General features: G+C 60.7%; 57 protein-coding genes (2 of these 57 cut by a window edge). 37 read left to right on the forward strand and 20 right to left on the reverse strand.

The window, feature by feature from the left end; genetic code table 11:
- The 20 genes from AC1DQK_RS07905 to AC1DQK_RS08000 form a co-directional block, all read left to right on the forward strand.
- Nucleotides 1-510, forward strand: partial view of a head-tail connector protein gene (locus AC1DQK_RS07905; RefSeq protein ID WP_477869103.1) — the 3' portion only. 6 nt of this gene lie to the left of the window's left edge; the window shows 510 of its 516 coding nt (coding positions 7-516); its start codon lies off the left edge, out of view; it ends in the stop codon at nt 508-510.
- Nucleotides 510-890, forward strand: coding sequence for a head-tail adaptor protein (locus tag AC1DQK_RS07910; RefSeq protein WP_477869105.1), 381 nt, complete (start codon nt 510-512; stop codon nt 888-890). Before AC1DQK_RS07905 ends, AC1DQK_RS07910 begins: the two co-directional genes overlap by 1 nt.
- 1 nt (nt 891) lies before the next feature.
- Nucleotides 892-1,185: a hypothetical protein gene (locus AC1DQK_RS07915; protein ID WP_477869107.1), complete on the forward strand. Its 294-nt coding sequence runs from the start codon at nt 892-894 to the stop codon at nt 1,183-1,185.
- Nucleotides 1,185-1,751, forward strand: coding sequence for an HK97-gp10 family putative phage morphogenesis protein (locus AC1DQK_RS07920; RefSeq protein ID WP_477869109.1), 567 nt, complete (start codon nt 1,185-1,187; stop codon nt 1,749-1,751). The genes AC1DQK_RS07915 and AC1DQK_RS07920 overlap by 1 nt, the downstream gene beginning before the upstream one ends.
- Nucleotides 1,748-2,161 carry a hypothetical protein gene (locus AC1DQK_RS07925; protein WP_477869111.1) on the forward strand — a complete coding sequence of 138 codons (414 nt, stop codon included), beginning with the start codon at nt 1,748-1,750 and terminating at the stop codon, nt 2,159-2,161. The genes AC1DQK_RS07920 and AC1DQK_RS07925 overlap by 4 nt, the downstream gene beginning before the upstream one ends.
- Nucleotides 2,162-2,239: 78 nt before the next feature.
- On the forward strand, nt 2,240-2,689 hold the full coding sequence (locus AC1DQK_RS07930) for a hypothetical protein (protein ID WP_477869113.1): 450 nt from the start codon (nt 2,240-2,242) through the stop codon (nt 2,687-2,689).
- Between the two features lie 117 nt (nt 2,690-2,806).
- Entirely contained in the window at nt 2,807-3,229 is a 423-nt protein-coding gene (locus AC1DQK_RS07935; protein WP_477869115.1) for a hypothetical protein, read from the forward strand.
- Nucleotides 3,230-3,237: 8 nt separating this feature from the next.
- Nucleotides 3,238-3,669, forward strand: coding sequence for a phage tail assembly chaperone (locus tag AC1DQK_RS07940; protein WP_477869117.1), 432 nt, complete (start codon nt 3,238-3,240; stop codon nt 3,667-3,669).
- A 74-nt stretch (nt 3,670-3,743) separates the two neighbouring features.
- A complete protein-coding gene (locus tag AC1DQK_RS07945) occupies nt 3,744-8,105 on the forward strand; it encodes a hypothetical protein (RefSeq protein WP_477869119.1) in 4,362 nt (1,453 codons plus the stop codon).
- Nucleotides 8,102-9,004, forward strand: a complete 903-nt coding sequence (locus tag AC1DQK_RS07950; RefSeq protein ID WP_477869121.1) for a hypothetical protein — start codon at nt 8,102-8,104, stop codon at nt 9,002-9,004. The genes AC1DQK_RS07945 and AC1DQK_RS07950 overlap by 4 nt, the downstream gene beginning before the upstream one ends.
- Before the next feature lie 14 nt (nt 9,005-9,018).
- On the forward strand, nt 9,019-9,864 hold the full coding sequence (locus AC1DQK_RS07955) for a hypothetical protein (protein WP_477869123.1): 846 nt from the start codon (nt 9,019-9,021) through the stop codon (nt 9,862-9,864).
- Nucleotides 9,864-10,490 carry a hypothetical protein gene (locus AC1DQK_RS07960; protein WP_477869125.1) on the forward strand — a complete coding sequence of 209 codons (627 nt, stop codon included), beginning with the start codon at nt 9,864-9,866 and terminating at the stop codon, nt 10,488-10,490. Before AC1DQK_RS07955 ends, AC1DQK_RS07960 begins: the two co-directional genes overlap by 1 nt.
- A gap of 4 nt (nt 10,491-10,494) precedes the next feature.
- Entirely contained in the window at nt 10,495-11,103 is a 609-nt protein-coding gene (locus tag AC1DQK_RS07965) for a hypothetical protein (RefSeq protein ID WP_477869127.1), read from the forward strand.
- 76 nt (nt 11,104-11,179) lie between these two features.
- Entirely contained in the window at nt 11,180-11,548 is a 369-nt protein-coding gene (locus tag AC1DQK_RS07970) for a hypothetical protein (protein WP_477869129.1), read from the forward strand.
- A gap of 110 nt (nt 11,549-11,658) precedes the next feature.
- Entirely contained in the window at nt 11,659-12,144 is a 486-nt protein-coding gene (locus AC1DQK_RS07975; RefSeq protein WP_477869131.1) for a TIGR02594 family protein, read from the forward strand.
- 26 nt (nt 12,145-12,170) lie between these two features.
- A complete protein-coding gene (locus AC1DQK_RS07980) occupies nt 12,171-12,440 on the forward strand; it encodes a hypothetical protein (RefSeq protein ID WP_477869133.1) in 270 nt (89 codons plus the stop codon).
- Nucleotides 12,441-12,474: 34 nt separating this feature from the next.
- Complete coding sequence (locus AC1DQK_RS07985; protein WP_477869135.1) at nt 12,475-12,981, forward strand: hypothetical protein; 507 nt, start codon at nt 12,475-12,477, stop codon at nt 12,979-12,981.
- Entirely contained in the window at nt 12,981-13,682 is a 702-nt protein-coding gene (locus tag AC1DQK_RS07990; protein WP_477869137.1) for a hypothetical protein, read from the forward strand. The genes AC1DQK_RS07985 and AC1DQK_RS07990 overlap by 1 nt, the downstream gene beginning before the upstream one ends.
- Entirely contained in the window at nt 13,682-15,646 is a 1,965-nt protein-coding gene (locus tag AC1DQK_RS07995; RefSeq protein WP_477869139.1) for a hypothetical protein, read from the forward strand. The genes AC1DQK_RS07990 and AC1DQK_RS07995 overlap by 1 nt, the downstream gene beginning before the upstream one ends.
- Nucleotide 15,647: 1 nt before the next feature.
- Nucleotides 15,648-16,838 carry an acyltransferase family protein gene (locus tag AC1DQK_RS08000; RefSeq protein WP_477869141.1) on the forward strand — a complete coding sequence of 397 codons (1,191 nt, stop codon included), beginning with the start codon at nt 15,648-15,650 and terminating at the stop codon, nt 16,836-16,838.
- 44 nt (nt 16,839-16,882) lie between these two features.
- Here AC1DQK_RS08000 and AC1DQK_RS08005 read toward each other — a convergent pair whose 3' ends face one another.
- From AC1DQK_RS08005 to AC1DQK_RS08030, 6 genes are all read right to left on the reverse strand, one after another.
- Complete coding sequence (locus tag AC1DQK_RS08005) at nt 16,883-17,509, reverse strand: SOS response-associated peptidase family protein (protein WP_477869143.1); 627 nt, start codon at nt 17,507-17,509, stop codon at nt 16,883-16,885.
- Nucleotides 17,510-17,549: 40 nt separating this feature from the next.
- The gene (locus tag AC1DQK_RS08010; protein WP_477869145.1) at nt 17,550-17,801 is read right to left on the reverse strand and encodes a hypothetical protein; all 252 of its coding nucleotides are present in this window, start codon (nt 17,799-17,801) and stop codon (nt 17,550-17,552) included.
- Nucleotides 17,798-18,148: a hypothetical protein gene (locus AC1DQK_RS08015; RefSeq protein ID WP_477869147.1), complete on the reverse strand. Its 351-nt coding sequence runs from the start codon at nt 18,146-18,148 to the stop codon at nt 17,798-17,800. Before AC1DQK_RS08015 ends, AC1DQK_RS08010 begins: the two co-directional genes overlap by 4 nt.
- A gap of 41 nt (nt 18,149-18,189) precedes the next feature.
- Nucleotides 18,190-18,375, reverse strand: a complete 186-nt coding sequence (locus AC1DQK_RS08020) for a hypothetical protein (protein ID WP_477869149.1) — start codon at nt 18,373-18,375, stop codon at nt 18,190-18,192.
- Nucleotides 18,376-18,681: 306 nt separating this feature from the next.
- The gene (locus AC1DQK_RS08025) at nt 18,682-18,861 is read right to left on the reverse strand and encodes a hypothetical protein (protein ID WP_477869151.1); all 180 of its coding nucleotides are present in this window, start codon (nt 18,859-18,861) and stop codon (nt 18,682-18,684) included.
- Nucleotides 18,862-18,954: 93 nt separating this feature from the next.
- Entirely contained in the window at nt 18,955-19,689 is a 735-nt protein-coding gene (locus tag AC1DQK_RS08030) for an FRG domain-containing protein (RefSeq protein WP_477869153.1), read from the reverse strand.
- A gap of 230 nt (nt 19,690-19,919) precedes the next feature.
- On the opposite strand from AC1DQK_RS08030, the gene AC1DQK_RS08035 reads away from it, so the two are divergent.
- From AC1DQK_RS08035 to AC1DQK_RS08050, 4 genes are all read left to right on the forward strand, one after another.
- A complete protein-coding gene (locus tag AC1DQK_RS08035) occupies nt 19,920-20,177 on the forward strand; it encodes a hypothetical protein (RefSeq protein WP_477869155.1) in 258 nt (85 codons plus the stop codon).
- 372 nt (nt 20,178-20,549) lie between these two features.
- Nucleotides 20,550-21,335 (forward strand): enoyl-CoA hydratase-related protein, encoded by a 786-nt coding sequence (locus AC1DQK_RS08040; RefSeq protein ID WP_477869157.1) that lies wholly within the window; start codon nt 20,550-20,552, stop codon nt 21,333-21,335.
- A 168-nt stretch (nt 21,336-21,503) separates the two neighbouring features.
- Nucleotides 21,504-22,694, forward strand: coding sequence for a CaiB/BaiF CoA transferase family protein (locus AC1DQK_RS08045; protein ID WP_477869159.1), 1,191 nt, complete (start codon nt 21,504-21,506; stop codon nt 22,692-22,694).
- A 273-nt stretch (nt 22,695-22,967) separates the two neighbouring features.
- Complete coding sequence (locus tag AC1DQK_RS08050; RefSeq protein WP_477869161.1) at nt 22,968-23,804, forward strand: enoyl-CoA hydratase-related protein; 837 nt, start codon at nt 22,968-22,970, stop codon at nt 23,802-23,804.
- 126 nt (nt 23,805-23,930) lie between these two features.
- Here AC1DQK_RS08050 and AC1DQK_RS08055 read toward each other — a convergent pair whose 3' ends face one another.
- Nucleotides 23,931-24,806, reverse strand: a complete 876-nt coding sequence (locus AC1DQK_RS08055; protein ID WP_477869163.1) for an SDR family NAD(P)-dependent oxidoreductase — start codon at nt 24,804-24,806, stop codon at nt 23,931-23,933.
- 211 nt (nt 24,807-25,017) lie between these two features.
- On the opposite strand from AC1DQK_RS08055, the gene AC1DQK_RS08060 reads away from it, so the two are divergent.
- The 3 genes from AC1DQK_RS08060 (at nt 25,018) to AC1DQK_RS08070 (ending at nt 28,524) form a co-directional block, all read left to right on the forward strand.
- A complete protein-coding gene (locus AC1DQK_RS08060; RefSeq protein ID WP_477869165.1) occupies nt 25,018-25,539 on the forward strand; it encodes a TetR/AcrR family transcriptional regulator in 522 nt (173 codons plus the stop codon).
- Between the two features lie 89 nt (nt 25,540-25,628).
- Nucleotides 25,629-27,035 (forward strand): hypothetical protein, encoded by a 1,407-nt coding sequence (locus AC1DQK_RS08065; protein WP_477869167.1) that lies wholly within the window; start codon nt 25,629-25,631, stop codon nt 27,033-27,035.
- 4 nt (nt 27,036-27,039) lie between these two features.
- The gene (locus AC1DQK_RS08070) at nt 27,040-28,524 is read left to right on the forward strand and encodes an acyl-CoA reductase (RefSeq protein WP_477869169.1); all 1,485 of its coding nucleotides are present in this window, start codon (nt 27,040-27,042) and stop codon (nt 28,522-28,524) included.
- A gap of 36 nt (nt 28,525-28,560) precedes the next feature.
- Here AC1DQK_RS08070 and AC1DQK_RS08075 read toward each other — a convergent pair whose 3' ends face one another.
- From AC1DQK_RS08075 to AC1DQK_RS08085, 3 genes are all read right to left on the reverse strand, one after another.
- Nucleotides 28,561-29,277: a TetR/AcrR family transcriptional regulator gene (locus tag AC1DQK_RS08075; RefSeq protein WP_477869171.1), complete on the reverse strand. Its 717-nt coding sequence runs from the start codon at nt 29,275-29,277 to the stop codon at nt 28,561-28,563.
- 143 nt (nt 29,278-29,420) lie between these two features.
- Nucleotides 29,421-30,350, reverse strand: coding sequence for a DMT family transporter (locus AC1DQK_RS08080; RefSeq protein WP_477869173.1), 930 nt, complete (start codon nt 30,348-30,350; stop codon nt 29,421-29,423).
- 138 nt (nt 30,351-30,488) lie between these two features.
- On the reverse strand, nt 30,489-31,334 hold the full coding sequence (locus AC1DQK_RS08085) for a MaoC/PaaZ C-terminal domain-containing protein (protein ID WP_477869175.1): 846 nt from the start codon (nt 31,332-31,334) through the stop codon (nt 30,489-30,491).
- A 322-nt stretch (nt 31,335-31,656) separates the two neighbouring features.
- Between AC1DQK_RS08085 and AC1DQK_RS08090 the strand changes: the two genes are divergently transcribed.
- Complete coding sequence (locus AC1DQK_RS08090; RefSeq protein ID WP_477869177.1) at nt 31,657-32,745, forward strand: CaiB/BaiF CoA transferase family protein; 1,089 nt, start codon at nt 31,657-31,659, stop codon at nt 32,743-32,745.
- Nucleotides 32,746-32,785: 40 nt separating this feature from the next.
- Here the strand turns inward: AC1DQK_RS08090 and AC1DQK_RS08095 are convergent, their stop codons facing one another.
- The gene (locus AC1DQK_RS08095; protein WP_477869179.1) at nt 32,786-33,787 is read right to left on the reverse strand and encodes an amidohydrolase family protein; all 1,002 of its coding nucleotides are present in this window, start codon (nt 33,785-33,787) and stop codon (nt 32,786-32,788) included.
- A 55-nt stretch (nt 33,788-33,842) separates the two neighbouring features.
- The gene (locus tag AC1DQK_RS08100) at nt 33,843-34,982 is read right to left on the reverse strand and encodes an acyl-CoA dehydrogenase family protein (protein WP_477869181.1); all 1,140 of its coding nucleotides are present in this window, start codon (nt 34,980-34,982) and stop codon (nt 33,843-33,845) included.
- Between the two features lie 222 nt (nt 34,983-35,204).
- On the opposite strand from AC1DQK_RS08100, the gene AC1DQK_RS08105 reads away from it, so the two are divergent.
- The 3 genes from AC1DQK_RS08105 to AC1DQK_RS08115 are packed head-to-tail and all read left to right on the forward strand — an operon-like array spanning nt 35,205 to nt 37,320.
- Nucleotides 35,205-35,996 carry an NUDIX hydrolase gene (locus tag AC1DQK_RS08105; RefSeq protein ID WP_477869183.1) on the forward strand — a complete coding sequence of 264 codons (792 nt, stop codon included), beginning with the start codon at nt 35,205-35,207 and terminating at the stop codon, nt 35,994-35,996.
- Complete coding sequence (locus tag AC1DQK_RS08110) at nt 35,993-36,688, forward strand: glutathione S-transferase N-terminal domain-containing protein (RefSeq protein WP_477869185.1); 696 nt, start codon at nt 35,993-35,995, stop codon at nt 36,686-36,688. The genes AC1DQK_RS08105 and AC1DQK_RS08110 overlap by 4 nt, the downstream gene beginning before the upstream one ends.
- A gap of 8 nt (nt 36,689-36,696) precedes the next feature.
- Complete coding sequence (locus AC1DQK_RS08115) at nt 36,697-37,320, forward strand: DsbA family protein (protein ID WP_477869187.1); 624 nt, start codon at nt 36,697-36,699, stop codon at nt 37,318-37,320.
- Between the two features lie 115 nt (nt 37,321-37,435).
- On the opposite strand, the gene AC1DQK_RS08120 is transcribed toward AC1DQK_RS08115, so the two are convergent.
- Nucleotides 37,436-38,779 (reverse strand): MFS transporter, encoded by a 1,344-nt coding sequence (locus AC1DQK_RS08120; protein ID WP_477869189.1) that lies wholly within the window; start codon nt 38,777-38,779, stop codon nt 37,436-37,438.
- Nucleotides 38,780-39,504: 725 nt separating this feature from the next.
- Between AC1DQK_RS08120 and AC1DQK_RS08125 the strand changes: the two genes are divergently transcribed.
- Complete coding sequence (locus AC1DQK_RS08125) at nt 39,505-40,341, forward strand: class III extradiol ring-cleavage dioxygenase family protein (protein ID WP_477869191.1); 837 nt, start codon at nt 39,505-39,507, stop codon at nt 40,339-40,341.
- Between the two features lie 280 nt (nt 40,342-40,621).
- Here AC1DQK_RS08125 and AC1DQK_RS08130 read toward each other — a convergent pair whose 3' ends face one another.
- The 3 genes from AC1DQK_RS08130 to AC1DQK_RS08140 all read right to left on the reverse strand — a co-directional run bounded on the left by AC1DQK_RS08130 (nt 40,622) and on the right by AC1DQK_RS08140 (nt 42,989).
- Nucleotides 40,622-41,056: a YybH family protein gene (locus AC1DQK_RS08130; RefSeq protein ID WP_477869193.1), complete on the reverse strand. Its 435-nt coding sequence runs from the start codon at nt 41,054-41,056 to the stop codon at nt 40,622-40,624.
- 131 nt (nt 41,057-41,187) lie between these two features.
- Nucleotides 41,188-41,682, reverse strand: coding sequence for an aromatic-ring-hydroxylating dioxygenase subunit beta (locus tag AC1DQK_RS08135; RefSeq protein ID WP_477869195.1), 495 nt, complete (start codon nt 41,680-41,682; stop codon nt 41,188-41,190).
- Between the two features lie 14 nt (nt 41,683-41,696).
- Entirely contained in the window at nt 41,697-42,989 is a 1,293-nt protein-coding gene (locus AC1DQK_RS08140) for an aromatic ring-hydroxylating oxygenase subunit alpha (protein WP_477869197.1), read from the reverse strand.
- A gap of 658 nt (nt 42,990-43,647) precedes the next feature.
- Here AC1DQK_RS08140 and AC1DQK_RS08145 point away from each other — a divergent pair.
- The 4 genes from AC1DQK_RS08145 (at nt 43,648) to AC1DQK_RS08160 (ending at nt 48,479) form a co-directional block, all read left to right on the forward strand.
- Nucleotides 43,648-44,451 carry a crotonase/enoyl-CoA hydratase family protein gene (locus AC1DQK_RS08145; RefSeq protein ID WP_477869199.1) on the forward strand — a complete coding sequence of 268 codons (804 nt, stop codon included), beginning with the start codon at nt 43,648-43,650 and terminating at the stop codon, nt 44,449-44,451.
- A 180-nt stretch (nt 44,452-44,631) separates the two neighbouring features.
- Nucleotides 44,632-45,117: a MaoC/PaaZ C-terminal domain-containing protein gene (locus AC1DQK_RS08150; RefSeq protein WP_477869201.1), complete on the forward strand. Its 486-nt coding sequence runs from the start codon at nt 44,632-44,634 to the stop codon at nt 45,115-45,117.
- Nucleotides 45,118-45,205: 88 nt separating this feature from the next.
- Entirely contained in the window at nt 45,206-46,015 is an 810-nt protein-coding gene (locus tag AC1DQK_RS08155) for an SDR family NAD(P)-dependent oxidoreductase (RefSeq protein ID WP_477869203.1), read from the forward strand.
- Nucleotides 46,016-46,250: 235 nt separating this feature from the next.
- Nucleotides 46,251-48,479: a molybdopterin-containing oxidoreductase family protein gene (locus AC1DQK_RS08160; RefSeq protein ID WP_477869205.1), complete on the forward strand. Its 2,229-nt coding sequence runs from the start codon at nt 46,251-46,253 to the stop codon at nt 48,477-48,479.
- A gap of 60 nt (nt 48,480-48,539) precedes the next feature.
- Here the strand turns inward: AC1DQK_RS08160 and AC1DQK_RS08165 are convergent, their stop codons facing one another.
- Both AC1DQK_RS08165 and AC1DQK_RS08170 read right to left on the reverse strand, forming a co-directional pair.
- Nucleotides 48,540-48,923, reverse strand: a complete 384-nt coding sequence (locus AC1DQK_RS08165) for a MaoC/PaaZ C-terminal domain-containing protein (RefSeq protein ID WP_477869284.1) — start codon at nt 48,921-48,923, stop codon at nt 48,540-48,542.
- An 86-nt stretch (nt 48,924-49,009) separates the two neighbouring features.
- A complete protein-coding gene (locus tag AC1DQK_RS08170; protein WP_477869207.1) occupies nt 49,010-49,783 on the reverse strand; it encodes an SDR family oxidoreductase in 774 nt (257 codons plus the stop codon).
- A gap of 640 nt (nt 49,784-50,423) precedes the next feature.
- Between AC1DQK_RS08170 and AC1DQK_RS08175 the strand changes: the two genes are divergently transcribed.
- Complete coding sequence (locus tag AC1DQK_RS08175; RefSeq protein WP_477869209.1) at nt 50,424-52,850, forward strand: TonB-dependent receptor; 2,427 nt, start codon at nt 50,424-50,426, stop codon at nt 52,848-52,850.
- A gap of 320 nt (nt 52,851-53,170) precedes the next feature.
- On the opposite strand, the gene AC1DQK_RS08180 is transcribed toward AC1DQK_RS08175, so the two are convergent.
- A complete protein-coding gene (locus AC1DQK_RS08180; RefSeq protein ID WP_477869211.1) occupies nt 53,171-53,881 on the reverse strand; it encodes a TetR/AcrR family transcriptional regulator in 711 nt (236 codons plus the stop codon).
- Nucleotides 53,882-54,351: 470 nt separating this feature from the next.
- On the reverse strand, nt 54,352-55,971 hold the 3' portion of the coding sequence (locus tag AC1DQK_RS08185) for an oxidoreductase (RefSeq protein ID WP_477869213.1). The gene runs 420 nt beyond the window's last position; 1,620 of the gene's 2,040 nt are visible here — the last part of the coding sequence; its start codon lies beyond the right edge, outside the window; the stop codon is at nt 54,352-54,354.

Here is a 55,971-nt window from a genome sequence, read left to right on the forward strand (position 1 = left end):
TTGATCTCGCTCGCGTTGGCGAAGGCCTGGTTGCGGGTCACAAACAGCGCGGAGGATGCGACGATCGAGGGCCTGATCGCCTCCGTCTCAAGCCATATGGAAAACGAGTATGGCGTGATCGTCGATCGCGTCGCGGAGAAGATTTGGACGTTCGATCAGTTCAAGTCGTTCATGGTGTTGACCGGCGTGCCGGTCGATCGCGAAGGCCTGGTGCTCACGTATATCGATCCCGCCGGCGACGAGCAGGTGCACGCCGGGGTGCGAGCGACGCTGTTTGGGAAGCATGTCCGGCTGCTGCCGGCGATCGGCGCGAGCTGGCCGGCGACGGCAGCGGGCGGGGCCATCATTACCGTCACCGCGGCGGCGGGGTGGGTAGATGATGCGGACGTGCCCGCCGACGTCGTCACTGCGGCGCGTCTCGGGCTGGCCACCTGGTATGACGATCGCACCGCGCCATTTCCTAAGAGTGCCTGCGAGCTGCTCGAAGCTTATCGGCTGCGGCGCGTCTGATGGCGCGGACGGGCTCGATCATCAAGGCGGAGGATCTCGACACGTTGATCCGCCTCGAAGCGCAGTATCCGGTCGCGGATACGGTCTACCGGACGCAAGACGAGGTCGAATGGACGCTCGTCGAGGAAATATGGGCGCAGGTGCGCGATGTACTGCCGAGCAAGGGCGAGCAGATCGATGGCTCGATCGAGCAGGCACGGCGGCCGGCGCGGATAAGGATGCGGTGGCGGGACGATATCGACGGCAGCATGCGTGTCGTCGTCGATGGTCGCGTGATGCAGATCATATCGGGACCGGCGATGATGGGTCGCCGCGAGGGGACCGAGATCATCGCCGAGGAATATTCGACGCCGGGTTCGCCGGTCGAGGTGGAGGGCTGATATGAGCGACAGAGAAGCTTGCGTGAAGATCGTCAGCGATGGTTCGCCTGCAGGAACCCGCGTTCTGGCGATGCCAGGCGAAGTGCCGCTGGACGGCGCGGTTGTCGCGATCAACTGGTCGATCGGCGTCGATCAGATCGGCACGGCCGAGGTGACCTTGGGTTATTTTCCGGTCGAGGTGGAAGGCCGGCTCGCGGTCAAGATGCGGCACCCCGTAACGGGGGAACTGAAAACCGTGTCGCAGATAGGTTTCAGCGATGGCGAGGCTTGGGAGCCGGATCAGGTCGCGGGCTGATGGCTGGAGAGATCGAGGGGCTCCGCGAGCTGGATGCGTTGCTCGCGGCCCTGCCCGACAACCTCATCAACAAGGTGCTGCGCGGCGCGGCCAAGGAAGGGGCGAAGGTTATAGCCGCCGAGGCAGCCCTGCTCGTCCCGGTCGAGCATGGCGACACGCGCGAGTCGATCGGGGTTGGCAGCTCGCGCGTGAACCGGGACGGCACGGTGAGCTGCCGGATCAGGACGAAAGGGCCGGGCGCCTACAAGGCACCCTGGCTGGAATGGGGAACCGCGGCGCATCTGATCAGTGTGCCCGAGGAACAGCTGCCCGATGCGAGCACCAGCAAGGGCGTCTTCAAGATGAGCATCCGCGCGGTCAACCGGGCGGCTCGGCGAGGCAGCCTGATCATCGACGGCAAGTTCGTCGATGCGGTCCATCATCCCGGCGCGCGGCCGCACCCTTTCATGGGGCAGGCGCTGGAAAACAAGCGCGCGGAGGCCGTCGCTGCGGCGGCGAGCTACATCCGCGCAAGATTGAACAAGGCCGGGCTTGCAGCACCGGCCCCTGCCGAGGACGCGCAATGAGCGACGTTGCCATCGCATGCTATGTGCTGGCCGAGTCATCGAGCGTCACGGCGCGCGTCCCGATCGATAGGATCATCGGCGGAGATCTACCGCTGGAGATCGGCCTGCCGGCAATCGGGATCAAGACGGTCACGATCAACTATGACGATTATCTTGCCGATGCGCCCGAGCGCCGCGCGCGTGCCCGCACGCGGGTAACGGTGCACGGCCGCACGCTTACAGACGTGAAGGAGATCCTGCTGCTCTGCCGGCAGGCGCTCGGGCGGTCGATCGTCACGGTTCCGGGTTTCACGATGGTGGCGATCGCCGTGGGGCCGACCGGGCCGGACATGACGATCCCCGGCCCCAAGATACGCTATCAATCACAGGATTTCATGATCGGGTTCAACGAACCGACCCGATCCGAATAGCTTTGCCAGTCACAGGCAAATATCCGCCCGCGTCCCGACAATGGGCCGCGGGCCTTTTCTTGAGCAAAGGAAATAAGCATGAGCGGTATTGAAGCTGCGGCAGGCTCTAGAGTCTATGTGGTCGCGAATGCCCCCGCAACATTCGATGCGGCCGGCTATGCTGCGCTGACCAAGGTGCTGGTCGGCTTGGTCGGCTCCGTCCCTGAAATCGGCGACGAGTTCGAGCTGGCGACGTTCAAGACGCTCGCCGGTACGACCGAGAAGGACAAGGGCGGCAGCGATAGCGGCGGCATCACGATCCCCATTGCGCTGGCGGTAGACGACGCCGGCCAGATCATCCTCGATACGGCGGCGGCCGGGCGCGGCAAGATATCATTCTGCGTCCTGACGCGCTCGGGTATCGCCTTCTGGAATTATGGCCTGGCAATGAGTTTCAAGACCACGATCGGCGGCGGCGGAACCGATGTTATCACCAAGAACGCGGTGATGCAGTTCACGAAGACGTGGGTGCAGGTCAACCCGGCCTGATCCTGAGATCCGGCCGCGTTCCATGCGGCCGGTGAACGTGCCGGCCTGTTCTTTCGGGTGGAGCAGGCCGGCGCCCAACCCGTCACCCGAGCACCCGAACACCCGAGGAGATTTTGCATGTTCGACATGAATACGCTCGCCGTGGCGGAAACCGGCTTCCTGCATTTGAAGGGGCCGAAGAACGCCCTGCTGTACCTCGGCGAAAAGAAAGTTGGCATCACGCTGTGGAGCCCTGGATCGGCCGAGTTTGCCCAGGCCGAGGCCGACAATGAGAATGAGGTGCTGGCGCTAGCCCGTGAAAATGGCGGCAGGGCCGATGAGACGCCGGCCCAGAAGGCCGAGCGTGAAGCGCGCCTGTTCGCCAAGATCACGAAGAGCTTCGACAACTGGACCTATACCCCGAAGGGCGGGGCGAAGCTGACTGGAGCTGAGTTGTTCCGGGCCGCCTATGCGGATCGGTCGATCGGCTTCATTCTGCAGCAGGTGAAGACCAAGCATGGCGACTGGGGCCTTTTTACGAACGGCTCGGCCGAGAGCTGAGCCTGTATGTGCGGCACCTCGCCTGGTTGGGCGCGGTGCCGCGCGACAAGGATGCGGCAGGGGTGTCGACCAAAGCGCCACTGCTGACGCGTCTGGAACGGGACAAGAAGCAGGGCATCGTCCATGACATGCCGCCCTGCCCATCACAGTTCCTGGTCTCCTATCTGATGGAGATCGGGCCGATGGAGATCTCGGGAGAAAGCAAGCTCCCGATCAGCCATCGCGAGATCCACTATTGGCAGCAAAACAGCGGGGTGAGATTGTCGCCGTGGCAGTCGAAGCTGCTGCGCCGGCTCTCAGCCGAGTTCGTCGCCGAAAGCCGGCGAGCTGAAGATCCCGACTGTGTATCGCCGCTCGGCAAGGCACCCGCGAAAGCGGATCTCGCGCTGGTCGATCGGCAGGTCGAGGCGATGCTGTCGCTGATCGCGGTGAAGGCTTAGCGGCCCGCTGCCATGAATGATTACGGGATTGTCCCAGCGGCGGCTTCGGCCGCCGTTTTTATTGGAGCTGTGCGATGAACCAGGGAGTTGCAGACGCCGGCACCCTGTCGGCCAGCTTTCAGCTGAAATATGACCAACTCGTCAGTTCGGTGAACGATGTTCGTTCGCTGATGGGCGACATGCAAAAGACGGTCTCGCTCACCACGAGCCTGATGGTCCGCGAGAATAACAGTGTCGAGAAGTCGGCGCTTAGCCTAGCCCGGCAAATCGAGGCGCAGGCCGACAGCTTCGGCATGTCGGCGGCGGCGGCCCGCGCGTACCAGGCCGAGGTCAAGGCCGGAGCTGCCGCTGCGGCAGGTTACGACGGTGCGGCGGCGAAGATCAGGGAAGCTGCGCAACGCCTATATGATCTCGAATATGCCGCGATGCGATCGGCGAAGGCCGAAGCCGAGGCGGCCGCTGAGGCGAAGGCTGCCGCCCAGATCGAAGCGGAGGCGGTTCGCGCTGCGGCTGCGGCGCACGCGCTGTTTGAGGCCAAGGTTCGGCAGGGCGCCGCGGCGTTGCGGGAGATGGAGGCCGCCGAGAAGGCGAGCGCGATGCAGGCGCAGGCCGAGGCGGTCCGTTCTGCTGCAGCTGCGCATCAGCTGTTCGAGGCGCGCGTCCGCCAGGGCGTGACCGCGATGCGCGAACAGGATGTCGCCGCCGCGAAGGATGCCGCCGCGCTGGAACGGCTGCGCGAGATGATCGATCCGGCCGCGGCTGCCCAGGATCGCCTCAATCACGAGCTGGCAGAAGCCGCGCGGATAATGATTGCGGCCGGGCATGGTTCGGCGGATCTGGCCCGCGCTCAGGGGCTTCTGACCGAGCGCAGCAAAGGCGTTGTCGGCAGCAGCGGCGCGATGAAATCCGGCATGCAGCAGCTGTCGTTCCAGTTGAACGATGTGGCGGTCGGCTTCGCGGCAGGCACGCCGCCGATGGTGATCTTCGCGCAGCAAGGCGGCCAGGTCATCCAAGCGATGCAGCTGATGTCCGGGGAATCGAAGGGACTGCTCGGCTTCCTTGGCGGCCCATGGGGTATGGTGCTGACCAGCGCGCTTGTCGTGCTGTCTCCCTTCGTCGGCAAGCTCTTCGAGGGTGGTGAGGCGGCCAAGGCGCAGGAAGAGGCGCTGAAGGAACAGGCCAAGGCCATCGCCGACCTCGATCAGATTACCGGCGCTGGCAACAAGACGCAGGCGCAGAGAGTCGCCATCGGCGTTGCGGCGGCGAAGGCCGCGCTCGAAGCGGCGCAGGCCACGCGGCAGCAGACCAAGGCCGAGCTTGAGCGGATGCTCGCCATCGCCAATGCGCCCGTCATCAATGCACCGCGTGGTGAGGGTGCCAATGCTGGTGCGGCACTGGCGCAAGACATCGCGCGTTCGAGTGCTGTCAGTCTCCAGAAGCTGCTCGATCAGACCAATGCGAGCATCGTGAAGAATGAGCGCTCGCTGCGTGCGTCCGACATCCCCGGTATGATGGCGAAGATCACCGCCATGACCGATAAGAACTCGGCGGCGACACAGCGCCTTACCGATGCCCAGACGCTGCTCAAGCAGGCCTATAGCCGTGGTGACATCGGGCAAGCCGAGTTCATCCGTCGCGGCCTCGATCTGCAGCACCAGCTCGATGCCGTCGCCAACTCGGGCAAGCTCGCCGCTGCCGCGCAGCGTGAGCACAACAAGGATGTGCGCGACGGCGTCCGGGCTGAGAAGGAATATGAAAAGTCGCTGCTCGGTCGTATCCAGTCCGGCACGTTCCTCGGGCAATTCACCAGCGCGATGGACAAGAATCCGATCGTCAACGACAACGATATCTTCAAGGGCCTGCCAACCGATCTCAGCGCACAGATGAAAGAGATCGAGGACGCGCGCGCGGGGATCGAGCGCCTCGCCGAAGCCGAGAAGCAGTTCAATCTCGATCAGTTGCACGAGCAGCTCGAATTAACGGCGCATCTTTCGGACTCGCTCGGCGAGAGCCTGTCCGCTGCGTTCGGCAAGGGCGGTGCGGCGCTGGGCAGTATGGTCAAGATCCTGGGCGATTATGGCAAGCGGCAGCAGGCGATCGACGAGCAGACGCAGGATGCCGCCGTCCGCAAGAAGCTCCATGACGATGAGCAGCTGACCTCGATGCTCGACCTGACCGGGGCGGCCAAGGGGCTCTTCAAGGAACATAGCACCGGTTATAAGGCCATGGCTGCCGCCGAGAAGGCCCTGACGATCGTCCAAGTGGCGCGCACCGCTGTTGCCGTCGCTGAGGGTGCGGCGAACATGTTCGCCTCTGCGGGGCCGCTCGGGTTCCCACTTGTCGCCGCGATGCTCGGCGTCATGGCGTCGCTCGGCTTTTCGGGGGGCGGTTCGTCGGCCACGGCGCGATCGACGAATGAAGGCAAGGGCACCGTCTTCGGTGCCAGCTCTGCGAAGAGCGACAGCATCAAGCGTTCGCTGGATTTCCTTGGGGATCTCGACGGCCAGATGCTGGTCTATTCGCGCGAGATGGCGGCGAGCCTCAAGAATATCGAGAGCCAGATCGGCGGCGTGACCAATCTCGTGCTGCGCAATGGGCTGGACGATGTCAGCGGCAAGATGAACGTGCAGACGGGCTATGACGCGACGATTGGTAAGAACCTGTCGAACCTGATCCTCGGCGGCGTGCCCGGTCTGATCGTTGGTCCGCTGCTGGCGAAGATCCCGGTGATCGGCGACATCCTCGGCATCGCGCAGAAGCTGCTCGGCGGACTGTTCGGTACCAAGACGAAAGTCGTCGGCTCGGGCATTTACGGCGCCCCGCAATCGCTCGGCGACATCGATAGTATGGGTTTCGATGGACAGACATTCGCGGATATCCAGAAGAAGAAGAAGGTCTTCGGCCTGACGTCGTCGACCAAATATTCGACGCAATATGGAGCGCTCGACGACACGATCTCCGCGCAGTTCGGGCAGCTGCTGCTCAGCTTCGGCGATACGATAAAGCTAGCGGCGGGTCCGCTGGGCGTAGACCTCGACAGCATCAGCACGCGGCTCGACGGGTTCGTCGTCGATATCGGCAAGATCGACCTAGACGGTCTGTCGGGCGACGAGATCCAGAAGAAACTGGAAGCGGTGTTCGGCGCACAAGCCGACAAGATGGCGCAATATGCCGTCAGCGGGCTCGATAAGTTTCAGAAGGTCGGCGAAGGCTATTTCGAGACGCTGGTGCGCGTCGCCGGCACCGTCGACACGGTCACGACGTCTCTCACCCAGCTGGGACTTGCCAGCGCGTCGCTCGGTATCGATGCGAGCATGTCGATCGCGGGTTTCTTCGACAGCGCGTCTTCCTACGCCAGCGCGGCCAACAGTTATTTCGAGACCTATTACAGCGATGCCGAACAGGCCGCCGCGAAGACGGCGCAGCTGGGCAACGTGTTCACGGCGCTGGGCATCACGATGCCGGATACCATCGCGTCGTTCCGGTCGCTCGTCGAGGCGCAGGACCTGACCACGGCGGCGGGGCAGCAAACATATGCATCGCTGATACAGCTCGCGCCGGCCTTCGCCGAGATTGCTAGCGGGGCGCGAAATGCGGCATCGGCCGCGGGGATCTTGCGAGAGCGCAACGATCTGGAGCGGCAGCTGCTCGAGCTGAACGGTGACACGGCCAAGCTGCGGGAGCTGGACCTCGCCGCGGTCGATCCTACCAACCGCGCGGTGCTTGAGCAGATCCAGGCGAAGCAGGATCAGATCGCGGCCGAACAGGCGGCGCAGGCAGCCTCCCAAGCCGCCCAACAGGCTGCCCAGCAGGCGGCGGCCGAGGCGCAGAGGCAGGCCGAGGAGGCGGTGCGCGCTGCAGAGCAGCTACGCAATGCGTGGACGTCGATCGCCGACAGCATCATGGATGAGGTGAAGCGCATTCGCGGAGAGAGCGCGACCGGCGGCCAGAACTTTGCGCAGCTGCAGGGGTCCTTCAATGCGGCGTCGATCGCTGCTCGTCTCGGCGATCAGGATGCGGCCAAGAGCCTGCCGGGCCTATCGAAGTCTCTGCTCGATGTCGCGGCGGGTGTTGCGACGAGCCGCCAGGAGCTGGCGCGCGTGCAGGCGCTGACTGCGGCTAGCCTCGAACAGACCTATCGCACGATATCGGCGGTGACAGGATCTGCCGGCACCGCGGGTGCGAGCAGCGCTGTCGAGGCGCAGGCCTGGTGGCAGAGCTATGCCAGCATGTCGGCATCAACGGCGGGCACGCCGGCCAACGATGCGCTAATCGAAGAGGTGAAGGCGTTGCGGCAGGAGATAGCGGGGATGCGCGGCGACAGCGCCGACATCGCCGAACAGATGATCGCGCCGCTGAAAGAGGTGGAGCAGGTTCTGCGTAAGGCACAGCAGGCGGGCGGCGGCACCGCCTTGGCGGTGGAGGTTGCGGCATGAAGCTGCTGCGGTCCGTTCCGATCACCGACGTCAATTTGGCCGACAGCAGTGTTGCCGAAACCGACCATGCCGCCTGGGCGATCGGCACGACCTATGCGTCGGGTGTCCGTGTCATCAAGGGCCATCGGGTATGGCTGTCGCTCGCCGGTGGGAATGTCGCCCACGATCCGGTCGCCGACGCCGGTGTCCATTGGTTCGACGAAGGCCCGACGAACCGATGGGCAATGTTCGACGGCCTCCGCAACACCCGGACGGTCGCGACGGGATCGATCGAGATTGAGATCACTCCCGGCAGGGTCAGCACGCTGGCGGTTGTGGATACTGACGCGCGATCGGTTACCGTTGAGATGACCGTTGGCGGTGTGGTGGTCTATAGCCGAACCCAATCGCTCAACAGCGGCGGTACCGCGATCACGAACTGGTGGCTCTATTGGAATGAGCCGATCGGGCGGCGGACGGCGGTCATTTTCGAGGATCTACCGCTTTACCCGACCGCTACCATAGCGGTGACCATTGCGGCTGGCGCCGAGGATGCGCCGGTCTCGGCAGGTGTGTTCGTAGTCGGTCGACCCCGCAGCCTGGGCATCACTGAAACGGGTGTCGAGTTGGAACTGAACGACTTCAGCAAGATCACTTTTGATGAGTTCGGCGACCTGGAAGAAGTCATCCGCCGTGGTTTCTCGGACAATGTTCGCTTGCGGGTGAAGATACCGGCTGGCGGCACTGAAGCTATCCGAGCGGTATTGAAGCAATATCGCGGCGTGCCGGTGCTCTGGTATGACGAGACGGGGATCGAGAGCCTGATCGTGTTCGGCTTCTTCCGGTCCGCCATAACAACGTTGGATCTGCGGACGCTAAGCTATCTCCGGCTTGAAATCGCCGGCCTCAACCAAAGCTAAAGGGACAGGATCGCATGACGATTCCGACTGTGACGCCGATCGCGCCGCCGCCATTGCGGGGCGATGCGGAGGATGATTTCATCGACGACGCCGACACCTTCGTCTCCAGCTTTCCAACGCTGGCGACCGAGTTCAACGCGTCGATCGCCGGGATCAATGCCGCCGTCGTGGCCGTGGAGGCGGCCGCGCTAACAGCGGTGAACGCGCCGGGAACCTCGGCAACGAGCACGACGAGCAACGATATCGGTACGGGAACGAAGAGCTGGGGCATCCAGACCGGCAAGGCGCTGGTGTCGGGCATGTTCCTGACAATCGCGCGCACCAGCGCGCCGGGAAACTGGATGCATGGCAGCGTCCAGACCTATAACAGCGGCACCGGCGCGCTGGTGATGAGCATTACCAAGTTCCGCGGCTCGGGCACCGGGATCATAGACTGGACGCTTAGCCTGGCGCCGCCGATCGACTTCGTTCCCGCCACGGCCGCTGACATATGGGACGGCTCTTCTGATGATGTTGCCGTGACGCCTGCTGCCATGCTCGCGGCGGGTGTTAGCGTGGGCGTCGCCGATGCCGCGACCATCACGCTCGACCTCGCAGCGGGGGAGAGTTTCCACCTGAGCAGCACGATGGCGGGGAACCGCACAATCGCAAACCCCACCGGAATGGCGGCCAAGATCGGCAAATGGATACAGTTCAAGATCCCGGCAGGCGGGTACGCGCCCGCGTTCGCGAGCTATTGGGATTTCGGCGCGTTCGTCCCTGCCTTCTCGGGCGATCCCACAAAGGCAGACATCGTGACGGCCTATGTCCGTAGCGCCACGAAGCTTGAGGCTCGCCTCAGCAAGGGCTTCGGTCTCTGATGCGCGGCGCGATCATGGCCGCATCGGGCGCACTTCCCGCCGCGCTGACCATTTTTGCGGGTCCGGCGATCAATCGGAGCAGCCGGCCTGAGTTTCAGCCGAACATCGACTCGGCCGCCTACCCTGGAGACATATTGATCTGCCTCGGCGACGTGCCGCCCTTCCCAACATCTGGGGCGGGATCGGTTTGGCAAGGTGATGGTCGTGTAAGGTGGCAGGTGTTGACCGCCGCTACCATGTCGGTGAACTTGTACCGCCCCAGTCTGTCGCAATGGTTTCAAGTGGTCGTTTTGCGCAACGTCGCATCGATCGTGCGGCGTGTACTCGCAAGCGCGTATTTGAACACTATAATCCCAGGCTACGCGAAGAGCGCCAATCATGTCGGCATGCTCATGTACACTGCGATCGATCCAGCCTCTATCGAAGCGGTTCCGCCGGTCTATGTCGGGTCCACTTATATCGACTCTCTCGTCCGATATTATGGCGGCGGTTCGGTCGATACGCTGAACTTGCACAGCTACTTCAACCCTGCGCGGCCGACCTATCCCGATAACACGACGTTCAAGGTTGGCGCGAAGGCCAGCTGGCAGACGGATTTTGCCGCATATGAATGCATCGGAGGCTGACCAGATGGCTTTTGCACGAAAGATAGAAGGCGAGTGGGTCGAGATCTTCGGAGGCTTCACCGATGCGGAGGGAGTCCAACACCCGCTCGGCTGGTGCGACAGTGCTTCACCCGAGCAGCTCGCGGCGGTTGGGGCGGCCGAGATCGAGGAGCCGGGGCCGGCACCGTCCGAAGTGCAGGTTATCGGAATGGCGTTGAGCGGCACCACGAGCCCGGTGCGCGTGTGGACGACGGTCCCATTCGATCTCGCGGATCTGCGCAGCACACAGATCGCGCGGGTGAATGAGGGCGCGGGCGCGTTCCGTCGCCGCTTCATCACCGACGTTTCCGGCCAGCAGGCGACCTATCTGGACAAGGAGGTGGAGGCTAAGGCCTGGGCGCTGGGCGCCGATGCGGCGGACTTCCCCTATCTGGCGGCCGAGGCTGATGCGTCGGGGGTGCCGATCGCCGACATCGCCGCGCTGGTGCTGGCCACGGCGGCGACGTGGCGTGCGCTGAATGCGAAGATCGAAGGCCGGCGCCGAGGTGCCATCGTCGCTATCGAGGATGAAGGAGCAACGGCCGAGGCCATCATCGCAGCTGCTGCGATAGATTGGGACGCGCTGCTCGTCTGAGCTGGCCTTGATAGAGCCTGTGTTTTTTCGCCTGCTTGGCATCAGCCCGGCGGGTTTTTCATGTCGGGGGTTACGAATGGCCGATGCGGGTGGCGTGTCTGGGGGCGAGGCTGCGGCCGTAGTGACGGCATCGGGCATTTTGCTCGGCACACTCGGTAAGGGGTTCGTCTGGGTGTTTCGACAGCGAAAGGGTCGCATCACCCATCTTGAGGCGAGAGTCGAGGAACTGGCCGGCAAGCAGAACGACTATGTGCGGCAGGTCGATTGCCTGGTGAGCGTCTGTTTCTTGCTGGTCGACGACATCGGGCAGCATCGCCCGGATGCGCCCGTGATTGGCCACGCCAAGGCGTTGATCGGGTCGACCTTTCCCGACCTGTTGAAGCGTGCCTTTCCGGTTTCGCCGCCCTCTCGCGGGATGGTGGAGACGATCCTTCGCGCCAAGTGAAAGGCCCGCCGTCACATGTGACGACGGGCCTCTAGCGAGCTGCCCAAGCCTCGGGGGGGATGAGGCTGCAGCTCGATATTTCTCAACCATCGAAATCGACGGAGGTTCCTATGCCGACAGCATCGCTGGCGTGGATGGCTTATGCGCTCACCCTGATCGGGGTCCGTGAGGTGCCGGGGCCGGGCAACAGCACGGTCATCGCGGGATGGCTCAAGAGCCTTAAGGCGTGGTGGTATGACGACGCGACGCCCTGGTGCGGCGTGTTCGTTGCTCACGTCATGCAGAAGGCTGGGAAGCCCCTGCCGAAGCATTGGTATCGCGCCAAGGGATGGCTGGAGTGGGGGCAGGCCTGCGCGCCGGTGTACGGCGCCGTGGGCGTGCTCGACCGCGAGGGCGGCGGGCATGTGATCCTCATCACCAAGGCGTCCAAGCGCTTCGTCTGGGGCGTGGGCGGAAACCAGCGCGATCAGGTTGGCGAGGGCAAGTTCGATCGCGGTCGGGTGCTTGGCTTCCGCTGGCCGGCCGATCTGCCGCTGCCGGCTCCGGAGCCACTCGTCGCCGACGCCGGCGGGGCGCTTTCGACCAACGAAGCCTGACACCCATTTTCCAAAGGAGAAAGACGATGAAGATCAGCCTGAAGAAGCTCGGCCGCTGGGCACTGGCGCGTTCGAAGGAAAAGACCACGTACAGCGGCCTTGCGCTCGTCGCGGCGGCGGTGGGACTGCCGAAGGCCGCCAGCACCATCACCGCGATCGGCGACGCTGCGCAGGCGATCGGCCTGACGTCGCCGGCCGGCGCGCTGACCGGCGCGGGTATCGCCGCGGCGGTGGCCGCCAAGGTGATCGGCGTCGGCCTCGCCGCCGCCAGCACCAAGCCGCACGACGCCGGCTGACACGCGCCTGGACTCATCCCGAAGGGAATTGACGATGAACATGATCGCATCGGCGGGCACGCTCGTCGGGATGACCACGGCCGCGCCGGCCTCCCGCGACGTGGCGGGCTTTTCCGCTCTGTCGTTCGCACTGAGCGACAAGGTGGGCAGCGTGGCCGAGTTCGGCGCGGAGAGCGAGCTGGCCAGCCACAAGACGGCGGTGGGCACGACGGAGAAAGACAAGGGCGGCAGCGATGAGGGATCGACGACGATCCTGCTGGCGCTCGACACCAGCGACGTCGGCCAGATGGTGCTGGCCACCGCCGCCGGCAGCCGCACCAAGGTGACGATCTACATCATGAACCCGCGCGGGGATCATTACTTCCTCTACGGGCTCCCGATGAGCTTCAAGCCGAACTTTGGCGGCTCGGGCGATGTGATCTCGGTCAACGTGCCGTTTCAGCTGATCGCCACCGGCAAGATAGCGGCGGCGGACATCCCGCCAGGCGCCACCGCCAATTTCATGATCCCTGAGAATCTCACCATAGCAGGAGCAGTCTAATGGCCGACAAATTGCTGAATATTCGCGGTGCCGACGGCGAGGCAGTGAGCCGACGTTTCAAGACGATCGGAGGGGGCGATGTCGCTTATGTGACGACGGAGGATGGTGGCGACGCGACGCAAGGCGCGAAGGCGGATGCTGCCTGGAGCGGCACCGGCGCGGGTAGCGTTGTCGCAATCCTGAAGGCGCTCTGGGCGGCGCTTACAGGGGCGCAACCGGCCGGCGAAAATCACATCGGCCAGGTGGGCAGTCATGCGGTCGTTCAAGCGGTCGCGCCCGTTGTGAGTGCGACGACCTACGTCACCGGCAAGTGCATCGGCCCGCTGATGACATTCGCCAATTTCGGACGAGTGGCAGGTGGCACCGGTCTAATCCAGATGGCCTCCATTATGTCGAAGTCACTGCAGACCTTCTCGTGCGATCTCGTGATCTTCCACACTATGCCGACGGCAGGCACGCTCACCGACAATGGCACTTTCGATGTTGCCGCCGCAGATTGGGATAAGGTGCTCGGCGTCGTTCATATCTCGGATTGGACGGCGCTTGGGGCAACCCGTTCCTTTGCGCAGGCTACTGCACTCGCCATGGCTTACAAGGTCGCGAGCGGGCAGACCGATATCTACGGGCAGTTGGTTGCGCGGGCATCGGCCACCCTTGCTGTCGGTGACATCAAGGTCGCCCTCAAAGGACTGCTCGACTGATGCGGCCCGGACCATTCAGGGCCGCACTGCTTTCCACGGCGAGCAGGCAGGCGACAGCGGCCGTGCCGTGGTGGCACCCCAGCGCCGTATTCGATCTCGATTACACGAACAGCCGGTTCCGGGTTAACGGGGTGAACTACGCGTCGATCGCAGCCATGGTGGCTGCAGGAATCTATGTAGTCGACCCTGTTGGTGGCGACCGGCTGACTGTTTCCGGTATTGTTCCCACGATCTTCACGATGTTCTTTGCGGGAACCACATCCTCCTCAGCCGCGCCCGCGGCCTCTGAGATGGCATGGTGCTTGAAGGGCTCTGGCACGGCGTCACAAAATCGCGCTTACGCCTACCGAAATGCGACGACGGCCATCCCGCAATTTACAGGGGCGGACGGCTCCGGCACGGTTCAATGGGATTTGACCGGAGCGGCGATGGCGGCATCAACGGCGGTGAGTTTCGCGTGCCGGCTCCAGACCAACAACATTGCCATGTCCTTCAAGTCCGGAGCCATCCAGACGGATTCTAGCGCGACTGTCTCAGCGTTCACAACGCTTTACGTCGGAAACCGGAACGATGGATCGCGATCGTGGAATGGCACTATAGGCCGCGTCGCGATGATTAATGAAACCAATAGCTCACGCGAGCTTGAGCGGATGAACGCCCTTTTCTTCGGACTCGATCACAACGCAATATATAATGCAATTCAGGAGCCCTTTCAGATGGTTCCTAATCTTGCCCAAATGCGCAATGGACTGCTTCACGTGGCATACGCTACGTCAAACGGGCCAACTGCCAGTGCGCTAGGAAGCACTTATATCGGCGAGATAGATGTTGCCCGTAAGCGGCTCGTGCGGGAACGCTCGCTGCACGATTACAGCATTGCCGATGAGCACCTGTGCCCGGCATGGTTGGATATCTCCGACGGGTCATCTATTGCGGTTGGTACTGGCCACAACACCGGAAGCTTGATCTATTGGCGCCAGTCCGCGACGGGAACGCTGGCCGGTCTCTCCGCAAGCGAGACGCAGTACAGCAGTACGCTGCACCAACCCAATTATGTGTCCCTGGTGGAGCGGACCCCAACCGAGGTCTTTATGCTCACGAATGAGGATAAGGCGAGCGGGACGGCTGATTTCAAACCGAACATTTTGTATGAAAAGTTGAACCTGTCCGGTGGCGTTTGGGCGGCAACGCCGTGCAGGCCATTCACGGGCCGTGACAGCATATTCCCACCAGTCGCTGGCGCACAGAATCAGCTCTATTATGTTCAAACAGGTCCGTCGGCGAGCGTAAGGTGGAACTTCGGCGTTGCGCACGACAGCAATGATAATGCCGAGTTCCGCGTCGTTGAGACGAATCTAGCGACAGGCGACGTGATCACCCGCAGCGCCGGTGGCACGCCTACCACTGCTGGGAACATGCTCATCGACACGTCCAATACCGTGCCGATCATCGACCACGACAATCTGCCCAAACCGTTCACGGCGCCACCGGCCGGCAAGAAGCAAATCGAGCTTATCATCGTCGACAGTGGCATTATGGCGATGGTTCAGGAGGTGGACAACGCAACCGATGCCAATTCGGTGCTCTGGCTCTACAAGCTCAATAGTGGGATCAGCGGCAACCCCTTCAGCCCATCAAATTGGACGAGGGTGCAGACGCCGTTCGGGTCCTATTATAGCGACGCCGAGTTCTCACGAGAGGTCGGATATAATGATGGCAATGGCAATGTCCGGGTTTTCATTACCTGGCATGACATCGCTAACGGCATCTACAAGCTGGAGCGGTGGGACAGCGCCGACGGCGGGGCGACCTGGGGCTCGCCCGTATTGCTGATGACGAGTTCGCTAGAGCTGCGCCGTCCCGTTTCCCCCGTCAACTGCACTGCCGCCATGCCGGTCATCTGCTGCGAATACGTCTATCGGAACAGCTATGACGATTTCAGCAGCCGGATCGTATGGCCCTAGCGTGAGTATTGAGCTAACCCCTGCAGGCTGGGCTGCGGGGGTTAGCAAGATGCAAACGAATAAGGATCGACTCGCTTATATCGACGCGTTGCGTGGATGGGCGATTCTTGGTGTCATTCTCACACACGCCGCCGATCTCGCAAATGTGACTGGCAGAGCCCGTCAAGCCACCGACGCGGCGGGGAACGGCGTACTCCTGTTTTTCGTCGTCAGCGCCTGCACTATCTTTATGACCCTCACGAATGGCGTCGTTCGCGAAACCGCGCCGTACCGAAATTTCTTTATAAAGCGCTTTATGCGGCTGATGCCGGTCTATTGGAGCGGGATGCTGATCTACACTCTTGTTTATGGTCTGGCTTCCCGAGGGTGGAAAGATGGTCCCGAAATCTGGCATTATCCCATGCATGCGACGCTCACAAACTTGCTCCATCCAGCAGTAATGAGTTCGGTTGTTCCGGGCGGGTGGTCGATAAGCTGTGAGGCCATGTTCTATTTAACGGTGCCGCTATGGTTCTGCTTAATTCGTTCTTGGAAAGCTGCTGCGTTACTGGTGGTTGTGTCTGCCGACCTGGGCACGTTGTGGATGAAAGCGGCCCCCGTCTTCCTAGATCCGCTTATTCAGCCCTCCGGCGTCGAGAACCTAACCCAATTCTGGTATAGGTCGTTCCCAGCACAGATGGGGACTTTCGCCTTCGGGATTTTGGTATTTTTTCTGACACGAGACCGGCCTGCGGTTGTGGCTAATCTGAGCCAGAAGCGGGAGAATCTCGCTGCCCTGGCAATCGCTGCCATCGTCCTTGTTGTTCAGACCTTTCATCCGTTGCCGATCGTTGGGCGCCAATACGTATTTGGGTTCGGGTTCATGATTGCCGCGTTGGCCCTATCGCAGATCCCATGGGGTCCAATTGTCAATCGGGCCAGCGTTGGGATGGGCAAAATCAGCTATTCGTCGTACCTGGTACACTTCCTTGCGCTTAGGCAGCTAAACATCGCCATCCCGCAGGGTGAAATGAACCCGCTCGCATATACTGCGCTGCTGATGGCATTGGGTATGCCTATCACTATAGCTGCCGCATATTGCGGCTATCGCTGGATCGAGAAGCCAACGACCTTACTGGCGAAGCGTTGGATAAAGCGATTGGAGGGCCTGCCTCCCACGCCAAGTGCGGGGGGCCTCAAGTCAGTGGCCTGAGCCGGTCTGTCCGCCTCCCTCGAAACGCGTACTGCGCTCGACCGTCAACTCGCGACCGGCCACACCGTTTCGACCTCCATCATCTGCGACGGAAAGGGCGTGGCCAGCTGGCAGGCGGCGGCATAGTCCCCGCTGAGCCATGCATCATAATCCTCGGGATGGAGGATCACCGGCATTGCCTTCGGATGGAGGGGAGCGACTAACGCGCAGGGCTCGCAGGTCAGGAAGGCATATTCATTGCCGCGCTCGCTGCCGCGCCAGATGCCGGCGAAAGCGCCAACCGGATAGGCGGGCAGCTTGAACCAGTGCTCGCCCTTCCTGCCCAGCTCCGGGTGCGGATCGAGCGTCGGTTCGGCGAAGGTGGTGAACGGCACCAGGCAACGGTGCTCGCTGCTCGCCAGCGTCGATTTCCAGAACGGACTCGAGAGGTTGCGGACGTTGGTCACGGCGTTGTTGATGAACGTGCCTGGCCGTTTGCCGGGCATCTTGCGGACGATGCCCCAAGTCATCACGTCGGCGATCGTCGCCTCGGCCGCGCGCCGGATCACCAGCCCCTTGCGCTTCGGATAGACGTCTTCGTTGAAGGGATCGTTCGGCAGCTGCAGGTTATAGCCGGCCCATTCGCGCCAGCTGGCGAGCTTGTCGATATGGCTTCGGTAGTGGTTGCACATCGGTCCATCGTGTCCTGTGCGCTGCGATTCGGAAAGGGGCTCAGCCGCTCGTCGGTGGGCCCTTCTCGCGAGCATCCTCGAGAAGCTTCCGATATCCACCATAGGGAGGATAGGGTTCGTCCTGGCCCCACCGTCCACGCCTGGTCGTTAAGCCGCCGGTCATCCGGTCGGCATAGGGCACGGGATCGCACTGGACGATGATAGCGCCGTGCTCCTCAAGCCATCGCTTCAGGAATGCGAACTGCGCGTGCGGCATGAGATCGTGGAGGTCGTCGAGGTGCATGCGGATCATGACATGTTCCCGCGCTCGGGCGGAACCTCGATCCCCATGTGCTCGATCGCGTGGCGGCCGGTCTGGGCGTGGGTGTCGCGGAAGGTGCGGACATAGGCGTGGATGCGGCCCCCGGCCTCCTCGGCCATGATGCGCATATCCATGTTGGTTTTGACCGCCGGCAGCGCCTCGATCAGCATCGCCGCGAGGGCGCAGATAGCCTCGCTGGTCAGCCCGCTATCGAAGGCGTGGCCTTCGCCGCCACCGCCTGTGATGCCGTGGAGCGCGCGCAGGGCGACGGCCATCACGTCCTTCGGGTCATAGGCTTCGCGGTCGAACTCGCCGCTGCTGAGCTTGATCTTGGACATGCGAACGAAAGTGGAACATGCTGACCGAGTCGGTCAATGGACTATTCGGGAGGAGCGGGCTTGCGGATAGCTTTGAGCACGGCGCGGGCGAGCGGCTCGACCTTAAAGGCGCCATCGACCTGGGCGTACTTGCCGTTGTCCTCGGTAGTGCAGCCGCTAACTTTCGACTGGCGGTGAAGGTCAGCGATGATCGCCTGGGTGACGCGACGGATAAGATCTTCGTTCATAAAGCCTCCGGCGTTTTCGGCCGCCCTGCATTTTACAGACGGAGGCTAAGCTATTCAAATCGAAGGGCCGGATTTCGCAGGATTTTACAGCAGGACCCGCGGAAAACCGCCATTTGCGGGAGCTTGGAAGGCTGGCTAGGCGCAAAAAAAGGGCGGCCTAAGCCGCCCTAGTCGAGACTTGATGGATCGGATGATCGTGCGTCTGTGCGTCTACGAGGGCTTGTACGGCCGCGGGGTTCTTATGGTTCCGTTGACCTGAGCGCTAAGAGGGAAGCATGACTTGTCTATCCTGACCGTCTCAGTTGATCAGCGCGTCTTCGTCTCGTCGTTGATCACGTAGGTCATGTTCGGACCTGGCGTTGGCGGAAGAGGTTCCCCTTTTACCACCGTGCGTTCGGCGCCAGTGACACCGCCCCGAGGGCCGAGAATGCCGTATTGCGCCGATTTGGGGGCGATCTGCCCCGGTCTGAAGATCTTGCGACTCAAGATCGTGCTCCTGCCCATAATCCACCATACCTAGTGCATGGTAGCTGAGGCAGGCACAGTATATCGAATTGCTGCCGAAATGATAGGAGTCAGTTAGGCCGTCGCAGGCAAGCTGTTAGGCAGGTACGATTCTGACACTGCGCTTTCAGGCGTACGCTGCGTGACGAGCCCTTCCGCGAACTCACGCGCAGCAGTTGGAAGATCGGCAAACACGCGTTCTGAACTTATCCCGAACCTTCTAAGGGCTGCGCGCACGAGCGGCTTGCTCGATGAGGCAACCTGAAAAAATCCTATATGCTCAGGCGATGACGAGTAACTGCATTCCGGTGAATGGAGCGTCATCATGCTGTCCTGCGCTGAAGACCGTGCGTTCATGGAGGTGCTGTCGATGAGAGCGGGAATGGTGCGATCAGCCTTAAAGATGTCCACCATCAAAGTATGGTTCATCCTCTCGAATGACGACTGGGGTGCTAGTCTCACTACACCGGGCCAGGCGCTATCGGTGCTCGCGCAAGCGAAATACAAGGCAACCAGAGGGTTCGTGGTCCAATCCAGCAGCGGTGTCGGCACTCCAAAATGTTGAGCTAAGACCAACCATTCCAGTTCATCCACGGGGCGAGGGGTTGCGAACCGCCCGGCCACATTCTTCCACTTCGCCAATTTCTCATAGTCCGTTATCCCAGCGGCGCCGGGCCTGAAGGCTGAAGGTTTCAGTTCCCATCGTACATCAGCGTGTCCGCGGAAGAGTCCCTCTTCACCGTCGGGAATGATCATGCCGACGCACCTGAGGAATTGAGTGATGGTGTCCATGCCTTCAGTGTTGTTCATCTCGACCTCCGCCGGCCTCGTACAGGCGACGAAAAGAACAAGCTACCGCCTTGAACGACGTACGTTGCGGAACGGTTCGCCTCGCGCGCGCTGCCAGCAACCTTCCGGCAGAGCGGCTGGGGAGTCTTTTCCGGCGATGATATAGGTCGTCGCGTTTTACGCCTGCCGCTCGTCCATTGAACATGCGAAACGATCGCCTATCTCGGCGGGGTAACCGAGGAAAATATATCATGTCGTTCACCATCCACCCGTCCGAGCTTCAGGATTATCAATCAAGCTGCGCTCTGCTTGGGTATCCCTGCGAAGAGTTCACGCTCAGAGCGCGCGACACGACTAAGGAAGGGCCGGGCCTTTTCCCGCTGACCGCTCAACTGGCGATCGAGCGCAAGAGCAAGGCTATCGTCCGCTTCTATGATGCAGGCGACGGATCATCGTGGCCGGCAGCCTTTGAAGATGACTTGCGCGCGGGGTTGTTCGGCCCGGTTTAAACGACTGCCTTCAGCCAGGAACGGTGGTGGATGGGCCCCGTCCCCCGCTCAAACCCGCGCGCGCAGCCATGTATGTTTCTGGTCAACACGCTCCTCCGCTACCAAACATATCCTGTACATACCGGAGACATGGGGTGACAGGTTGTACCTAAGACATGGGTAACAACCTCGTGCCGAACGGGATGTCGATGGTTTGCAGGGTTTCCTGTTCCAAGTCGATATGGGCTGCTGGTTTGGTGGACACCGAGATAGGCTCATTCAGGCTACCCCACGGCCCATCGAAGTAACACAATTGCAGTATGTGGGACGCGGTTATTGAACTGGGGCTGATTGCAGTCAAGCTGGCAACGAGGCTTGTGAGAGTTCACAATCATGTACGAGCGCCTACTTTATGACGTCACCGACCATGTCGCGACGGTCACATTGTACAATCCGGAGCAGCGCAACGCCTTCGGCGTCGTGATGGAAACCGAACTTCGCGCAGCTCTGAGCCAGGCGGGGAGCGACGACGAGGTCAGGGTGGTCGTGCTCACCGGGCACGGAAAGACCTTCTGCATGGGGGCCGATATGTCGGCCCTGCAGAACGTCGAGGACGCGGTACTGCCCAACCCCGACGATTACGAGGGCAATTACGGCCACCGTCTCACCTATATCCTGTCTACCCCCAAGCCGATTATCGCCGCGATCAACGGGCCGATAGCGGGGGTGGGTCTCAGCATCGCGGCTTATTGCGACTTTCGCTACATGGTGGACACGGCCAAGCTTTCCACCTCGTTCGCACGGCGGGGCCTGGTTGCCGAGCATGGCCTGTCGTGGATGTTGCCGCGGCTGATTGGACTGATGAATGCGATCGACCTGCTGATGACCGGCCGGGTCGTGCCAGCTCCCGAGGCGGAGCGGCTGGGATTGGTCCGCACTCTGCCAGCCGAGAACTTCATGGCCGACGTCATGGCGATAGCCAATGAACTGGCGATCTACTCATCGCCCCGCTCCACGGGGATTATCAAGCGACAGATCTACGAGGGATTGTTCCAGGACCTTGGCGAGGCGACCGCGGAGGCACTCGTTGAGGAACTCAAATCGTTCGAGTGCGAAGATTTCAAGGAAGGGGTCGCCCACTTCGTCGAGCGCCGGCCGCCGGTCTTCACGGGGCGATGAACCTTCCGAACAGAACTCGCTGTCGAGTGGCAGCTCGAAGACCGCGCAGTGCCGGGTCCCGCAGGCGATACCCTTGGTCCCGCCGGTGCTGCGAACTTGAGTGATCGAAGAAGATACCACACGCAGGACGGACTCGTCCGGGGTGACACGCTGAAGGAGAAGGAAAACATGGCAGAGGGAACGGGACAGGGGCCGCTTGCGGGTGTTAAGGTGCTCGAAATCACGACCATGGTGGCGGGGCCGCTGGCCGGAGCGATGCTCGCCGACCTTGGTGCCTCGGTCGTCAAGGTGGAAGGGACCACCGGCGATCCGTTCCGCTGGGTACCGCCGATGCACAATGGTCTTTCGGCGCACTATTTCGCCATGAACCGACAGAAGCGGAGCATCGCGCTGGATCTCAAGAATCTGGAAGGGCGGGCAATCGCCCAGTCGCTGGCCGCTGCCGCCGACGTCATGATCGTCAACACCCGCCCTGCGGTGATGCAGCGGCTGGGGCTGGACTACGAGACGCTCAAGAAGACCAATCCGGGCCTCATCTACGTCATGATCAGCGGGTTCGGCCCCGACGGCCCCTATGCCGATCGGCCCGCATATGATCAAGTGATCCAGGGCCTCTCCGCCGCGATGTTCCTCCAGAGCGATGGCGCTCTTCCAGCGAAGCCGCTGCGTTCGATGTTCGTGGATAAGTTTACCGCCACAGCGGCGGCCAGCGCGATTTCCACGGCACTCTACCATCGCGAGAGGAATGGCGGGGAAGGACAGTTCGTCTCGGCATCTCTGCTGAAAGCCTTCTCCTTCCTCAACCTCGTAGACAACGTCTACAACCACTGCTTCGCGGAGAGTGAGGATCGGCTGATCGCTCCCAATGTGACCCGCCCGTTCCGGACCTCCGACGGCGTCTTCATGGGCTATTTCCAGACCGACCAGTTGTTTGCCACGGTCTGCCGCGCCTTCGGCATGGAACATCTGCTCGAAGATGATCGCTTCAAGACTCCGATGAAGCGGGTGGCGAACTGGGAAGCCATGTGGGTGGAGCTTGAGAAAGGCTCAATCAAGATGACCTCGGATGAGCTTGAGGCTCTGGCGATCAGCGATGGGCTGCCCATCGGCAAGCTGAAGTCCATCGACGAGTTCTTGGAGGATCCCCAGGTTCAGCACCTGGGCTGCGTCGAGCGGTACGTTAGCGAGGACTACGGGCCGGTCACGGCGATGGCCTATCCGGTCGATTTCCAGGCAACGCCGGCACTCGGCGGCGGCGTGGCGGCACAGCTAGGGCAGCACACCGACGAGGTTCTGCGCGAGCTCGGTTACGACGAGGAACGGATCAGCCAGCTCCACGCCGCCGGATTCGTGCGCTGACGGGAGGCCGCCCCCATGCCCTCGCGCTCATGACTGGCTTTCGCAAGTTTCTTAAGCCTGCGAGACGGCGGGATGGCTGATGCGATCGACGCAACCCTGATCATTTCTAAAGCAAGTGCCATGCCAACTATTGTTTGCAATCGGCTGCGCTAACCCAACCCAGAAAAGTGGCGCGTATGGGTCGGTTTTTCGAGACTTGGCGATGACATCTTGAGACCCACTGCATACGGCGCGTAGTAGGCGCTGCCCTCCTTCAGATACTCTGGGTTGCGAGTGCGCCGCGGTATTCTCCCATGTGTAGAGGAAATTTTCATGAGCTTTCAGGACATAATCTACGACAAGACCGGCCCGGTCGCGACCATCACAATCAATCGCCCTGAAAAGATGAACGCATTCGCACGCGAGACAGTGGACGAGATGGTCGAGGCGTTCCTCGACGCCTGGTCCGACCGCGCAATTGCCGCAGTGATCCTGACCGGCGCCGGCGACCGCGCCTTCTGCACCGGCGGCGACCTGTCGAAACGCACCGAAGGCGGCTACCAGAGTGCGCGTCCCGCTCGTCTCGCGACCGGCATCGACATGGATGCGCTGCACTCGGTCATCCGCGACATTCCCAAGCCGGTCATTGCTGCCGTCAACGGCTATGCGATTGGCGGCGGTCATGTGCTGCACGTTCTGTGCGACATTTCGCTGGCTTCGGCCAAGGCAAAATTCGGCCAGGTCGGCCCAAAAGTAGGTAGCGTCGACCCGGGCTTTGGCACGGCCTATCTGACTCATGTCGTCGGCGAGAAGAAGGCGCGCGAAATCTGGTACATGTGCCGCCAGTACACTGCCGACCAAGCTCTCGAAATGGGCCTCGTCAACGCGGTGTACCCGCATGAGGAACTGATGGACCAGGCGCGGGCCTGGGCGCTCGAGATCGCCGACAAGAGCCCCACGGCGATCAAGCTTGCCAAGCAGTCGTTCAATTGCGCAACGGAGCAGTTTCGAGCGCTTGGCAACTTCGCAACTTCCGCGCTCGCGCTCTACTATGACACCGAGGAGGCGGTTGAAGGCAAGAATGCCTTCATGGAAAAGCGCAAGCCGAACTTCGCCAAGTACGCCAAGTAAGCCAGTAATCTGTTGGTGATGCCGTGAACTGACGCGTGCCCTGGTCTGTCATGAGGGCCAGGGCGCGGTCCACGATAACGGGGTCTCAAGCCGTAGCACTTCGCAACGGTTGACTGGCGCACTGGGTCAGACGCCCAGTTTGGCAAGTATCTCTTCGGTTTCGGTCCAGAGATGTTCGGCGGCAGCCTCGTCCGTTCCGTGCGGCACCACCGGCTTCTCTTCCATTTCGTAGAACATCCGCCCGCCCGGTGCGCCGGTCTCGCTGGACGTCGCGATCCAGACCAGGCTTTCGGCTGCCTCGGCAGGTGTCACACCTTCCGCGCCCATAATGAAATTCTTGATCTGCTCATCCCCGTGAGAGCTGAAATTGCTGTGTACCACCCCCGGCACCATCGCCTGCGATACGATGCCCTTGCCGGCTAGCCGCTTGGCAAGCGCCAAGTTGAAAAGCTGGTTGGCAAGCTTGGCCTCGCGATAGACTGTGCCCGGGACAAATGGCCCCTCCAGATGCTGGATGTCTCCGAAATTCAAACCGGCTTCTGCCCAGGCGTAGGCGATCGAGGATACAGCAATGACGCGCACCGTGTCCGGCGGTCGGTTCGCAGCTGCGTCCTCGAGCAGAGGTATCAGTTCGCGCGTCAGAAAAAATGGTGCAAGATGATTGGCCGCGAAGGTTTCCTCCGTCCCTTCGACGGTCATGTATTTCCCGTCGCGAATGCCCCCAGCGTTGTTGATGAGCACGTCCACCGCGCCGGTGAGTGCTTTGATCTCGTCCGCCAAACGCTTGGTCTCGCTCATGAGCGATAGGTTTGCACGCAGGAAGTCGACCTTTCCACTGCCGTCGCACTCTGCGCGGATCGCCGCTTCGGCGACGGCACTGCGCTCCGCATCGCGCCCTTGGCCGATCACTTGCCATCCCATGCGCGCAAAGGCCTTCGCGGTTTCCAGGCCGATGCCCGAACTGGCGCCAGTTACGACAACAACGCGCTGCGGCTCGGTCATATTGATTCTCCCGATTTTTGCGTGATTTTCGCGAACCTACCAAGACAGGCGGGGCGGGCGGGCCGCGTTATGGAAGCGGTACTGCAGCGCCATCGCAAATTGTAAAGCTGTTTTGTAGTGTCTAACAATCCTCCGTCTTTGCAGGTGGGGAATGAGCTTGACTTCGAAACGGCGCTTCGGTCCGCGTAACTCCGAAATTTCCCATGCTATCATGGACGCGGCCGAAAAAGTCATCCGCGATGAGGGTTATGCCGCGGTTTCGTCGCGCCGGGTGGCGGAAGTCGCGGCTATCCAGCAGAGTCTCGTCTATTACTATTTCGAGTCAATGGATGACCTCCTGGTCGCCACCTTCCAGCGCCGTACGGAAAGGGGGATGGCCCGCTATGAAAAAGACGCCCGATCCGACAAGCCGGTCGCGGCGATCTGGAAGGACCTCAATGAAGGACTCGATGCCCGGATGTCTTTCGCGTTCGTCTCGCTTGCCAGCCACAATGAGCGGGTGCGCGACGTGTATACCCGCTTTCTGTCCCAGTCGCGCAAGCTGCAGGCTGACATGATCGCCAAAGATGCCGCCGCGCGTGGCATCGACATCTCGCCCGCAACCCCGACGGCGCTCGCCTTCATCATCCACAGCACCTCGCTGGTAATGGCCCGGGAGGCTGCACTGGGCATGACGGAAGGGCACGACGAGGTTCGTTCGCTGCTGGAAGGTCTGCTCGAAAAATTCACCTGATTCTCGTCCGTTTGGCGGATCCGAGGCCGCCTTGATCATCTTCGCGCAGGCTGCTAAGAAAGTGATCAACAAAACAATGGAGAGCTGGAATGGCCGAAGCTGCAATCGCGACAGAAATGGTGCTCGACCCCGCTCATCCGGAGCACTGGCCGGAGCTCGGCTTCGAGGCTCTCTACGCCATGAGCTGGCGCGATTGCCTTGAAGCGCAGACCGAGGCGCTCAGGCATCGGTTCCGGCAGATGAGCGGATCGCTTCCGGCCATGGACAAGCTCGCCTCAAAGGAAGGCATCACCAGCGTCGACGGGATCGAGGATGCCTTGCCGCTGATGTTCGACCACCGCGTCTTCAAGAACTATCCGCTGTCGCTGATCGAGACTCGCAATATTCCGAAGCTGCATGCATGGCTTGGCCGCCTGACCACCCATGATATCTCCGGCATGGATTTGAACGGACTGACCACGATCGAGGCTTGGCTCGACCGGCTCGACGAATTCGGCATGCTCGTTACCACCTCGTCAGGCACCACTGGCAAGCTCAGCTTCGTTCCGCGCTCGCAGACCGAATATCCGGCCTGGGAGCGAAGCTATATGCAAACGCTGCACGCCAGCTTGGGCGTCGATCCCTATACGGACAAGGTTGAAACCTTTGCGCCGTCCTATCGCGGCGGGCACCAGACGGCGCTCAAGGTGCCGATGATGTTCAACACATTCGCTGCGGGTGGCGCCGAGCACTACCACACGCTTTACCAGACCCACATGTCGGCCGACTTGATGTCGCTCGCCGGCCGGATGCAGGCAGCGGAGGACCGTGGCGAACTGGAAAAGCTGGGCCTCGATCCGGCACTGCTCAGTGCTCGCCAGGACATGATTGCGCTGGCGAAGCGCCGCTCGCAGGACCTCGCAGACTGGTTCGAGGCACTGTTCGAGGGCTACCGGGGTAAGCGCGTCAAGATTTCGGGCCTCGGCGGAGACCTGTTGCGCACCGCGATCGACGGCGCGAACAAAGGCGTGAAGCCCTTCTTCGCGGAAGGGTCGATCGCGTTCTATGGCGGTGGATTGAAGGGGCTCAAGCACGACCTGCCGGACTGGGAGGCCTATGTCTGCGAATTCTTCGGCATGGAGCGGTTGGGGACGTGCTACGGCATGTCCGAGGTGATGTGCCAGTCGCCGCGCTGCCGCCATGGTAACTATCACGTCATGCCGATGACCATCCCGGTGCTGTTCGACGCTGACATGAAACCCCTCCCACGCGAGGGCACGCAGACAGGGCGATACGGATTCTTCGACTTGCTCGCGCAAACCTACTGGGGCGGGTTCATCTCGGGAGACGAAGTGACGATGCATTGGGAAGAGGACTGCGGCTGCGGCTGGAAGCAGCCCTATGTCGGCCCGGCGATCGCACGCTATGCCGACAAGGTCGGTGGCGACGACAAGATCACCTGCGCAGGCACGGCGAAAGCCTATGACGACTTCCTCAGCTTTGTATCGGAGGGCTGAAGCCATGAGCGACATCCGCCAGATCCCGATCATCTCCCGCGGCCGTATCATCTGGCCGACGGAGGACGACGTGGCGATCTACGACGCGCGCGGCGGGGGCCAATTCCGCTCGCCCGATCCGCATCGCCACATCCACGACCTCGTCATGGGCAATCCGGTCCTGCTCACCGACCTGATGGACACGCCCACCAGCCAGATCATCGAATTCCTGGTGGAAGTCGGCAAGCGGTTGAGGCTGGACGACAATCCCTTCTTCCAGGAAAGCTTCGAGCTCGGGCTGCTGGCAGGCGGCCTGTCTGAACCAATTCTGCGGTCGGTATATGAGCGCCTGCCCGGGATGTTCGATGGAGGCTATCTGACGGAGCGGGTCGAACACACCATCGGTAGTGCTTTTCTCGACGGCTGGGTGCCACGCGAGGGCTGCGACGGGCGCCATCGCATCCGGGCAGTCGGGACGCGTCAGCTGCACATCACCGCCGGCAATGTTCCGGTCGTCGCCGCGACCACGATCATCGGCGGCGCGCTTTCCAAGTCCGACATCCTGATCAAGTCGCCTTCCAACGATCCGCTGACGGCCATTGCGATTGCCCGGACCATGATCGAGCTTGACGCCTCGCACCCGGTGACCAAGCACGTTGCGGTCGCTTACTGGAAGGGCGGCGACGAGGCGATGGAACACCAGATCGTCCGCACCACCCGCATCGACAAGATCACGGCCTGGGGCGGGATGAACTCGGTCAAGCATATCCAGAAGTTCCTCCAGCCGGGCATCGACCTGATCGCACTCAATCCGAAGTTTTCAATCTCGCTGATCGGTGCAGAGGCGCTAGAAAGCGAAGAGGCGATGGACGAAGCGGCCACCGGCATCGCCGTCATGTCCGGTCTGATGAACCAGACCGCCTGCGTCAACACACGCATGGTTTATGTCGAATGCGGCGATGACGACGAAAGCCTCGCCAAGCTCGAATACCTTGGCCGACGAATTGCCGCCGCCTATAAGACGCTGCCTTCGTGCTTTTCGACTCCGGCCGCCGCCCCCAACCACGATCTCGAAGCAGAACTCGAAGCCGTGGCGATGGAGGAAGACTTCTATACCGTCATCGGAAACACTGTTGAAGGTGGCGTGGTCATCTCACGATTCCCTGACCGGGTGGACTTCTACGACCAGCTCAATAACCGCGTCGTAAACCTCGTCCCGGTTGCGGATCTGCTCGACGCCATCAAATGGTGCGATGATACCACTCAGAACGTCGGGATCTATCCGGAGACGCTGCGTGACCGCCTGATCGATCCATTCTCGCTCGCCGGCGTTCAGCAGTTCGTGCCGCTGTCGGGCGGTGACGCGGCCGGGGTTTACCGCGAGTTCAATGCCAATCCAGCGGGCCTGCCCCACGACGGCATCGAAACTATGCGGAGGTCTGTCCGGTGGGTGATTGACCATCGGCCAGCTGGCGAACCAGCGATCGAAACCGCAATCGCCGCCGAATAGTCAGCCCGGCGCAAGGCCGGGGGTAACCATTCGGTCTTATCTGGCCATTGCAACCTTGGTGCCGGGCTTCGCCGCCCGAAAGGGGTGACCATCCGCGACGGGCGCATCCAGGTCGGGGACCCCGGTTTCAAGCAGCGCGGTTGCCGTATCGACAAGATGAACGAGCGGGTTGGGCTGTGCCCACACGTCACTCCGCTTACGCGATGCCCGCCAGCTTTCATAAGCGGCTTGAACAGCGACCACGTACCAAGAGAAAAAGATCAGTCGCTGCCGCATGACCGGTTCCGGTATGTCTGCACGGAGATCCATGATCCGTTGCAGGAGATGCTTGTACACGAGCAGATTCATCTGATCGAGGTATTCGGTCAACTCCTTGCGGCGGATGTAGAGTACCCCAGCAATAAACCGGTTCATCGTCGGCGAAGGATCAGAGATACTTTCGGCGATATGGCCGCGAACAATGATATCGACAATGTCCCTGACTGAATTTGGTCCGCCTCTTTTGTCGAGCTCGGACAAGTGATCCAGCCAGACCCTGCTCAAGTCACTGAAAATATCGTTGACCAGTTCAAGGATCAGGCCTTCCTTGGACTTGAAATAGTAATTCAGGGACCCACCGTTCTTCGCGCCCGCTGCGGCAACGATCTCTCTTACCGTAACGGCTTCAAGGCCCCGCTCGGCGAACAACCTGCGGGCGGTGACCTTTATATTTCTGCGGGTGTCAGTGCGACCTTCCTTATCCTGACGTGCCATTGCAGAACCGGACATATGCGATAATTTCCGTTTGCAGAACATGCGCGGGCTAGCTCACCCGACCAGTGAGCCTGCTTAGCTGTCCAAGTGCTAAAACGGAATAGGAAAACATCAGGCCTGCCGAGCGGCCTTTTCCGGTTATCTCAGGCGGTCTGGGACCTTGGACGTTCCGCCGGGGCCAGGCGATGGGATGCTTCCTTCCCAGGGATGTTGGCGGATGCTGCCCTGGCGAGGCGATGTTCGCTCCAGGCGATCACGAGTCCGGCCATAACGACCATCGGCGCGCCCAGCCACAGTGTCGGCGGCGGCAATTCGCCCCAGACTGCCCAACCGTAAAGGGTGGCCCAAAGCAACAGGGTCGAGTCCATGACAATGACGCTGGCGACCGCTCCGTGTCGGAGCGAGGCGGCGAGCAGCAATTGCACCAAGGCACCGACAATGCCGATGGCCAGTAGGAGTGCCCAAGTCCCTGCATCATGCCCGTGCGCGAAAAATGGCAGGAACCCGACGGTCATCAGGCTCCCGAAAAACGCGTACCAGAAAGCCGCCCGCACCGGGTTGTCGGTTCGACCGAGGTGGCGGATCTGGAAGCTGATTACCGCAGAGGTCAGCGCCGCAAGCAATGCGCAGATGCCACCGGACACCGGTATGACTGCACTACCGGGACGGGCGATCACGATGATGCCGGCAAACCCGCAGGCGACGGCTCCCCACCGCCACGGTCCCACGTGCTCGCGCAGCACGAACGCCGTGATCAACACGGCAAAAAGTGGTGCCGTAAAGGTGAGTGCGGTAAATTCGGACAGGGGCAGCATTCGAGCCGCAGCGAAACTGAGCGCGACGCTGATCATCCCCATCAAGGCGCGAAGAAAGTGGCCGCCTACCTGCCCGGTCGCGAGGCTACGGAGTTTGCGACGCGCGGCGAACCACGACAACATCAGCGGTAGAGAGACGAACTGAAGCCAGAAAAGGATTTCGGGTAGGGCAACATCACGGCGGCCGGCCAATTTGGCCAGCATGAACAAGGTCGCGATCAGGAACGAAGCTACAGCGCGAAGGGCAAGCGCCAGCATGGGGCGGTGATGGGGATGTTGCACTATCGCGGTGTAGTGCCACGGTCAGCGCATGCAACTTCGTGCGAGGCATCGCAGCGTGGAGTTGGCGTTTAACGCATATCCAGCAAGAATGTCATTGCCGGGATCGAGCACCGCTCAGCGCAGTACCGCCATGCCGTTGCTGATCACCTTCTCTTGCCGCTCTTCCGCGAAAGCCTCAAAGGAAATGACGCTACCCTCGCGCCACATGTCGACGCGAATGGTTTCACCTGGGTAGACAACCCCGGTGAAGCGAACCGCGATCCGCTCCAGCTTATCAGACGCAAAGCCGCAATATTCAGCCAGGATGGCTCGCTGGCAGATGCCGAAAGTGCAGAGCCCATGCAGGATAGGTTCGCGAAAGCCGACTGCTCGCGCTGCAACCGGATCGACATGCAGCGGATTGGAATCGCCCGATAGTCGATAGAACAGCGCCTGCTGTCGCGAGGTCGGGAGGATAAGGGCCCGGTCATGACAGCCGGCAGGGATCGGGTGAGGGGCCGGCTGGCCCTCAGTGGGTCCGCCAAATCCCCCTTCGGCACGCGCGAATGCCGTGTTCAGTACGGACGCGAATGGTTCATCGTCTCCTTCGAGGTAGAGATGCGAGATATCGGTAAGAACTGCGCCCTTGCCCAGCCCTTTGTCCCACGCCCCCAGAAACTTTGAACGCACATGGGCCGCGCCCCGGGTGGGGATGGGCTTGTGCACCGTCACGGATTGTTCCCCATGGAGCACGCGGGCGTAGTCCAGCTTGGCAAATGCAATGGCTGTCTCTCCCAACACCAGCGATGAGACAAAGGTCGGCAGGACTGCGAGGTTCTTCTCATAGACAAATGCCAGTTGCCGCTCATCCAGCGGATCGGACGGCAACCCAAGTCCAAGCGCATAGATCATTACGTCGCGTTCATTCCAGCTGCAGCGAAGCTCGCGCTCCAGATGCATCAGTTCCTGATAGGCCAGCATTATCCGTCCTCTCGCGCTCGGGTTGCGCATGGACTGCGGCAATCGCCGCCAATTGCCCTTGCAACCGGACCGGAAGTTGCGCCATCATTACCGGAGGTCGGATCCGCCGCTCACATTTTCGCAGGGCAGGGATGCAAGTGCCGCACATACGTTAAGGGTGCGTCGTTGTCGGAGCGGGTTTGACAGCCGGCCTTGGCGCGTTCCATCCATCTAACGGCGTTCTAATCTGAGCCGCTCTTGGGGTCGCGGGAAGCGATGGTGGTGCTCAGCAGGTATTTTCAACGCTCTGGAGGCAGGCAAGGCGCATCGGAGGGACAAGGCGATGGGGCAGACAGGCCGGAGCGGTCCGCTTGCCGGGCTGCGGTGCGTAGAATTTGCGGGGATGGGCCCAGGACCTCATTGCGCCATGATGCTCTCCGATCTGGGTGCCGATGTGTTGCGGATCGAGCGGCCATCCCCGGCAGCGTTCACAGTCAATCCCGTCACCGAGCGGGGCCGCGCCAGGCTTGTCCTTGACTTGCGAGAGCCGGGAAATGCCGCCCGTGCGCTGGAGATTGTCAGCCGTGCCGATGTCCTGATCGAGGGAAATCGGCCGGGGGTCATGGAACGTCTCGGGCTTGCCCCCGCCGATGCGCTCGCCGCCAACCCGCGGCTGATCTATGGCCGGATGACGGGCTGGGGACAGGAAGGGCCACTTGCGGCGAGGGCGGGGCACGACCTCAGCTATCTTGCAATCACCGGGGCACTTCATGCCTTCGCCCGGCGCGGCGAACTGCCGGTGCCGCCCATGAACCTGGTCGGCGATTTCGGCGGCGGCTCGATGATTCTTATGATGGGCATCCTTGCCGCCTTGTGGGAACGCGAGCGTTCAGGCCGCGGGCAGATAATCGACGCGGCGATCATCGATGGCGTCGCGACCTTGTTTGCCGGCGCGGCCGGGCACGTGGCGACGGGCGCACTTTCACTGGAGCGCGGACGTAATTTCCTGGCCGGTGCCTCGAACTATTACCGTGTTTACCTTTGCAGGGACGGTAAGGAGGTCGCCGTTGCAGCAGTCGAGCCGCAATTCTATCGTGCGCTTCTGGAGGGCATCGGCGCGCCGCTGGAGTGGGCGGAGGACCAGTACGACGCCTCGGTCTGGGCGGAGCGGACCGCGGCGATGGCGTCGATTTTCCTCACCCGGACCCGCGACGAGTGGACGGCCATTCTTGAAGACAGGGATGCCTGCGCCGCTCCGGTGCTCGAGTTCCACGAGGCGTCTTCACATCGACAGATCGAAGCCCGAAGCGGCTACGCAGTTCATGAGGCAATCGTGCAGCAGACCCCCGCACCGCGCTTCTCGCGCACGCCGGGTGCAATAGCACCGAGCGAACCTAGCGAGGTGATGCTAAGTCGTTGGGGCTTGGGCTGAGACGGGCATCGGTCTCAACACTCCGGGCAGGAGATCGGATTCAAAGCGCTTCCGCGAGGAACCGCCCGGCCGCTCCCGAGCAGATGCTGTGCTCGACATCGGCTGGAAGGTCCATGCCCCGGATCCAGTGCGCCGGATCCTGCTGCATGATCTGGTAGGGATAGTCGGTGCCGGCGAAGACCTGACCGGGAACCATCGTGATGGCCAAGTGGCGCAGGTAGTCCGCATCATAGACATTGGTGTCGTAGAAGAAACGGCGAGCCTGGTCGAACGGTGCCATCGATCCGGTCCCGTCGGCAGCCTTGAATTTTTCCCAGCCGAGCTGCAACCGGCCAATCGTTGCACCCAGCGTACCGCCACCGTGGCTAAAGCCGATCCGCAAGCCGGGGAACCGGTCAAGTACGCCGTTCATTATGATCGACGAGGCGGTCATGCCCGTATCAACCGGGAACAGGGCAAAGCCGGTAAAGTTAACGTCCGGAGTCAGGGTCTTGGCTGCGATGGGGTGCAACGCATGGACGAAAATGGCCATGCCTTCAGCCTCGGCTGCGGCCCAGAACGGGTCGAACTCGGCTTCACCCAGCAGCTTTCCGTTGATATTGCTGCCGATCTCAACGCCCTTGAGGCCGAATTCGACCTTCAGCCTCGGCAACATGCGCGCCGCGGTTTCCGGGCTTTGCATCGGCACGGAGCCGAGGCCACGAAAACGGGCAGGCGTGCTGGCAACAAGGCTGGCAATCTGGTGATTGACGGCATCGCAAATCAGCTGCGCGTCCGTCAGATCGAGCCAGTAGGACAGGAGCTCGGGCATCGGCGAGAGGACCTGCATGTCCACGCCGTCGCGATCCATGTCCTCGATCCGGCGCGCGACGTCCCAGGAGCGCGCGTCAAGCCTTCGGAACGGGGTTTCACCGATCATCAGCGTGCCCTCGACCGACGACTGGCACTGCATGCACGGCCAGCGCGGCGCCACCGCGGCGTTTGGGGCCGCGGGAAAATCGAGCGGTGAGACGTGGGAATGGGCGTCGATAAATTTGGACATAGCTTGCCTCTGGTTCATGGTCGGAATCGGCCGCCCTAAGGAGAGAATCAGCCGGTCAGATCCTGCGGCTGATGACTTCCTTCATGATTTCCGAAGTGCCGCCATGGATGCGATGAATCCGGGTGTCGCGCCATAGCCGGGCAATCGGATATTCGTTCATGTAGCCCGCGCCGCCATGCAACTGCAACGCCGCGTCGACGATGTGCCAGACGTTCTCGGAATGCCATAGCTTGGACGCGGCCGCTTGTTCCGATGAGAGCTGGCCTTGAAGGTGGCGGGTCCGCGCCCAGTCCAGATGGGCCCAGCCGGCCTGGAGGCGTGCGGCCATGTCGGCCAGGGTGAACCGGGTATTCTGGAACTCGAAGATCGGCTGGCCAAAGGCCTTGCGCTCCTTCACGAACTTGACCGCCTCGTCGAATGCGCGCTGGGCCTGGGCTTGGGAGATGCTCGACAGCGACAGCCGCTCCTGGCCGAGTTCCGACATCATGTAGCGGAAGCCCATGCCTTCCTCGCCAAGCAGGTTCGACACGGGCACGCGCACGTCATGGAAGAACAGCTCTGACGTATCGGCCCCATGCAAGCCGATCTTGTCGAGGTTACGGCCGCGTTCGAACCCCGGAGCGTCGGTGTCGACCAGCAGGAGTGAAACGCCTCGCGCGCCTTCACCTCCAGTGCGAACGGCGAGAAATACGAGGTTCGAGAGCAGGCCATTGGATATGTAGAGCTTGCTGCCGTTGACCACATAGTGATCGCCGTCGCGCCGGGCACGGGTGCGCAGATTCTTGACATCGGACCCGCCACCAGGCTCGGTCATGCCTAGCGCCGTGATGATTTCGCCGCTGATCATGCGCGGCAGGTAACGCGCCTTGAGGTCTTCCGACCCGTAATTCAGCAGATAGGGTGCGGTGATCAGCGACTGCAGGCTGACACCCACCGGGCAGTTCATGTAACCGAGCTCTTCCAGCAGGATGAGATCGTAGGAGATGTCGAGCCCGACGCCGCCATAAGCTTCCGGCATGCTCGCGCACAGGAGGCCAGCCTCGCCGGCCGCTCGCCAGAACGCAGCACTGGTGATTCCCTCGGCTTCCCACTTGTCGAGAAAGGGTTCAGCTTCCTTCGCCAGGAACTTGCGTACGGTGTCCCGAAACTGCTCGTGGCTTTCATCGAAACCCTGACGCGTGCTGGTATCGAGCATGCCTGCATCCTTCACAATCGGCCTGCTAGCCGCATTGGATATGGCTTACGCCATGGTGATCAATGCTAGAACAAAAAGGATAATTCGCTAGTCCGCTGTCCCGCAACCAACGGAAATGTGAAAATTGCTGAAGTGTGGGCGGATGTGCGACGTCGAACGCGAATATTCGGCGCGCTTGGCTTATGGTTGGACCAACAACTTTGGGCCAAGGGGAGCAGCTGGATGGGAGAAGAAGCCGACGCGGAAGATCCCGGCCCCGGCATTGCCGCAGCCACGCTGATACTGTTTTCGGAACAGCAGGGAGAGCCCGCCCGGCACCTGATGATCCAACGGTCGCCGCAGATGCGATTTGCGCCCAATGCCCTCGTCTTTCCCGGTGGGCGTGTGGACGAGGACGATCACCGGATTGCGGATGATCCAGCCTTGGTGGATGTTTCGTTGGAAGACCGGCTGGAAAGAGCACACAGGGTCGCGGCCATCCGCGAGATGCTGGAGGAAGTGGGCATTCTGGTGGGAGCCTTGCCGGCGGCGGGCCTCAATGCAGGCGCGATGCAGGCAGCCTTGAAAGCCAATAATCCGTTCAGCTTCGTGCTCACCGAAGCAGGCGGCCAGCTCGACCTGTCAGTCATCGTGCCGTGGGCAAAATGGCATCCAAGGTTCCAGTCGCATCGCCGCTTCGATACCCGTTTTTATATTGTGCGGCATCTTGGCGATCGCAGCGTGACCATCGATGAGGACGAAGTTGGGCATGCGCGCTGGATCCTGGCTGAAGAGGCAATTGCGGAAGCGGAAGCCGGCGCGGCGAAGATCATCTTCCCAACCTTGTGCAATCTCGAAAGGCTCGCCGCCTTTCCGGCTTTCGACGCGGCCATCGTGCACCTTGCCACCATCGCAATTCAGCCCATTTCGCCCCGCTTGCAGAAAGACGAGCACGGCGAATCATGGATCTGCATCCCGGAAGAATGCGGCTATCCCGTTACCCGCCGGCCGCTCTCGATGTTGCAGGCACCATGACCGTGCCGGATGCCGATCTCGCTGTCTATCACGCGCCAACGCCCAATGGCTGGAAAATCACGATATGCCTTGAGGAGATGGGCCTTCCCTATCGGCTGATCCCGGTTCGATTGGGTGAGGACAAGTCCGAGGCATTTCTCACGGCGAGCCCCAACGCCAAGATTCCGGCACTGTTCGATGCGGACGGGCCCGAGGGAAAGTCCATAACCCTGTTCGAAAGCGCCGCGATCCTGATCTACCTTGCCGAGAAGACCGGCCGGTTGCTCGATCCTTCCCCTGCCGGGCGCTATGCGGCAATCCAGTGGCTGGCCTGGCAGGTGGCGGGCCTCGGCCCCATGGCGGGTCAGAATGGCCACTTCCTGCTCTACGCCGCGGAGCGGATACCCTACGCGATCGCGCGCTTTGGCAAGGAAGTGCGCCGCCTTTACGCAGTGCTGGACGCGCAGTTGGCCTGCACCGGCGCATTCGTTGCCGGCGACGCCTATTCGATCGCCGACATCGCCTGCTTTCCGTGGATCATGACGCACAAGGCGCAGGGCCTGACGCTTGATGATTACCCGGCGCTCAAGACCTGGTTTGCACTGGTCCGCGCCCGGCCTGCAGTGCAGCGCGGGATCGCCGCGGGTGGCGGCGTCGCAGGCATGCGCGCCGGGCCGCCACCCGGCTTGTTTGCGGCTCACAACGATTCGTAGGAGAGACCATGAAAATCGAGATGTTTTTTGATTGCGCTAGCCCCTGGAGTTACCTCGCGTTCGAGCGGATCATGCCATTGGCCGAGAGTTTCGGACTTGAGGTCGAATGGCAACCCATCCTCGTTGGTGGTGTTTTCAACGCGGTCAATCCCGGGATCGAATTCAACAAGTCAAAGCATATACTTCCGAAGCGCAAGATCGATTATCATATCAAAGTCATGCAGGATTGGGCCGACATCACCGGGGTCAAGATCATCTTCCCGCCCACTGGTCACCCGTTAAACAGTGTCAAGGCAATGCGCGCCTGCCTGATCCTGAAGCCAATGGGGCTTATGGTTCCCTTCGCGCGAGGTTGTTTCCAGGCCCTGTTCGGCGACGATCGTTCGATTGCGGATGATGCAGTCCTGCTCGACATCTGCCAGCGGGTCGGGGTCGATGGTCCTTGGCTGCTGGAGCGTATCGTACAGCCCGATTCCAAGGCGGCGCTACGTGCAAAGGTGGATGAAGCGATCGAGCGCGGTGCTTTCGGTGTACCGTCGACCTTCCTGAACGGTACGGACATGTATTTCGGCGTCGACTCGCTGCAGCTAGTCGCCGCACGGCTGGCGCAATGGAGGAGCCAGCAGGCTTGAGCCTCCTCCGCGGGTTGGCATGCGAATGGGGGACTCTCCCGGTTCTATTCGGGCAAGCCCCTTTTGCTTCATCTCTTGTTTCCGCGTAGCGGAAAGCCAAATGATCTCCAGCGGATCACTGCACCTCGGCAAGGCGGGCATTGCGATTGGCGAGGAAGGTCAGCAAGATGAGCACCGGCCAGACCAAGAGTGACAGGAGGATCAGCCCCTGCCGCAGGCCTTTTCCTTCACCTGCCACGAGTGCTCCCAGTTCCACCGCGGCGAGCGGCGCCAGCCCGTAGCCTAGGACTGCAACAAACAACAGGTAGATGCTGCTCATACGCGCGCGCATCCGCTGGGGAGCAAAAAGCTGGATGCTCATTGGCGACACCACAGCAAAGGCGGTACTCATGACCATAGCCACGCCGACGCAGCAGAGTTGCAAGACGAGCGAATCCAGCATGAGGCCGACCACGAAGACCGGGGCTGTAAGGAGAGACGGCAGCCAGAAGGTCCGCACGATGCCGGCTACCGGATCTGCCAACTGTTTCCGGGTCGCGATCCATTGCCAGAAGAAGTTGCCGAACAAACCCGCGGGTACGCCGACGATCGCCATCAGATAGCCAACGTGCGATGGACTGATCCCTTGCTCACGCGCCAGCAGTGAGGGAAACCAGGCAATGATCGCGAGGACAAACAGGCTGTTCAGTCCAGTGAGTGATAGCAACGGACCGAAAAAACCGATGCGGGTACGCAGATAGGCAAAAACGACCCGCATGTCGGCGTCGTTAGTCGCGATATTGTTGATCGCGCGCCGCTCCGGCACCGTGGCAGTCAGTGCGAACAGCACCGCGAGCAACAGACCCGGCAGTCCGACGAAGACGAATGTCAATTGCCAAGCTTGCAGACCGGCGTAGCCACTCGTCGCACCCGCCAGGTCCATCGCCATTGCGCCCACCGCGTATGAACCGATCGGCATGACCCCGGCAACGGAAGTGTAGATTGCTACCGGAGGTCCGCGCATGTAACGGGGGTAGAGATCCGCAATTAGAGAAATGGCTGCCGGCGTCAGCACCGCCTCGCCAAGCGCGACTCCGCTGCGCAGGATGAGCATCATCCAGAAGCCGTTGGAAAATCCTGACAGGATCGTGGAGAGGCTCCACAGAATGATCCCCGCGGTGACCACGATGCGACGGCTGCGTGTGTCGATTAAATGACCGAGAACAAGGCCACCCACCGCGTAAAACAGCGCGAAGCCCACGCCGAGCAGCAGCGCCATCTGGCGATCGTCCAAACCCAGGGCCTGGGACACCGGCGCGGCCAGAAGCGCCAAGATGCTGCGATCGACATAGGACACGGCATAGAGCAGCGTCAGAAGGGCGACGGTGAGTGTCGCGCCTCGCAGGGGAGAGCCGCTCTCCTCCTCCTCTGTCTGCACTATGCAATTCCCCGGCTTCACGCTTGGATAGTTCAATTGCACGAGCTACCTCTCCGTAGACTACCGACCCGATCTACGACCATTCCTGTCGTGCCGGACCCTGCTGATCGTTTTAGACATTCGTGTTAAAAGCGTAATAAGCGCAGACAGAGAACGCCGGATCTTTCGGTCGTTCAATGGCGACGGCATCAGTCGATCAGTTGCCAACCACGGTAGCAAGAGGGTGACGCCAATGCACCCGAATTTGCCTAATTCTGCGCGGGCCACCGCAATCACGCGTACATTCTGCAGTGATGCCATATATGTGTTATTCATGCGCAGCGCCCCAGATCTGCCCTAGGCCGCCGAACTGGACGGGCCATCCACGCGTCAATGAAAGCATTGCATTGCAGCTGTTCGCAGATTTCGGTTGGCAACGGGCCTGCAGCCCTTTAGTGCGCCTAAAACGGTTGACTAAATCATGTCGTTTGCGGAATGCAGAGCGCAAAATCGACTGGGAGCGGATGTGGCAGCGTGATCTGCCTTTTCGGTTGAACTAACGGATTGCTACGGAAGGAACTCACATGGCCGAAATCTTGGCGCTTGGGATCAGTCACTATCCGCCGCTACTTTGGCCCGACAAGAACATGTCCGGTCTGCTCAAGGCGATGATGCGGAATCCGAACCTCCCTGAATCACTCAAGACCCCGGCAGGATGGTCGGAGGCGATGCAGAAGGAATGGGGCGACGACGAGGGCGAGGCGGCTGCAGCGGTCCACCGCGAGCAGATGGTCGACTGGACTCGAAAGGCGCGACAGGCGCTGGACGATTTCAATCCCGATTTCGTCCTGATGTGGGGCGATGATCAGTATGAGAATTTCCGTGAAGATATCGTGCCGCCCTATTGCGTGAATGCGCACCCTGAGTTCCGCTTTCACAACTTTCCCAACAATATCTGGGGAGAGCCAGTCGAAAAGGAATTCGTGCTGCCGGGCGTTGCAGAAGCCGGTAAACATCTGGCCAGTGAGCTGATCTCGGCCGGATTCGACACCGCCTATTCCTACAAGCCGCTGCACCATCCGCTCGGCCACGCCTTTACGAATGCGGTTTTCTACCTGGATTATGACCGCAAGGGCTTCAACTATCCAATTTTGCCGGTTTCGATCAATTGCTACGGCAGGCACGTCATCTGCCAGAAGGGAGGATTGCCATCCTTCGAGAAGGAATTGAGCGAGGCGGATCTCGATCCGCCGGCGCCGACCCCTGCGCGCCTGTTCGATCTGGGAGCGGCGACGGCGCGTATTCTTTCGGAATCGAAATACCGTGTCGCGATCGTCGCGTCATCGAGCTGGTCGCATGCCTTCCTGACCAAGAAGAACTACTTTCTTTGGCCGGACATCAAGGCGGACCGTTCGCTCTACGAAACAATGGCGCGCGGGGACTATGCCTCCTGGCGCGGCTATCCCAACGCAGCGATCGAGGATTGCGGGCAGCAGGAAGTTCTTAACTGGTTCTGCCTCGTTGGCGCGATGAACGAACTGGGCCGTGGGAAGCCGGATGTCACCGGCTTTGTCGAAACCTGGATCTTCAACTCGACCAAAGCATTCCTGGTTTCGAAACCCTGAGGGGGCTGTAGCGCTGACCGCGCGCGCTCTTCCGGGCTAGACTCGATCTCGTTCAGATTGAACCGGATCGAGTCTAGATTTTGTCTGCTTTCCGTGATTTTCGAGCCGCAGATAATTCCATCTGCCTCGAAATCACTCCAGCGCGCGTGGCGGGCGCTTGGTACCTCTCTGCGATTTCCTTTTGAATGCGAAATCAGGAGTCATGCGCGGCCGTTCCTGAGGTGAGCGAACTATGTTCTGCGCACCGCTGCCGAAGGTCGTCGCCCTTCGCCCGGATGTATCACTGACCTTGAGGTTGGAGCTCACGGCGCGATGCGTGGTGGGCCGCAATTTTCCAATTCGCACCCAATCTGACCAGCACCCAGCTCATGCCGAAGCGCCAACTGATCGGGACGCCTTCAATCTCCATTCCGAAGTGAACTAGGCCACCGGCATTAATCACCGTCGGCGCGACGAACCTCGCTTCCTGCCAAACAAAATGGACAGACTTCAAGGAAGTAAGCGGGATGACCCGGAAATACTCCGCCACGCCGCTGAGGCCGAAATACATGTTGGGCAGTGACCCGAAAAAGATTGCGTCGTCCTTGTAGAGATTCACCAGCCCGCCGACATCTCCCGCAAGGCCGAGTCTTGCCCAGTCAGCGGCAAGGCTGCTGACAATCGTCTTCGGGTCTCCAGCGGTGTCGCCTGGAACGGATTCTTGCGGATCAACCATCTAGATTTCCTCGATCTTCGGCGGTCAAGGTTCCCGGTGCACGAAACCGCCGGGGAGTTCCGTTGCTCAAGGCTCAGGTCCGGAAATGGGGCCAGAATTCCCCGACGCCCGGTACTCTCCCGCCGCCGGCGTCAAAGGATAATGCTGATCTTACCGTGAGGCTGAAGACTGTTCATGCCAAGCAAGACGCGCTTCGACTGGATCTTCAGCTGCCCGCGGTCATCGACAAGCGTGTAGTGGGCGTGGCCGATATAAGTATCGGTGATATTGTTTTTCGAACGATAGGTGACGAAGCTGCAGGCAATCTGCGTGCCGCTTTCATCCGCACCTTCGACCCGGACGTTGCCGATCATTCGGACATGGGTTGAACGGGGCCATTCGGCGTGCGCTGTCGCCTTCAGCAGACGATCGACCCGGTGGCGGAGGCGTCTGTAATCGTCTGCGACGTAAAACAGCGCGCTGTCGGGAGTGGCAGCGCGAGCCTTGCCCATGGTGGGCACTTCATAGGTTGCACCTGGCGCGAACAACGCAAACCATTCTTCCAGCCGCCACTGATCAAGCAGTGCGGCTTCATGGTAAAGAAAATCCTCGTAATCCGCACGCGGACGCGACTGCGCAATGGCCATAACGTTCCCCATGATCAGCGCCCTCCCTGGATGCGACGGTTCCATTCACGCCAGAAGGTGCGCATTTGCGACTCGTCGTCGGCGCGGGGGACGGCGCGGAGCATTCCTCGGGAAATATCATTCCATGGTGCGATTTTCGCCGCAGCGTAGCCGCGCTGCGCGGATTCCAACGCTTCCACGTCGTCGGGTGTGGCAAAGCCGCCCGGCCCGAGGAACTCGAGAAAATTGTTGAGTCGGCGGTGCCGCGCTTCCGGATCCTCTCCTACCGGCGCGAGCGCCCAGGAACGGACCAACATAAGGTCGGGCTGGACCGGATAGAAAGTTCGAACGGTGATCGCCATGATGTCGTTGATTACGAGGTTCGGAAAAAAACCGGCATTCCTGTCGCGGTCCGCAATTCTTAACGCACGCTCGGGTCCCACGCGTTCGTTCAGTTCGGCCACCATTGCTGCTTCCTGCGACTTGCCCGTCTCTCCCCATGTGGGGATTGAACGGGCGACCGGACGTCCCCAAGGTGCCCTGGCTTCCGTGAAAGAGTGGCCCTGTGGAAAATTGTGGGCCCGGTTGATCTCCTGCAGGGTCTTGATGTCAGACAGGATATCCGGGCCCAGCTCTGAGATCAGGTAATCGAAATACGTCTCGTGCGTCTCGGCGGCGTGGAAGCCGTCAAAGCTATTCTCGAGCAGCAACTTCCAGTTTGCCCGTATTGAATATTCGTGCGCGCCGCCAACGATCTCCATGCCATTCGGCGAATGGTCGGATACGATATCCAGGACGTCAACCGCGCCACCGAGAAAGTCGAGCAGCGGTTCGGCGCCGGCGTCGTAATTAATGAAGTAGAACCCCCGATGGGATTCCAGCCGGGGCACCCTCGGCAGATCGACGTCGCCCGCGCAATTAAAAGAATCAGGATAGGTTTCAGGGGGGGATTTGGTTGCAAACTTCCCGTTGTTGTTGAACGCCCAGCCGTGATAGAAACATTTGAAGCTGATCGCGTTTCCGGTTGGTTCGCGAACCACCTGGGCACCGCGATGGGGGCAGGTATTGAGGAATGCCTGAAATTCGCCCTTGCGATTGCGATTGAATATGAGCTCGCGCCCACCGACACTGCGGGTCAGGAAATCATTTGGGTTCAGCAGTTCCGACTCGTGGCCAAGATATAGCCAAGCGCGGTCGAATATGCGTTCCCGCTCCAGTTCCAGAACCTCCTGGCTGGTAAACGCGCTCCTGTTCACCTTGAACACACCCGCAACTGGATCGTCGATTATCCAATTGCTGGCCTGCCCAGGATTCGACCCCGTCGACATATTCCTCTCCAATCCTTACTGTTGCGAGATTCCCCGCTATCGCGAACCCGCCGGAGCAGACCGGTCCTGCAGTCTCCTGACCTGGACTTAGAACAACTGTTCTCAGTAAGGACATCCAGAGCCTTTCGTCAATCCCTTAGCTATGCCCGCCGCTCAGGGTTCGATAATCAATTCGCGCGGAAGGGGGCAGCCAAACTCGCTGCTTCGGCGATGGGTGTATGGGGGCCTGTTGCTCGGGTCATGCCATCGCGCAGGCGGGATTTTGCACGAAATATCAAGTCGATGGCTTAGATGAGCTGACGGGCATCGCGCGTGAATCGCCTTGCGCCCCTATGAGGAATAGGATCCCCGGGTTTCGCACAAAGGGCTGAAAATAACGGAAGGCCGGCAGTTCCAGCGCGCGGAAAAAACCGCTTGCCATTTGGTCGACCTCACAGGAAGCTAGAGCAGAACAAAACAGGTGATTTGGTCGGAGGCGGCGATCTGAAAGGTTCGCAGGACTGGCGACAATGATCGAGGCGATTCGGATTCTCGGCATCCATACAATCTAGTCCGTCTTGACATACGACCCTGCAGTTCGTCCCTTCCAGGGACGTGAGCGAACGGTGTGGGGGCGGACTATGTCGTCCACAGGCTGAACCAAGGCCAAGGGGCTGCAATGGAAGACTTTCTGCTTTACGAAAAAAGCGGGGGCATCGTCACGTTGACGATGAACCGTCCCGAGACGCGCAACGCCCTCTCGACGTCGGAGATCTGCTCCGAGTTTGTGGACCGGTTAAGGGCCATTGAATGCGACCCGTCGGTCAATGTCGTAATCCTGACTGGCGCTGGCCCCGCGTTCTGCGCCGGTGGTGATATCAAGAAGATGCGCGATCGTTCGGGGTTCGCGCCGATGAAAACGATCATCGACACCCGCGACAGTTATCGCAGAACGATCCACCAAGTCGCCAAGGTGTTAAACGCCGTCGAGGTGCCGATGATTGCGGCTGTCAACGGCCCCGCGATCGGGGCCGGTTTGGACTTGGCCTGCATGTGCGACATGCGGATTGCAGCCAAGTCTGCGAAGTTTGCGGAATCCTTCATCAAGGTGGGAATAATCCCCGGCGATGGCGGCGCGTGGTTCCTCCCGCGAGTCATCGGAATTTCCAAAGCGAGCGAACTCGCATTCACCGGCGATACGATTGATGCCGAGGAGGCTGAACGGATCGGCCTTGTTTCGCGGGTGGTTGAAGATAGCGAACTCATGAACGCAGCGCGTGAACTGGCATCGCGTATCGACGCGAATCCCGGCCGGACCCTGCGGATCACGAAGCGCCTCATTCGCGACAGCAGCCAACTGTCCCTTGAGCACCACCTTGAAATGGCTGGCGCGTTCCAGTCCATCGTTCATGAAACCGAGGATCATCGAGAGGCCCTGGATGCTGTGCTCCAGAAGCGGAAACCATCCTTCAAAAACGTATGACATCGCAAAGAAAGGCTGTGCCGCCTGCCGCCTGGCGCATGGCCTCCGGCACTACGGAAGTGATCCGGCCCAAACTGGTCGACCTTTGTGAAGCGATTTGTGAAAGGGCAGGGAAGCGTGAGGTGAGTGTTGTAAGCGAGGGCCTAGCACAACGACGAATTTCGCAGGTCAGGATGGGACATGGTTGATCAACGCGACTCGATGCGGCTGAAACAGTTAACCCAGCATTTGGGTCGGGACTTCGTCTCCCCGTGGGTAATCGTAGATCAGTCGCGGATCGGCGCATTTGCCGATTGCACCGAGGATCATTCCCCAATCCACGTAGATCCGCAGGCCGCGGCTGCGCTGACCGGAACCGCCCGAACCGTCGCACATGGCATGCTGTCGCTTTCGCTGCTTAGCGGCTTGTCGACCGCCTTCCTCGATCTGATCGAAAAACAATCGTGCCTAAACTATGGGTTCGACAAGGTTCGTTTCCTCGCCACTATACCCGAGGGCAGTCGCGTACGCGGAGTCTTCCGCCTTGCCGAAGCAGTCGAGCGCAAAGCAGGGAAATGGCGGATTCGAATTGAATCGACGCTCGACGTGGAAGGGACGAAGCAGCCCGCCGTCTTCGCAGATTGGCTGCTGCAGATGGAAGATCTAGCGGAGGATCTCGCTGATTAGCCAGCGGCGCGCAAGCCACTGCCTATCATGGGTAATAGTACAATTGCTTTGTTGTTCCTTCCGTGAAAGCCATATTGGGAGCAGGGTCATGAAGTTGGAAGGTAGAGTAGCGCTTGTCACGGGGACCAGTCCAAATATCGGGGGTGGTATCGTTGAGGCACTTGCCGGTGCCGGCGCGGCAATCGTCGCGGTTGATGCACGCAGCGAAAATGCGAACTGTTGCGCTGCAGCGATCAAGGCGGCTGGGGGGCGCGCGATCGGCATCACTTGTGACGTAACTGATGAGGACGCGGTCCGCGCGGCGGTTGAACAGGCTGTGGCAGAGTTCGGGCAAATCGATATCCTGGTAAACAACGCCGCCTTCTTCAACCAGAAGTCGATTGCAGACATGCCATTCAAGGAATGGCGCGCGCAGAACTCGGTCATCCTTGACGGTGCGTTTCTCTTCACGAAATACGTGACCGCAGTCATGATGCCGCGCCGTACCGGCGTCGTCATCAACGTGATCTCCACAGCGGGCCATCAAGGCCAGCCCGGCAATATTGCCTACACCACTGCTAAGGCGGGCATGCTGAACTTCACGCACGGCGCCGCGATGGAGCTTGCCGCACACGGCATCCGCGTGGTCAGCTTGACGCCGACCGCTACGGAGGTGGACGAGATGGCGGAGCGCGCGAAGCGATGGAAGATGGATCTGGGCCCGCAGCCAGACTATTCGGAGCTTACTGCGCGCTTCGCCAGCCGGATACCGATGCAACGTCTGCCCAAGCCGAGCGACTACGGAGCTGCGGCGGTATTTCTCGCTTCTGACGATGCGGCAATGATTACCGGAACTGACCTACGCGTCGATGGCGGCGCGGTCGCCCGGTACTGGGCGTGGGATCCGTCCGATCGCTAGCACTGGCATTCTCGCTCCCTCGCCCCGGTCGCGGCACGCTCCGGCCGGGGCAATTCTTTTTCGCAAGACTGCAGCAGCGGCCCAAGGTGCAATCACGCAACTGGTTCGCTTTGCTGTCCACCCTGCTAGCTGTTTGAAGACTCCCATTTGCCGCACAGACGAAAGTTGATTTGAGGTCTATTAGGTCACTTGTTTCATATGCGGGATTGCGACACACTCTGTGCTGACTGAGTCCATGATAGACCCGACCGAGAAGAGGATGTCCGAAATGGAAGCGCTGTCCACGACAGAGGGACCAGGCGAATATGCCTCGTTCTGCCGAATCTGCACCGCTGGCTGTGGCACGCGCCTGACGGTAGATGACCAAGGTCATATCACCCGTGTTGTGGGCGACGACCAGAATGAGCTGTCCTCTGGCTATGCTTGCTTCAAGGGGCTTCAGTCAGGCCATGCGCACCGGGATCCGCAACGCATTCTGCGTCCGCTGAAGCGCCAGCCAGATGGCAGTTTCAGCGAGATTCCGATCGAGCAAGCTCTTGACGAGATCGCGGCTCGGCTTGGCGAGTTGAAGGAGAAATCCGGCCCCAATTCGATCGCGCTTTTCGCCGGCAACGGTTCGATGATGATTCAGACGGCAGTCGGTATGAACCGCCATTTCATGCACGCAATCGGATCGGAGCAATATTTCACGACGATCACCATCGATCAGTCGGGCAAGATGGTCGCAGCAGGGCGGACCGGCAGCTGGGCGGCTGGTCCGCTCGACCTTGTCGACATGGATGTGTTGATGTTGTTCGGGGTGAACCCGTTTATCGCTCACTCAACTATGTCAGTGCTCGGGGTCGATCCCGTAAAGCGGTTGAAGCGTGCGAGGCAGCGCGGGATGAAGCTGATCGTCGTGGATCCGCGTCGTACCGAGACCGCCGCGCACGCCGATCTTGCGTTCCAACCCTATCCAGGCGAGGACGCCGCAATCGCGGCTGGACTGATCCGCCTGATCCTCGATGAGGGATGGCACGATGCCGAGTTTTGTGATCAATATGTCGGTGCGGAGCGATTGGCCGCGCTGCGCGATGCGGTCGATCCATTCACGCCGGAAGTGACGGAAGCGCGATCGGGGCTGGAGCCGGGAGCGCTTCGGATGATCGCTGAAATGTTCGCACGCGACAACCGCCGCGGTCATGTGATGACCGGCACCGGTCCGAATATGTCGCAATATTCGAACCTTGCTGTTCATATGGTTCAGCTGCTCAACGTCATCTGCGGACGATTCCCCCGCGCCGGCCAGACAATCACCTCGGTAGACATGCTGAATCCAGCCAAGGAAGTATATGCCGAAGTCATCCCCGCAATGCGACCGTGGGAGAAGCATCCCCCCAGCCGTATCCGTGGCGCCAGCAACTTTTTCGGCGAGCGTGTCTCGGGAACGCTGACGGACGAGATTCTGACGCCAGGACCGGACAAGATCCGCGCGCTGATTGTCGATGGTGCCAACCCGATGACGTCTTTGCCTGATCGCGACAAGGCCCATGACGCCTTTCGCTCGCTCGACCTGCTCGTCGTCATCGATACGTGGCATACGCCGACGACACAGCTTGCCGATTATATCCTGCCCGCCAAGCTGCAATATGAGCGGTCAGACATGTCGCCCTCCCATCCTGCGCTCAAATTTTACCCCGGTGCGTGGGCGCAGTTCACCCCTGCGATCGTGCCAACTCCGGAGGGCGCCGAGGTCGTGGACGACTGGTACGTGTTCTGGGCTTTGGCCAAGCGGATGGGCGTGACGATCAATTTTGCCGGTAAGCGCCCCTTGGATGGCAACGAGCCGCCGACCACCGAGCATCTGATCGAAATCCTGCTGGAGAACAGCCAGACCTCCCTCAACGAGCTGCGCACTTACCAACACGGTCGGCAGTTTCCGATGAAGGAGGGCTTCGTCAAGCCGCCCCGTCCCGGACATGATGCGAAGTTCGACGTGATGCCGGCCGACGTGCTTGACGAATTGCACCGCTATCAAAACGAGCCAGTCGCGCAGCATCGCGCAGGACCCGGCAGCGATTTTACGCATCTTCTGTCTTCGCGGCGCCTGCGCGACCTCTACAACAGCTACGGCATCCTGATGCCGACGGTGAGGAAGCGCAACAAATACAATCCGGCCTATCTCAACAGCGAGGATCTGGCGGAGCTAGGATTTGAGCCTGGCCAACTGGTCGAGATCATTTCTGCTCATGGGCGCACCAGGGCGATCGTCGAACGCGACAATACGATGCGGCGCGGCGTCGTTGCGCTCAGCCAGGGCTGGGGCGGCGTGCCCGGAAAAGAGGACATCATGGTCGACGGCAGCTGCGTCAACGCGCTGATCGACACTGACAAGCATTTCGAGAGCATCAACGCGATGCCCCACATGACGTCGGTGCCGGTCCGTTTTGAACCAGTCGCAGTGAACGAGGCTGCCGTAGCGTGATGCGCCCAGCGCGCCAGCGACAAGGCCGCCGCGCTGCTATTCGCCAACTCTGAAGACGGCTCAACCGTCCGGGTCGACCACGACGCGCCCATCGGCGAACACACACGTGTCGCGTGCCGGCACCCGTGCTTCCATGCGCGCGGCGTTCCCGTCCCGCCAGAATGACAACCGGATCGTTTCGCCCGGAAAAACCGGCGCGCTGAAGCGGCCGGAGATTCCGCGAAGGCGGCCTCCCTCGCTACACAGTGATTTTTCGGCAAAGGCGGCGCAAACCCCGTATGTCGCGACGCCGTGCAGAATCGGTTGCGGAAACCCGGCTCGGGCGGCCGCTTCGGGGACCATGTGAAGCGGGTTGTGATCACCGGTCAGGGCGAACATCTGGGCAGCCTGGGGGGACGTCGGTACGTCGATAACCAGGTCGGCCTCCAGCTCCGCAATGCTCAGCTTTCCCTGGCGGAATAGCGCTGCTCAATGACGAGCGGTGCCATTCCCATCAACGATTCGTAGTCCTTCATCATCCTTCTCGCCAGCTAAGGCCGAGCGCGACTGAGCCCGCCGTCGACGGGGAGGAGGATGCCGGTCACGTAAGCGCCTGCCATGGAGCACAAATAGACGCAGCTGGCGGCGATGTCGTCCGGTTTGCCCAGGCGGCCGAGCGGAACGATCTCCGCCATTTCATCCATGTGCGCCTTGGGGATCGCGGATGTCATTCGCGTGGAAAAATACCCTGGGGCAACCGCGTTCACGGTAATGTTCGACGCCGCCAGTTCCGCAGCGAGCATCCGGGTCAGATGATGCAGGGCAGCCTTGCTCGCGCTGTATGAAAAAGTCGGCCGTAAGGGCAGGGCGTGGCCAGCGAACGAGCCGAGGTTCACGATCCGGGCGGGGTCATCGGAAGTTGCAGCCCCTCGCAACAGCGGCAGCAATTCCCGGATTAAGGTGAACGGTGTCTGGACGTTGATCGACATGAGATCGGGCCAGCTCTGATCCGGCAGAGTTTCGATCTGCCCGCCTGCGCTCTTCCCGGCGTTGTTGATTAATATGTGCAATGGTTCGCCGCTCGCCTTGACGTGATCGGCGAGCGCAACGGCGCCTTCGACAGTCGACAGGTCGGCGGAAAGTCCGGTGCAAGGGCCAAGTGCGGCGAGACCTTCCGCTGCTTGCCTGCTGACTTCTGCCTTTCGCGAGGTAATCGTGACATGCGCGCCTCGCCGCAGAAACTCCTGAGCGATCATGTGCCCGAGGCCCTGGGCGCCGCCCGTAATAAGCACCCGCTTGCCAGTGAGCGCGAACAAATCGGTCATCTCGATCCTCCCATTTTTCTCCGGATCCAAAGCAGATCGCCGAGGGATCAAGTCATGCTATGAACCCGCCAGCCGACAGTTAGTTCGGTTGTTCTGGCTGCCAGCGCAGGGCCACGTCGTCAAGGCGATCCAGCACCTGCATGCGCAATGGAGCAGCATTGAAAATGCGCCATAAATCTTCAGCTGACCGGGCAGGCGAGCCCATCTTCCGGATCTCCAGCAACTCGGAAACAACTCGCCAAAAATGCGGCCTATCGTGCGAACAGCCGGGGTGCCCCGTTCGGCGCCCATGGGCAAAGACGCGGGCCGAACGATGGATCGCGTCCCAAGCAGTGGTGCACCTGGGGTCTGAGTGGTCACCGAGATTTTCGGATAGATCTGGGTTGCGAAGCAGCGCCATGTGCGCCGCAGCGGATTTAACACATGCTCGGTATGTTGAGACAGTGCCCCCGCATCGCGCGCCTGCAATCTAATTCGCTTGTTTCGACGAAGACTGATACATAGCCTTTGCGGCAGCAGCTAGTCTTGGATCGCTGGATCGCTTTGAGGTAAAGCACCACGGCCTGGGAAGAGCCGCGCCGTACGTAGCCAAGTTAGTCGCGAAATAAAAAGTGCGACAGCATGTTAAGCGGAGGGGATCATGAACATAAGACTCGGATTGGTTAGTCTTCACGTATTGGCGTTCTCGACGATTGCAACGTCTGCATTTGCAGAGACAGCAGCCGACGGTTTGGAGGCAAGAAGGGAGAATAATGCGTCCGCCAAAGCTCAGCAGGATCAGTCGGGCACCGGTGACATAATCGTTACCGCACGTCGGCGTAACGAGACGTCGCTGGAAGCGCCTGTGGTTCTCAGCGCTTTTTCCGGCGAGCAGCTTTCCCGGTTGAACGTGCAGAACATTACCGACATCGGCAAGCTTACCCCTCAGCTAGCCCTGGGGACTGCCAACGGGGCCTATGGCGGCGTTGTCGGGCTTCGCGGTGTTTCCAGCCCCACGTCCAATGCCGGCTCAGAAGGCGCCGTCACCGTCAATATCGATGGTGTTCCGATCAGTTTCGGCGCGATCCTTCGCCTCTCGGCGCTCGACCTCGGTCAGGTGGAAATCCTCAAGGGTCCGCAGGCCCTGTTCTTCGGGAAGAACGCCAGCGGCGGCATCATTTCCATTCGCACCTCTGAACCCACCAGCGACTTCAGGGCGCAGATCAGTGGAGGCTACGAATTCAACGCGCGCCAAGGGGACGCCGACGGATATGTTTCCGGTCCTCTCAGCAGCACGGTCACGGCGCGGATTGCGGGGCACTTCTCGCGGCAGCGAGGCTACTTCAGGAATACGGCGGCCGATCCGGCATTCAAATATTCTCCGGGGACCGACGAGGAGGCGGGGCGCCTCAGCCTGAACTGGCAGCCTGACAGTCAATTGACGGTGAAGCTCCGTGGCACCGTCCACCATGTGCGGGAAGCGGGCGGCTATGGCGTCAACCAGAAGTTCGCATGCGCCACTCCTGGTGTTCCAAAGGGCGGAGGCGTGGTGGCCGGTTACACGGATTGCGTCGCAGATAACAAGCTTGCGCTAGGCCGTATACCTTCCGCCACGATCCGAACCGTAACCGGCAACCCTGCGTGGAATTCGGATAAGAATTATTACAGGGCGACCCAGTACCTTCTGTCCGGAGAGATCGAATATATAGTAAACGATGATATCACTCTCAATTCGATCACTGGAAATTATGGAATAAAACAGCGTAATAATGACTCGACTACGCAGGGCGGTAAATTTTATATCGGCGACAACGGACGTTTTTCCAAGCACACGTTCAGCGAAGAGCTTCGGGTCTCCTACCAGAATCCGAATGTACCGATCAATTTGATGATCGGCGGGTTCTTCCAAGACGATCACCTCACCTTCGACCAACAGGTCGTGATCAACGTCGGCACGCAGGCCGCCCCGGTAATCGTCAAGCTATCGGAGCCATGGTCTTTCCCCATCGACGCCAAGACATATTCTGCCTTCGGCCAGGTGGGTTGGGATATCACCGAGGCATTCAGCCTTTCGGCGGGCGTACGATATTCCGAAGATCAGAAGCACTTGGATCTTGTTCCGCCCGTCGGTCTGCCGAACAAGGTGGCAAGGCCGAACCGCAAATTCACCAACTGGTCCCCGGAGCTCACTCTGGCCTATAAGCCGAGCTCAGACTTCAACCTGTTCGGGTCTTACAAGCAGGGTTTCAAAGCCGGTGCTTTCAACATCAACGCGACGACGTTCGATCCGCTGGCGAAGAATCCCGCCATCATCGCGTTCGACCCAAGCTACAAACCGGAGACGGCCGCCGGTTTCGAGATCGGTTTGAAAACCTTGCTGCTCGATCGCCAGCTTCGCCTGAACCTGGCAGCCTACAGCTATCTCTACAAGAATCTTCAGCTCAGCCGTGTTGACCCGGACACCAAGGCGCTCGCGATCCTCAACGCCTCGTCTGCCCGCGTTAAAGGCATCGAGGGTGATTTCTCCTTCTCGCCCCGTAGCATTGCCGGGCTGACCTTGACGGGAGCAGCCGCCTATAACTCCGCTCGCTATGCTTCGAGCTTCTTTGGGCCGTGCTATACTGGGCAGACTCCTGCCGCGGGCTGCTTGCCTCAAGTCATAAATGGGACGTCGGTGTTCACCCAGCAGTTCTTGGGACGCCGTCTGCCGCGCGCGCCGGAATTCAGCGGGAGCGTGGGCATGACCTATGAGACGCCGGTCAGCGACCAATGGATGGCGACGTTCACTGCAAACGGGGTCTATACGTCAAGCCAGTTCATCTCCCAGGAGTTGAGTCCACTTGGCAAGTCCCCCAGCCGGTTCCTGCTGGATACGGGCCTGTCTTTTGGCACGACGTCCAAGAGCATGGAATTTGCGATCATCGGTCGCAACCTGACCAATAAGCACTTCGGGGTCACCGGTTTCGGGTCCTTCGGTAGTGGCGGCGGTACCGGTACCGCAGGCGGGTTCCTTTCCGACTACGAAGGACCTGTTTCACGCGGTCGCGAAATCTGGCTGAAGGTGACGCTGAGGCCGTCTGAATTCTGATTAAAGTCGATTGTTCTAACCCCGCATCGTCGATGCGGGGTTTTTTTTAGCTGCGGCACGCAGATGTCCTGATCAAGCTTCTGATCCTGATTTTCATCTGAGCATGCATTCGGCATTTCTCGCGATTTTTAAGTAGTTGTGACCAATTTCTAAGATGGTGGCGTCCGCATTGTTGGAAAGCGGGCTTGCTATATTGGATCGATGGCTGGAAAATTTTAAAAGACGGTGCCCCGTGCACGAGCCGGGACAGCCTGGGGATGCTGGGTCAAAAGAGAGGTCGGCCTATGGTGCAAGGAAAGACTGCGTTGGTGTAACCCGATCTAGCTTGTCCGCTTTGGCCGGCGCTTGCTTTGTGGATTGGCATTGGCAGCAGGTGGTATCCCCGCTTCGATCAATGCTGTTGCGGTTTCGACGAGATTCAGCTGCGGATCGGTCTGTGTCCATACATCGCTGCGCCGGCGGCTCGCTCGCCATCCCTCACGGGCTGCCTCGACCGAGAGGACGTACCAGGCGAAGAAAACCAGTCGCTGGCGCAAAACCGGTTCGGGAATGTGTTGGCAAAGACTGCTTATCAGCTGGAGCAACCGCCGGTACACAAGGAAATTCATCCGATCCAAGTATGTTGACACCTCTTTACGCCGGACGAACAGCACGGCTGCGAGAAATCGGTTCGCTGTCGGTGAGGGATCTGTGTAGGTCTCGGGGCGTGGTCCGCGAACAATGATATCGACAACCTCACGAACGCTGGACGGACCGCCCTTTCGATCCAGCTCGGATATATGTTCGAACCACACGACGCTCAAATCGTGGAAGATCTCGTTGATCAGTTCGAGGACAAGTCCTTCCTTCGACTTGAAATAATAGTTGAGCGAGCCACCGTTCTTCGCGCCTGCCGCGGCCACAATCTCGCGCACCGTCACTGCTTCTAAGCCACGCTCTGCAAACAGCCGTCGTGCAGCGACCTTTATGTTTTTCCGAGTGTCCGTACGGCCGTCGTACCGTTCAAGATCAGCTTTTTTGGAGCGAGGCATCTTCGTTTGGGCCTATCGATTAACGCGAGATGGATCATTGCAGGCGTTGATCCGCGGGGAGGCGGATAGCCACGGTCGGGGGGGAATGGAATAAAAAAAGCCGGTTCCGCCACATATTGTTTCCAGCTGAAACGCGACAGCATCGCTTGCTCCCGACTCAAGGTCAAGCTGTGGCCCTGCGGCTGATCCGCGGCATCGTGGATTAAAACGATGATCTAATCCGAATTCCTTACAGCGATCGGATCCCGCCCCCATCCACTCGCAGCATCGAACCGGTGATGTAAGCCGCGTGACGGCGCACCCTCCGCCAGCAGCGCGCGCGCTGGCGGCTCCTGGACTCGATCCCGCCGTGCTCGCTTGGCGGCGATTCCCAGATCCATGAAAGGTTCGTTTCGGGATGAGCATGTCAGCAGGTCGCGTTGCGACAACCTCCGGGGACCGGCCCACGGTCCGGCTCCCGAACCCCCCGACTAGATTCGTCGTGTTGAGTTGTAAGCATGTGCGATGTTCGCGAAGATAGTGCCAGCGTTCTCCGATACGACATCATGCGCATCGCCGGCGACAACGACCGTAGCACCTGACTTCTCGGCTGCCTCAAGAATGGCGCGATCTGATTTCCGCTCGCTGGCGAAAACCACCGAATCAATCTGACCCAACGTCACCGGACCATCAGCGGTCTGCAAAATGATGCCGCTCTCATCGCTCAGCATGACATCATGCACGTTCTTGATCCGCTTCACATGTTTGGCATTCTGCCGATTCAGCAGATACCAGCGGTCATGCGCAGCGAGCTTGCGTCCGAAATGCCCACCGAACTCGCTGACCGTCACTCTTGCGCCGCGTTCGGCGAGATAGTCGGCAATCACCATGCCGTTCTGGTCTCCCCCCACCACCAGGACAGACTTGCCCGCCGGCATGTCGCTCTCGACGAGATCGTCCAGCAGTATCATGTCGATCGTTTCGCTGTTCATCACGAGATCAATCATGTTCTGCGGAACCGATGGCTGGCTACCCGTTGCGACGACGATGACGTCGGGCCTCAGGTCGGTGATCATTGCGGCGTCAACCTCGGTCGAGAGACGGACCTGGACGCCGAGCGAATCGAGTTGCCGCTCATACCAGAAAAGGATGTCGCCGATTTCCCGGCGACCCGGCATTTCGCGCGCAAGCAACATCTGGCCGCCAAGGCGAACGCGGCGTTCGAACAGCGTGACGTGGTGTCCTGAGAAAGCCGTCATACGGGCAGCCTCCATACCGGCGAGACCGCCGCCCACGACGACGACGGTCTTGGGTTGCCCGCTTGAAGCGTCCTCCACGTCGACGCATTCCAGTTCGCGTCCCATTCGCGGGTTCACGACGCAGCACGCATCCCCGCCACCCGGATGCCGATGGAGGTGCTCGTCGATGCATCCGCGGCAATCCGCGAGGCACGGCCTGATCTCTTGCAGCGCTCCGCGCCGGACCTTCCCGAAGAAATCGGGGTCTGCAATCGTGCTGCGGCCGAAACAGACAAAGTCAGCCTTGCCTTCGGCTATCAGGTCGCGCGCCATGAGGGGGTTCTTGATGCGGCCAATTGTGCCGATCGGCACCGTAGCAAAGGGGCGGACGGCTGCAGCAAGGTCCGAGTAGCAGCCCTGGGGCTCGTACATGGGCGGGATCGTGAGCTGGGGGGTGCCAACAAGTCCAGCGGTGATTGTAATGTAATCAACCCCCGCCTCCTCCGCGAGGGGTGCCAGCCGGCAGCTATCCTCGATCGTCCAGCCCTGGTCGCCCAGAAAGTCGCTGCCGTTATACTTCAGACCCACCGCAATATCGTCGCCGATCGCCTTGCGGACTGCGCGGATGACGCGCAGCAGCATCCGGGTCCGGTTTTCAAAGCTGCCGCCATATTCGTCCTCGCGGCGGTTGAACAAAGGGGTCAGAAAGTTGCTGAGCAGATAGCCATGCCCTGCATGAATCTCGACGAAATCGAGCCCGGCTTCGGCGCATCGCCGAGCGGCCGCCGCAAAATAGCCTATCATTTCCTCGATTTGCTCGACGGTCATCGCCTGGTTCGGTGAGCCAAGGCGCCGAGACGTGGCGTCGCCCAT

This window comes from Rhizorhabdus sp. P4_G5 (assembly GCF_056401065.1).

What these genes read in the sequence shown, in the direction of transcription:
- AC1DQK_RS07910 (WP_477869105.1), top strand. Translation starts at nt 510, where the DNA reads ATGGCGCGGACGGGCTCGATCATCAAGGCGGAGGATCTCGACACGTTG.
- AC1DQK_RS07915 (WP_477869107.1), top strand. Translation starts at nt 892, where the DNA reads ATGAGCGACAGAGAAGCTTGCGTGAAGATCGTCAGCGATGGTTCGCCT.
- AC1DQK_RS07920 (WP_477869109.1), top strand. Translation starts at nt 1,185, where the DNA reads ATGGCTGGAGAGATCGAGGGGCTCCGCGAGCTGGATGCGTTGCTCGCG.
- AC1DQK_RS07925 (WP_477869111.1), top strand. Translation starts at nt 1,748, where the DNA reads ATGAGCGACGTTGCCATCGCATGCTATGTGCTGGCCGAGTCATCGAGC.
- AC1DQK_RS07930 (WP_477869113.1), top strand. Translation starts at nt 2,240, where the DNA reads ATGAGCGGTATTGAAGCTGCGGCAGGCTCTAGAGTCTATGTGGTCGCG.
- AC1DQK_RS07935 (WP_477869115.1), top strand. Translation starts at nt 2,807, where the DNA reads ATGTTCGACATGAATACGCTCGCCGTGGCGGAAACCGGCTTCCTGCAT.
- AC1DQK_RS07945 (WP_477869119.1), top strand. Translation starts at nt 3,744, where the DNA reads ATGAACCAGGGAGTTGCAGACGCCGGCACCCTGTCGGCCAGCTTTCAG.
- AC1DQK_RS07950 (WP_477869121.1), top strand. Translation starts at nt 8,102, where the DNA reads ATGAAGCTGCTGCGGTCCGTTCCGATCACCGACGTCAATTTGGCCGAC.
- AC1DQK_RS07955 (WP_477869123.1), top strand. Translation starts at nt 9,019, where the DNA reads ATGACGATTCCGACTGTGACGCCGATCGCGCCGCCGCCATTGCGGGGC.
- AC1DQK_RS07960 (WP_477869125.1), top strand. Translation starts at nt 9,864, where the DNA reads ATGCGCGGCGCGATCATGGCCGCATCGGGCGCACTTCCCGCCGCGCTG.
- AC1DQK_RS07965 (WP_477869127.1), top strand. Translation starts at nt 10,495, where the DNA reads ATGGCTTTTGCACGAAAGATAGAAGGCGAGTGGGTCGAGATCTTCGGA.
- AC1DQK_RS07970 (WP_477869129.1), top strand. Translation starts at nt 11,180, where the DNA reads ATGGCCGATGCGGGTGGCGTGTCTGGGGGCGAGGCTGCGGCCGTAGTG.
- AC1DQK_RS07975 (WP_477869131.1), top strand. Translation starts at nt 11,659, where the DNA reads ATGCCGACAGCATCGCTGGCGTGGATGGCTTATGCGCTCACCCTGATC.
- AC1DQK_RS07980 (WP_477869133.1), top strand. Translation starts at nt 12,171, where the DNA reads ATGAAGATCAGCCTGAAGAAGCTCGGCCGCTGGGCACTGGCGCGTTCG.
- AC1DQK_RS07985 (WP_477869135.1), top strand. Translation starts at nt 12,475, where the DNA reads ATGAACATGATCGCATCGGCGGGCACGCTCGTCGGGATGACCACGGCC.
- AC1DQK_RS07990 (WP_477869137.1), top strand. Translation starts at nt 12,981, where the DNA reads ATGGCCGACAAATTGCTGAATATTCGCGGTGCCGACGGCGAGGCAGTG.
- AC1DQK_RS07995 (WP_477869139.1), top strand. Translation starts at nt 13,682, where the DNA reads ATGCGGCCCGGACCATTCAGGGCCGCACTGCTTTCCACGGCGAGCAGG.
- AC1DQK_RS08005 (WP_477869143.1), bottom strand. Translation starts at nt 17,509, where the DNA reads ATGTGCAACCACTACCGAAGCCATATCGACAAGCTCGCCAGCTGGCGC.
- AC1DQK_RS08010 (WP_477869145.1), bottom strand. Translation starts at nt 17,801, where the DNA reads ATGATCCGCATGCACCTCGACGACCTCCACGATCTCATGCCGCACGCG.
- AC1DQK_RS08015 (WP_477869147.1), bottom strand. Translation starts at nt 18,148, where the DNA reads ATGTCCAAGATCAAGCTCAGCAGCGGCGAGTTCGACCGCGAAGCCTAT.
- AC1DQK_RS08020 (WP_477869149.1), bottom strand. Translation starts at nt 18,375, where the DNA reads ATGAACGAAGATCTTATCCGTCGCGTCACCCAGGCGATCATCGCTGAC.
- AC1DQK_RS08030 (WP_477869153.1), bottom strand. Translation starts at nt 19,689, where the DNA reads ATGAACAACACTGAAGGCATGGACACCATCACTCAATTCCTCAGGTGC.
- AC1DQK_RS08035 (WP_477869155.1), top strand. Translation starts at nt 19,920, where the DNA reads ATGTCGTTCACCATCCACCCGTCCGAGCTTCAGGATTATCAATCAAGC.
- AC1DQK_RS08040 (WP_477869157.1), top strand. Translation starts at nt 20,550, where the DNA reads ATGTACGAGCGCCTACTTTATGACGTCACCGACCATGTCGCGACGGTC.
- AC1DQK_RS08045 (WP_477869159.1), top strand. Translation starts at nt 21,504, where the DNA reads ATGGCAGAGGGAACGGGACAGGGGCCGCTTGCGGGTGTTAAGGTGCTC.
- AC1DQK_RS08055 (WP_477869163.1), bottom strand. Translation starts at nt 24,806, where the DNA reads ATGACCGAGCCGCAGCGCGTTGTTGTCGTAACTGGCGCCAGTTCGGGC.
- AC1DQK_RS08060 (WP_477869165.1), top strand. Translation starts at nt 25,018, where the DNA reads ATGGACGCGGCCGAAAAAGTCATCCGCGATGAGGGTTATGCCGCGGTT.
- AC1DQK_RS08065 (WP_477869167.1), top strand. Translation starts at nt 25,629, where the DNA reads ATGGCCGAAGCTGCAATCGCGACAGAAATGGTGCTCGACCCCGCTCAT.
- AC1DQK_RS08070 (WP_477869169.1), top strand. Translation starts at nt 27,040, where the DNA reads ATGAGCGACATCCGCCAGATCCCGATCATCTCCCGCGGCCGTATCATC.
- AC1DQK_RS08075 (WP_477869171.1), bottom strand. Translation starts at nt 29,277, where the DNA reads ATGGCACGTCAGGATAAGGAAGGTCGCACTGACACCCGCAGAAATATA.
- AC1DQK_RS08080 (WP_477869173.1), bottom strand. Translation starts at nt 30,350, where the DNA reads ATGCTGGCGCTTGCCCTTCGCGCTGTAGCTTCGTTCCTGATCGCGACC.
- AC1DQK_RS08085 (WP_477869175.1), bottom strand. Translation starts at nt 31,334, where the DNA reads ATGCTGGCCTATCAGGAACTGATGCATCTGGAGCGCGAGCTTCGCTGC.
- AC1DQK_RS08090 (WP_477869177.1), top strand. Translation starts at nt 31,657, where the DNA reads ATGGGGCAGACAGGCCGGAGCGGTCCGCTTGCCGGGCTGCGGTGCGTA.
- AC1DQK_RS08095 (WP_477869179.1), bottom strand. Translation starts at nt 33,787, where the DNA reads ATGTCCAAATTTATCGACGCCCATTCCCACGTCTCACCGCTCGATTTT.
- AC1DQK_RS08100 (WP_477869181.1), bottom strand. Translation starts at nt 34,982, where the DNA reads ATGCTCGATACCAGCACGCGTCAGGGTTTCGATGAAAGCCACGAGCAG.
- AC1DQK_RS08105 (WP_477869183.1), top strand. Translation starts at nt 35,205, where the DNA reads ATGGGAGAAGAAGCCGACGCGGAAGATCCCGGCCCCGGCATTGCCGCA.
- AC1DQK_RS08110 (WP_477869185.1), top strand. Translation starts at nt 35,993, where the DNA reads ATGACCGTGCCGGATGCCGATCTCGCTGTCTATCACGCGCCAACGCCC.
- AC1DQK_RS08115 (WP_477869187.1), top strand. Translation starts at nt 36,697, where the DNA reads ATGAAAATCGAGATGTTTTTTGATTGCGCTAGCCCCTGGAGTTACCTC.
- AC1DQK_RS08125 (WP_477869191.1), top strand. Translation starts at nt 39,505, where the DNA reads ATGGTCGACTGGACTCGAAAGGCGCGACAGGCGCTGGACGATTTCAAT.
- AC1DQK_RS08130 (WP_477869193.1), bottom strand. Translation starts at nt 41,056, where the DNA reads ATGGTTGATCCGCAAGAATCCGTTCCAGGCGACACCGCTGGAGACCCG.
- AC1DQK_RS08135 (WP_477869195.1), bottom strand. Translation starts at nt 41,682, where the DNA reads ATGGCCATTGCGCAGTCGCGTCCGCGTGCGGATTACGAGGATTTTCTT.
- AC1DQK_RS08140 (WP_477869197.1), bottom strand. Translation starts at nt 42,989, where the DNA reads ATGTCGACGGGGTCGAATCCTGGGCAGGCCAGCAATTGGATAATCGAC.
- AC1DQK_RS08145 (WP_477869199.1), top strand. Translation starts at nt 43,648, where the DNA reads ATGGAAGACTTTCTGCTTTACGAAAAAAGCGGGGGCATCGTCACGTTG.
- AC1DQK_RS08150 (WP_477869201.1), top strand. Translation starts at nt 44,632, where the DNA reads ATGGTTGATCAACGCGACTCGATGCGGCTGAAACAGTTAACCCAGCAT.
- AC1DQK_RS08155 (WP_477869203.1), top strand. Translation starts at nt 45,206, where the DNA reads ATGAAGTTGGAAGGTAGAGTAGCGCTTGTCACGGGGACCAGTCCAAAT.
- AC1DQK_RS08160 (WP_477869205.1), top strand. Translation starts at nt 46,251, where the DNA reads ATGATAGACCCGACCGAGAAGAGGATGTCCGAAATGGAAGCGCTGTCC.
- AC1DQK_RS08170 (WP_477869207.1), bottom strand. Translation starts at nt 49,783, where the DNA reads ATGACCGATTTGTTCGCGCTCACTGGCAAGCGGGTGCTTATTACGGGC.
- AC1DQK_RS08175 (WP_477869209.1), top strand. Translation starts at nt 50,424, where the DNA reads ATGAACATAAGACTCGGATTGGTTAGTCTTCACGTATTGGCGTTCTCG.
- AC1DQK_RS08180 (WP_477869211.1), bottom strand. Translation starts at nt 53,881, where the DNA reads ATGCCTCGCTCCAAAAAAGCTGATCTTGAACGGTACGACGGCCGTACG.